50 protein-coding genes and 1 pseudogene (2 of these 51 cut by a window edge) are annotated in these 57,671 nt (G+C 28.2%); 49 read left to right on the forward strand and 2 right to left on the reverse strand.

What is annotated here, in order from left to right; all coding sequences use genetic code 11:
• The 24 genes and pseudogenes from radC to RGC78_RS01625 all read left to right on the forward strand — a co-directional run.
• Positions 1 to 302, forward strand: the 3' portion of a protein-coding gene (gene radC / locus RGC78_RS01510; protein ID WP_252214479.1) for a RadC family protein. It extends 388 nt beyond the left edge of the window; only the last 302 of its 690 coding nucleotides appear in the window; its start codon lies beyond the left edge, outside the window; it ends in the stop codon at positions 300 to 302.
• A gap of 26 nt (positions 303 to 328) precedes the next feature.
• The gene (locus RGC78_RS01515) at positions 329 to 1,429 is read left to right on the forward strand and encodes a rod shape-determining protein (RefSeq protein ID WP_252214482.1); all 1,101 of its coding nucleotides are present in this window, start codon (positions 329 to 331) and stop codon (positions 1,427 to 1,429) included.
• Positions 1,430 to 1,432: 3 nt separating this feature from the next.
• Positions 1,433 to 2,278 carry a rod shape-determining protein MreC gene (gene mreC, locus RGC78_RS01520; protein WP_252214485.1) on the forward strand — a complete coding sequence of 282 codons (846 nt, stop codon included), beginning with the start codon at positions 1,433 to 1,435 and terminating at the stop codon, positions 2,276 to 2,278.
• A 10-nt stretch (positions 2,279 to 2,288) separates the two neighbouring features.
• Positions 2,289 to 2,780, forward strand: coding sequence for a rod shape-determining protein MreD (gene mreD, locus RGC78_RS01525; protein ID WP_252224463.1), 492 nt, complete (start codon positions 2,289 to 2,291; stop codon positions 2,778 to 2,780).
• Complete coding sequence (locus tag RGC78_RS01530) at positions 2,777 to 5,662, forward strand: penicillin-binding transpeptidase domain-containing protein (protein ID WP_309555883.1); 2,886 nt, start codon at positions 2,777 to 2,779, stop codon at positions 5,660 to 5,662. Before mreD ends, RGC78_RS01530 begins: the two co-directional genes overlap by 4 nt.
• A 402-nt stretch (positions 5,663 to 6,064) precedes the next feature.
• Positions 6,065 to 6,706, forward strand: a complete 642-nt coding sequence (gene minC, locus RGC78_RS01535) for a septum site-determining protein MinC (RefSeq protein WP_252214494.1) — start codon at positions 6,065 to 6,067, stop codon at positions 6,704 to 6,706.
• An 18-nt stretch (positions 6,707 to 6,724) separates the two neighbouring features.
• Positions 6,725 to 7,522, forward strand: a complete 798-nt coding sequence (gene minD, locus RGC78_RS01540; protein ID WP_252214497.1) for a septum site-determining protein MinD — start codon at positions 6,725 to 6,727, stop codon at positions 7,520 to 7,522.
• 12 nt (positions 7,523 to 7,534) lie between these two features.
• Positions 7,535 to 7,801 (forward strand): cell division topological specificity factor MinE, encoded by a 267-nt coding sequence (minE, locus tag RGC78_RS01545; protein ID WP_252214500.1) that lies wholly within the window; start codon positions 7,535 to 7,537, stop codon positions 7,799 to 7,801.
• Positions 7,802 to 7,924: 123 nt separating this feature from the next.
• Positions 7,925 to 9,058, forward strand: a complete 1,134-nt coding sequence (gene rodA, locus RGC78_RS01550) for a rod shape-determining protein RodA (protein ID WP_252214503.1) — start codon at positions 7,925 to 7,927, stop codon at positions 9,056 to 9,058.
• A 70-nt stretch (positions 9,059 to 9,128) separates the two neighbouring features.
• Positions 9,129 to 9,230 (forward strand): annotated as a pseudogene (locus RGC78_RS01555) (methylglyoxal synthase); the annotation flags it as partial.
• Positions 9,231 to 9,587: 357 nt separating this feature from the next.
• Positions 9,588 to 10,385: a M23 family metallopeptidase gene (locus RGC78_RS01560; RefSeq protein WP_252214505.1), complete on the forward strand. Its 798-nt coding sequence runs from the start codon at positions 9,588 to 9,590 to the stop codon at positions 10,383 to 10,385.
• A gap of 28 nt (positions 10,386 to 10,413) precedes the next feature.
• Positions 10,414 to 11,289, forward strand: coding sequence for a site-2 protease family protein (locus tag RGC78_RS01565; RefSeq protein ID WP_309555886.1), 876 nt, complete (start codon positions 10,414 to 10,416; stop codon positions 11,287 to 11,289).
• A gap of 208 nt (positions 11,290 to 11,497) precedes the next feature.
• Positions 11,498 to 13,351, forward strand: a complete 1,854-nt coding sequence (locus RGC78_RS01570) for a TIGR03960 family B12-binding radical SAM protein (RefSeq protein ID WP_309555887.1) — start codon at positions 11,498 to 11,500, stop codon at positions 13,349 to 13,351.
• Positions 13,335 to 14,048 carry a TIGR03936 family radical SAM-associated protein gene (locus tag RGC78_RS01575; protein ID WP_309555888.1) on the forward strand — a complete coding sequence of 238 codons (714 nt, stop codon included), beginning with the start codon at positions 13,335 to 13,337 and terminating at the stop codon, positions 14,046 to 14,048. Before RGC78_RS01570 ends, RGC78_RS01575 begins: the two co-directional genes overlap by 17 nt.
• A 72-nt stretch (positions 14,049 to 14,120) precedes the next feature.
• Positions 14,121 to 15,569, forward strand: a complete 1,449-nt coding sequence (locus RGC78_RS01580; RefSeq protein WP_252224480.1) for an Rne/Rng family ribonuclease — start codon at positions 14,121 to 14,123, stop codon at positions 15,567 to 15,569.
• Between the two features lie 195 nt (positions 15,570 to 15,764).
• Positions 15,765 to 16,076 carry a 50S ribosomal protein L21 gene (rplU, locus tag RGC78_RS01585; protein ID WP_252214518.1) on the forward strand — a complete coding sequence of 104 codons (312 nt, stop codon included), beginning with the start codon at positions 15,765 to 15,767 and terminating at the stop codon, positions 16,074 to 16,076.
• Positions 16,077 to 16,080: 4 nt separating this feature from the next.
• Positions 16,081 to 16,467, forward strand: a complete 387-nt coding sequence (locus tag RGC78_RS01590) for a ribosomal-processing cysteine protease Prp (protein ID WP_252214520.1) — start codon at positions 16,081 to 16,083, stop codon at positions 16,465 to 16,467.
• Positions 16,468 to 16,471: 4 nt separating this feature from the next.
• Positions 16,472 to 16,771 (forward strand): 50S ribosomal protein L27, encoded by a 300-nt coding sequence (gene rpmA / locus RGC78_RS01595; RefSeq protein WP_003372402.1) that lies wholly within the window; start codon positions 16,472 to 16,474, stop codon positions 16,769 to 16,771.
• A gap of 337 nt (positions 16,772 to 17,108) precedes the next feature.
• Positions 17,109 to 18,395, forward strand: coding sequence for a GTPase ObgE (obgE, locus tag RGC78_RS01600; protein ID WP_252214522.1), 1,287 nt, complete (start codon positions 17,109 to 17,111; stop codon positions 18,393 to 18,395).
• 21 nt (positions 18,396 to 18,416) lie between these two features.
• A complete protein-coding gene (gene yhbY, locus RGC78_RS01605) occupies positions 18,417 to 18,713 on the forward strand; it encodes a ribosome assembly RNA-binding protein YhbY (RefSeq protein WP_252214524.1) in 297 nt (98 codons plus the stop codon).
• Positions 18,714 to 18,966: 253 nt separating this feature from the next.
• On the forward strand, positions 18,967 to 19,569 hold the full coding sequence (gene nadD / locus RGC78_RS01610; RefSeq protein ID WP_252214527.1) for a nicotinate-nucleotide adenylyltransferase: 603 nt from the start codon (positions 18,967 to 18,969) through the stop codon (positions 19,567 to 19,569).
• Between the two features lie 4 nt (positions 19,570 to 19,573).
• Positions 19,574 to 20,140 (forward strand): bis(5'-nucleosyl)-tetraphosphatase (symmetrical) YqeK, encoded by a 567-nt coding sequence (yqeK, locus tag RGC78_RS01615; RefSeq protein WP_252214530.1) that lies wholly within the window; start codon positions 19,574 to 19,576, stop codon positions 20,138 to 20,140.
• A 71-nt stretch (positions 20,141 to 20,211) separates the two neighbouring features.
• Positions 20,212 to 21,507: an LCP family protein gene (locus tag RGC78_RS01620; RefSeq protein ID WP_252232436.1), complete on the forward strand. Its 1,296-nt coding sequence runs from the start codon at positions 20,212 to 20,214 to the stop codon at positions 21,505 to 21,507.
• A 23-nt stretch (positions 21,508 to 21,530) separates the two neighbouring features.
• On the forward strand, positions 21,531 to 22,427 hold the full coding sequence (locus tag RGC78_RS01625; RefSeq protein ID WP_309555893.1) for an RluA family pseudouridine synthase: 897 nt from the start codon (positions 21,531 to 21,533) through the stop codon (positions 22,425 to 22,427).
• 13 nt (positions 22,428 to 22,440) lie between these two features.
• Here the strand turns inward: RGC78_RS01625 and RGC78_RS01630 are convergent, their stop codons facing one another.
• On the reverse strand, positions 22,441 to 23,760 hold the full coding sequence (locus RGC78_RS01630; RefSeq protein WP_309555894.1) for a serine hydrolase: 1,320 nt from the start codon (positions 23,758 to 23,760) through the stop codon (positions 22,441 to 22,443).
• Positions 23,761 to 23,987: 227 nt separating this feature from the next.
• Between RGC78_RS01630 and RGC78_RS01635 the strand changes: the two genes are divergently transcribed.
• The 20 genes from RGC78_RS01635 (at position 23,988) to hydA (ending at position 50,802) form a co-directional block, all read left to right on the forward strand.
• Positions 23,988 to 24,608, forward strand: a complete 621-nt coding sequence (locus RGC78_RS01635; protein WP_252214542.1) for a helix-hairpin-helix domain-containing protein — start codon at positions 23,988 to 23,990, stop codon at positions 24,606 to 24,608.
• Between the two features lie 168 nt (positions 24,609 to 24,776).
• On the forward strand, positions 24,777 to 25,481 hold the full coding sequence (locus RGC78_RS01640) for a hypothetical protein (protein ID WP_252214545.1): 705 nt from the start codon (positions 24,777 to 24,779) through the stop codon (positions 25,479 to 25,481).
• 25 nt (positions 25,482 to 25,506) lie between these two features.
• Positions 25,507 to 25,887 carry an RDD family protein gene (locus RGC78_RS01645; protein ID WP_252214548.1) on the forward strand — a complete coding sequence of 127 codons (381 nt, stop codon included), beginning with the start codon at positions 25,507 to 25,509 and terminating at the stop codon, positions 25,885 to 25,887.
• A 16-nt stretch (positions 25,888 to 25,903) separates the two neighbouring features.
• Positions 25,904 to 27,256, forward strand: coding sequence for a 23S rRNA (uracil(1939)-C(5))-methyltransferase RlmD (gene rlmD / locus RGC78_RS01650; RefSeq protein WP_309555895.1), 1,353 nt, complete (start codon positions 25,904 to 25,906; stop codon positions 27,254 to 27,256).
• Positions 27,257 to 27,699: 443 nt separating this feature from the next.
• Positions 27,700 to 28,455, forward strand: a complete 756-nt coding sequence (locus RGC78_RS01655; protein ID WP_309555897.1) for a DUF438 domain-containing protein — start codon at positions 27,700 to 27,702, stop codon at positions 28,453 to 28,455.
• A 170-nt stretch (positions 28,456 to 28,625) separates the two neighbouring features.
• The gene (locus tag RGC78_RS01660) at positions 28,626 to 29,339 is read left to right on the forward strand and encodes a Crp/Fnr family transcriptional regulator (protein WP_309555898.1); all 714 of its coding nucleotides are present in this window, start codon (positions 28,626 to 28,628) and stop codon (positions 29,337 to 29,339) included.
• 302 nt (positions 29,340 to 29,641) lie between these two features.
• Positions 29,642 to 29,983, forward strand: coding sequence for a cupin domain-containing protein (locus tag RGC78_RS01665; protein WP_252232416.1), 342 nt, complete (start codon positions 29,642 to 29,644; stop codon positions 29,981 to 29,983).
• 215 nt (positions 29,984 to 30,198) lie between these two features.
• Positions 30,199 to 32,235, forward strand: coding sequence for a penicillin-binding transpeptidase domain-containing protein (locus tag RGC78_RS01670; protein WP_309555900.1), 2,037 nt, complete (start codon positions 30,199 to 30,201; stop codon positions 32,233 to 32,235).
• 265 nt (positions 32,236 to 32,500) lie between these two features.
• A complete protein-coding gene (locus RGC78_RS01675; protein ID WP_252214576.1) occupies positions 32,501 to 34,144 on the forward strand; it encodes a tetratricopeptide repeat-containing diguanylate cyclase in 1,644 nt (547 codons plus the stop codon).
• Between the two features lie 366 nt (positions 34,145 to 34,510).
• Complete coding sequence (locus tag RGC78_RS01680; protein ID WP_252214579.1) at positions 34,511 to 36,253, forward strand: sigma-54-dependent Fis family transcriptional regulator; 1,743 nt, start codon at positions 34,511 to 34,513, stop codon at positions 36,251 to 36,253.
• A 376-nt stretch (positions 36,254 to 36,629) separates the two neighbouring features.
• On the forward strand, positions 36,630 to 37,829 hold the full coding sequence (locus RGC78_RS01685; RefSeq protein ID WP_252214582.1) for a YgeY family selenium metabolism-linked hydrolase: 1,200 nt from the start codon (positions 36,630 to 36,632) through the stop codon (positions 37,827 to 37,829).
• 101 nt (positions 37,830 to 37,930) lie between these two features.
• Positions 37,931 to 39,124 (forward strand): knotted carbamoyltransferase YgeW, encoded by a 1,194-nt coding sequence (ygeW, locus tag RGC78_RS01690; RefSeq protein WP_252214585.1) that lies wholly within the window; start codon positions 37,931 to 37,933, stop codon positions 39,122 to 39,124.
• A 193-nt stretch (positions 39,125 to 39,317) separates the two neighbouring features.
• Positions 39,318 to 40,250 carry a carbamate kinase gene (gene arcC / locus RGC78_RS01695; protein ID WP_252224515.1) on the forward strand — a complete coding sequence of 311 codons (933 nt, stop codon included), beginning with the start codon at positions 39,318 to 39,320 and terminating at the stop codon, positions 40,248 to 40,250.
• Positions 40,251 to 40,286: 36 nt separating this feature from the next.
• Positions 40,287 to 41,495, forward strand: coding sequence for a diaminopropionate ammonia-lyase (gene dpaL / locus RGC78_RS01700; RefSeq protein ID WP_252214588.1), 1,209 nt, complete (start codon positions 40,287 to 40,289; stop codon positions 41,493 to 41,495).
• Between the two features lie 26 nt (positions 41,496 to 41,521).
• Complete coding sequence (gene ssnA / locus RGC78_RS01705; RefSeq protein ID WP_252214589.1) at positions 41,522 to 42,853, forward strand: putative aminohydrolase SsnA; 1,332 nt, start codon at positions 41,522 to 41,524, stop codon at positions 42,851 to 42,853.
• Positions 42,854 to 42,893: 40 nt separating this feature from the next.
• The gene (locus tag RGC78_RS01710) at positions 42,894 to 43,982 is read left to right on the forward strand and encodes a 4Fe-4S binding protein (protein WP_309555902.1); all 1,089 of its coding nucleotides are present in this window, start codon (positions 42,894 to 42,896) and stop codon (positions 43,980 to 43,982) included.
• A 20-nt stretch (positions 43,983 to 44,002) separates the two neighbouring features.
• On the forward strand, positions 44,003 to 44,377 hold the full coding sequence (locus RGC78_RS01715; protein ID WP_309555903.1) for a RidA family protein: 375 nt from the start codon (positions 44,003 to 44,005) through the stop codon (positions 44,375 to 44,377).
• An 823-nt stretch (positions 44,378 to 45,200) separates the two neighbouring features.
• Positions 45,201 to 46,598, forward strand: coding sequence for a nucleobase:cation symporter-2 family protein (locus RGC78_RS01720; protein WP_252214592.1), 1,398 nt, complete (start codon positions 45,201 to 45,203; stop codon positions 46,596 to 46,598).
• Positions 46,599 to 46,703: 105 nt separating this feature from the next.
• Positions 46,704 to 49,265, forward strand: a complete 2,562-nt coding sequence (gene xdh, locus RGC78_RS01725; protein ID WP_309555904.1) for a selenium-dependent xanthine dehydrogenase — start codon at positions 46,704 to 46,706, stop codon at positions 49,263 to 49,265.
• 145 nt (positions 49,266 to 49,410) lie between these two features.
• Positions 49,411 to 50,802, forward strand: coding sequence for a dihydropyrimidinase (gene hydA, locus RGC78_RS01730; protein WP_309555905.1), 1,392 nt, complete (start codon positions 49,411 to 49,413; stop codon positions 50,800 to 50,802).
• A gap of 165 nt (positions 50,803 to 50,967) precedes the next feature.
• On the opposite strand, the gene RGC78_RS01735 is transcribed toward hydA, so the two are convergent.
• Complete coding sequence (locus tag RGC78_RS01735) at positions 50,968 to 51,441, reverse strand: nucleoside deaminase (RefSeq protein ID WP_286673938.1); 474 nt, start codon at positions 51,439 to 51,441, stop codon at positions 50,968 to 50,970.
• Positions 51,442 to 52,086: 645 nt separating this feature from the next.
• Between RGC78_RS01735 and xdhA the strand changes: the two genes are divergently transcribed.
• The 5 genes from xdhA to RGC78_RS01760 form a co-directional block, all read left to right on the forward strand.
• Entirely contained in the window at positions 52,087 to 54,378 is a 2,292-nt protein-coding gene (gene xdhA / locus RGC78_RS01740) for a xanthine dehydrogenase molybdenum-binding subunit XdhA (RefSeq protein ID WP_252214599.1), read from the forward strand.
• A gap of 17 nt (positions 54,379 to 54,395) precedes the next feature.
• Entirely contained in the window at positions 54,396 to 55,277 is an 882-nt protein-coding gene (gene xdhB, locus RGC78_RS01745; protein ID WP_252214601.1) for a xanthine dehydrogenase FAD-binding subunit XdhB, read from the forward strand.
• Entirely contained in the window at positions 55,270 to 55,743 is a 474-nt protein-coding gene (gene xdhC / locus RGC78_RS01750) for a xanthine dehydrogenase subunit XdhC (RefSeq protein WP_252214603.1), read from the forward strand. Before xdhB ends, xdhC begins: the two co-directional genes overlap by 8 nt.
• Before the next feature lie 220 nt (positions 55,744 to 55,963).
• Positions 55,964 to 57,352, forward strand: coding sequence for a nucleobase:cation symporter-2 family protein (locus RGC78_RS01755; protein WP_252224529.1), 1,389 nt, complete (start codon positions 55,964 to 55,966; stop codon positions 57,350 to 57,352).
• Positions 57,353 to 57,586: 234 nt separating this feature from the next.
• Positions 57,587 to 57,671: the 5' portion of an ABC transporter substrate-binding protein gene (locus RGC78_RS01760; protein WP_252214607.1), read on the forward strand. Its footprint extends 947 nt past the window's final position; the window shows 85 of its 1,032 coding nt (coding positions 1–85); it begins with the start codon at positions 57,587 to 57,589; its stop codon lies beyond the right edge, outside the window.

Below are 57,671 nucleotides of genomic sequence, written 5' to 3' on the forward strand. Positions count from 1 at the left end.
TAAAGGTAATATTTTTAAATACTAAAAATATTGTTATTGGCACAAAAGATGTATTCAAAGGTAGTCTTAATACATCTATCGTCCATCCAAGAGAAATCTTTAAGGAAGCAATAAATAAAAGTAGTGCAAAAATAATAATAGCTCATAATCATCCCTCAGGAGACCCCACACCCAGCAAGGAAGATAAAAATATAACTCTTAGAATAAAAGAGTGTGGTGAAATCATGGGGATTGAATTGCTTGATCATATAATAATTGGGAAAAATAATTTTATAAGCTTAAAAGAAAAAGGATTTGTATAATTGAAAATTGAAAGGGGAAAAATACAATGGCATTTTTTGGATCTGGAAAAGATATGGGAATAGATTTAGGAACAGCAAACACTTTAGTATTTGCAAAAGGAAAAGGAATAGTTTTAAGAGAACCTTCTGTTGTAGCAATGAACAATATAACTAGAAAACCACTAGCAGTAGGTTCAGAAGCTAAACTTATGATAGGAAGAACACCAGGAAATATAGTTGCAATAAGACCTTTAAGAGATGGAGTAATTGCAGACTTTGATGTAGCTCAAACAATGCTAAAGAAATTAATAGAAAAAGTTTCTACTAAAAATGCATTTAAGAGCCCAAGAATAATAGTTTGTTATCCATCAGGAATTACAGAGGTAGAAAAAAGAGCAATCGAAGAAGCTACTAAATTAGCGGGTGCAAGAGACGTTATATTAATGGAAGAACCAATGGCAGCAGCTATCGGCGCAGGATTACCAGTTAGTGAACCAACAGGTAGTATGATAGTAGATATTGGTGGAGGAACAACTGAAGTCGCTATTATATCATTAGGTGGTATAGTAACAAGCAGATCATTAAGAGTTGCTGGAGATGAATTAGATCAAGCAATAATTTCTTATATTAAGAAAGAATTTAATTTAATGATTGGTGAAAGAACATCAGAACAAGTTAAAATGGAGATAGGTTCAGCTCACGTAAGTAAAAAGCTTAATAATTCAGTAAATGTTGAAGCTGCAAGTGAATCTGATGAAGAAAGTGATAAAGTAAGTGAAGTAGTTGAATTTAATAATGATGATAGAACTATGGAAATAAAAGGTAGAGACATGATAAGTGGTTTACCTAAAGTAATAGAAATTACAGAATCTCAAATAAGAGAAGCTTTAAGAGAGCCAGTATGTGCTATTATTGAAGCAATTAAAACAACACTAGAAAAAACACCACCAGAATTAGCAGCAGATATTATGGATAAAGGAATCATGTTAGCTGGTGGGGGAGCTTTATTAAAAGGCTTGGATATTTTAATAAATGAAGAAACAAATATGCCTGTACATATAGCAGAGGCACCTCTTGATTGTGTAGTTTTAGGCGCTGGTAAAGCTCTAGAAGATTTTGATAAGATAAGCAAAGATCAAAGAGGTTAGTAAATGAAATTTCTTAAAAACAAACTGGCAGTAACTATTATAGTGCTGTCAGTTACATTTTTAGGACTTATAGTTTATACAGTCAAGAGAGAGAATAAAACTGTTATTGAAAATGGTGCTAGTAATGCGTTGAAACCAGCTCAAACGCTTATTTATAAGGCTACAAACAGAGTGAAAGAAACTTTAGATTTCTTTTTAAATTTTTCAGAAGTTAAAGATCAAAGTAAAAAGCTAACAGTAGAAAATGAAGAACTTAAAAGTAAACTTATACAATATTCAGATTTAGAAGAAGAGAATAAAAGATTAAGATCAATTGTAAATTTTGCAGAGCAAAATAACAATTACAATTATATAGGATGCGATATAATCGGATATAGCGGTGGAAATTTTTTAGATGGATATATAGTTAATAAGGGCGAAAATGAAGGTATAAAAAAAGGTATGGTTGTTATGGCTGCACAAGGTCTTGTAGGTCAAGTAACATCAGTAGGAAGTAACTGGAGTATAGTTCAATCATTGATCAATGAAAACATAGCTGTAAGCGTTATGGTTGAAAGTACTAGAGAATCAACTGGATACTTAAAAGGATATAAAGATAATAAAAATAGAAATTTAGCTAAGGTATACAATTTACCAATTGATTCAGAAGTAAAAGAGGGTGATGTAATAATTACATCAGGTGTTGGACTGATTTATCCTAAAGAAATTAAAATAGGGGAAGTTACTCATGTTGACGAAGATAAGATAAAAGTTATGAAGAGTGCTGTTGTAAAACCTTATGTAGATTTTAATAAGCTAGAAGAATTATTTATTGTATCTCCTAAAGACACAAGAGAAATAAAATATTAGGGGTTTTAGTATGGAAAAATTAATAGTTATTTTAATATCTATAGGATTAGCTATATTGGATAATTCTTTAATTCCGTTCTTTTCTATACATGGGGTATATCCAAGCATATTACTTACTTTTGCTATTGCATACTCACTTGTATATGGAAGAGAAAAGGCAGTCTTTATAGGATCGGTAAGTGGAATACTACAGGATTTATTTTTCTTTAATGTTTTTGGAATAAATTCTATATTAAATTTATTATTATGTCTTTTTGCAAGTATAATTGGTGAAAATATATTTAAAACTAAAAAGTTAATTCCCATAATTTCTATGTTTTTAATAACTGTTTTTAAATATATGGGAATATTTATAATATGCTATTTTTTAAGAATAGATATGGAACTATTCAAAGGTATAGGAATGGCATTATACAATTCTATAATTATGTTTTTTGTATATAAGCTAATTATGAAAATTCCAGATGAGGAATATAAAAAAAGACCATGGAGGTTTAAATGATAGTAAATAAGCCAACAAAGAAAAAGAAAATTTCAAGGTATACTATTTTGAGTATAATAATGTTTATTATCTTTGGAGCTATTACTATAAAGCTTATATATCTTCAAGTGTTAAATTATGATAATTATAAAGAAAGAGCTAATGCCAATTCGACAAGATTCGTATCGGAAAAAGCACCAAGAGGAAAGATATATGATCAAAGTGGTAATTTATTAGCTACTAATATACAAACATATACTCTTACATATACTAAAACTACAGATGCAGATAAAGTGTTTTATTCAACTATGAAAGAACTTTTTAAAGTATTAGAAGAAAATGGAGAAAAATTTCAAGATACTTTAAATTTAAAATTAAATGATAATAATGAAATTTACTTCGAGTATAAAACATCAGATGCAGAATCAAGAAAATATGAAGAAATTAGGTTTAAAAGAGATAGAGGTTTAAATGATGAACTTCACAAAACTCTTTTCAAGGATGTAGAAGAACTTGATGACAATCAAAATCAAAAAATAAATGAAGAATTAGTTAAGATAAGTCCAGAAGATACTTTTTATTATTTAGTCAAGGCTTATAATTTAATTAAGTGTGTTGATCCGAGTCCTAATAAGGAACAAAGTGCAGCATATAGTAAAATGAGCGGAAAAGAAATAACAGATATATTATTACAAAATGGATATTCATTAAGGGATATTAGAAACTTTATTGTAATAAAAGATGCTATAAAAATGCAAAGTTTTAAAGGTTATAAAGCTGTAACAATAGCAAGTAATATAAAAAAAGATACTGCTTTTATAGTTTATCAAAAGCTTAGTTCATTGCCAGGAATAGATGTTAATTTAGAGCCTGTAAGATATTATCCTAATCAAGAATTAGCATCTTCGGCTTTAGGTTATGTGTCATCTATTGATAGTTCACAAAGTGAGAAGTATGAATTAAGAGGATATGATGTATCATCAGATTTAATAGGTAAATCTGGTATAGAGTCAGCATTTGAGGAACAATTAAAGGGTGTTAAAGGTGGAAAAACAGTAAAGGTAAATTCTCAAGGTAGAGTTACAGAAGAACTGTTTAAGCTTCAATCTTATCCAGGAAATGATGTTCATCTTACAATAGATAGTGAAATTCAATATGCAGCAGAGCATGCTTTTGCAGATGGTATAAAGAATATAAGAGAGAATGACTATGATAGTGATGGATCAAGATATTCTAATGCAACAAGAGGTGCTTTAATTGCAGTAGATGTCAATAGTGGTAAGATTTTATCTTTAGTTAGTTATCCAAACTATAATCCTAATGTATTTACAATACCAGGAACGGTAAGTGAAGAAGAAACCAAAGAATATTTTTCACCAGATTATGAAGCTTTTGCAAATCAATTAATACAAAATAAGGGATTAAGTAAAAGTGTTAATCAATTATTTCCAGAAGATGCGAATGGGTATAGAGAAGATGTTAATGATTTATATCCAAAACCATTTTATAATTATGCAACAATGGGAAAAATCCCGCCAGGATCAACATTTAAAGTATTAACATCAATTGCTGCTCTTGAAGAAGGAGCAGTTACTCCAAGTGAAACAATAGTGGATATGGGGGTATTTAAAGAGCATCCTGAAACATTTGGACCGGCATTTGACCCAAAATGTTTAATTTATCAGACTAGTGGTGCTACTCATGGACCTACAGATGTGGCTAAGGCAATACAGGTATCTTGTAACTATTATTTCTATGAAGTTGCTTATAGAATGTATATGTTAAATGGTAAAGGAATTGAAGGATTAAATTCTATAGCAAAATATGCATGGGAATTTGGATTAGGAATTCCACCTGATTCTAAGGAAAAAGCTACAACAGGGATAGAGATAGAAGAAAATTTTGGTCAAACATATAATTTTGAATCATTTAAAAATCAATCAGTATACTATGCTAAATACGAATTAGTAGATTATTTGCAAAAAGGAGATTATAAGGGAGCAGAAAGAAATTTTGTTCCGTTTGATATAGGATTTTCAGAAGATGATACTGAAAAAATAAAAGAAGCTAAAAAGTCTATAAAAGATAAGGTTGAGGAAAGATTAAAAAAAGTTGAACCAGGAAAGGGCATTGAAGAAACAGAAGATGAGTTTTCTAAGAGTATAAAACCTTATGTAAAAACAATAGTAGATAATTCAGATAAATATAAACAAAGCGTGGCTAAGTGGGAAAGTGAAGGTAAAAAATTTAATGCAGATGAGCAAGTTGCTGCAGTTACTAGAATAATTACTAGATTTGCAGTTAATGACAAACCGGCAGAAATAACGTCACCAGCTCAAATAGTATATGCTGCAATAGGTCAAGGTATAAATTTATATACACCTATGCAATTAGCATCATATGTTTCAACTGTAGCAAATGGTGGAACTAGATATAAACTTCATTTAGTAGATAAAATTACTGATAATGATGGAAATGTAGTTCAAGAATTTGGTTCAGAAGTTTTAAATAAAGTAGAAATGAAAAGTGATACAATAAATGCTGTTAGAAACGGTATGTCAAGTGTTAATGAAGCGGAAGGTGGTACTGCTTCCGCTACATTTAGAAATTTCCCTATACCAACAGCAGGTAAAACAGGTACTGCAGATTTTAGAGAGAATCAAAAGGAAATAGGTAGATCACCTTATGCAACATATATAAGTTTTGCTCCATCTGATAATCCTAAAATAGCAGTAGTTGCAGTTGTATTTGATGGAGGACATGGTGGAGAGATAGCTCCAGCAGTTAAAGCTGTTTATGAAGCATATTTTAAAGATCAATTAATTGGAACTAATTATGCATCGCAATCAGAATCATTTAAAAAATATGTATTAGAAAATCCTTTTAATACAACTAAACCATAAATAAATGAAGCGACTGTTACTCAAAACTAATATATAGAAAAATAATAAAAAGTTATCTTAAACGAATTTAAGTTTAAGATAACTTTTTTATTTACGAATAGAAAATTATAAGAAGTTTTTTAAACTTTCAAAAAGTCACTTTTTAACAAGCAGTTTTAAGTGTTAAAGCCAAATTAATATGTACAAAAATAATATAATAATGTTATAATTTAAACTAGGTTGTAATATCAAAAATGAGTATTAATTTTATATTTAATATATACATAATTTATCCTAATATATCATTGCTAATATTATTTAATGTAATAATATTTTAGTTAATGCTATGTTTAAGAAGTGATGAACTAGATAGTTAAATCTTGTTGCTTTACATAAATAATAATCACTTGATTGGAGGTAGCAATGCATAAGGATGGTGTTTTAATAAAGGGAAACAGGGAAGGTATAAATGCGACAATTGATATGGAGAAATTCGAGAGCTTTGAAGACATGTTAAATATGTTAATAAAAAAGTTATCAAAAGGTAAGCATTTTTACAAAGGTACAACCTTAATTCTTAATGTGAATTTAAGTTTGATAAAAAAAAATGATATTCAAAAACTTAAAGAATCCCTTTTAAATGAAATAGAATTAAACGAAATTATTTTTGAACAATTAGAGCAAGAAAGTAATATACAAACGAAAATATTTAATGGGGTATATGAAGGAAAAACTAAATTTATAAGACGTACTGTAAGAAGTGGTCAATGTTTGACTTACCCAGGTAATATTGTAATTATAGGAGATGTTAATAGCGGAGCAGAAGTTCATGCAGGTGGCAATATAATCGTTTTAGGATCACTAAAAGGAAGCGTAAATGCAGGGAATACAGGGAATAAAAAATCTATTATTGCTGCTTTTTTACTAGAACCAGAAATATTAAAAATAGCAGATGTAATAACTATTTCACCAGATGGATTAGAAAAACCTAAGTATCCAGAAATAGCAAAAGTGAAGGACGGAACCATTATAGTTGAACCATATTTAGCAAATAAATATATATAATATCGGAGGAGAATGTAAATGGGAGAATCTATTGTAGTAACTTCAGGTAAGGGTGGAGTTGGAAAAACAACTACAACAGCAAATATAGGTACTGCATTAGCTGCACTTGGTAAAAGAGTTGTAGTTATTGATGGAGATACAGGACTTAGAAATTTAGATGTATTGTTAGGATTAGAAAATAGAATAGTATATACATTAGTTGATGTACTAGAGGGAAGATGTAGGTTAAAACAAGCACTTATAAAAGATAAAAGATTTCAAAATATGTGTTTACTTCCAACTGCCCAAACTAAAGATAAAGACGATATAAGCCCACAAGAAATGCTTAGAATAGTAAATGAATTAAAGGAAGAATTTGATTATGTTATTATAGACTCACCAGCGGGAATAGAACAAGGATTTGAAAACGCTGTTATTGGTGCAGATAGTGCTGTTATTGTTGTAAATCCAGAAATAACATCAGTTAGAGATGCAGATAGAGTTATAGGAAAATTAGATGCTAAAGGTCTAGAAGATCATAAGTTAATAATAAATAGACTTAATTATGAAATGACTAAAAATGGAGATATGCTTGACATAAGTGATATTATAGAAACTTTATCAGTTGAACTTTTAGGAGTTGTTCCTGATGACAAAAACATAACTGTTTCTACTAATAAGGGAGAACCAATAGTATTAGAGGAACAATCATATTCAGGACAAGCATTTAGAAATATAGCTAAAAGAATTACAGGAGAAAAAGTTGATATAATGAATTTACAACAAGAATCAACTGGTTTCTTTACATCATTAAAAAGATTATTTAAACGTAAGTAAGGAGGGTCTTAAATGGGATTTTTTAAGGGGTTGAGCAGTAGACCAACACCTAAGCAAGTTGCAAAGGATAGATTAAAGCTTATACTTATACATGATAGAGGGGAAATTCCTACAGATACTTTAGAAAAAATAAGAAAAGAAATACTTGCGGTAATATCTAAATATATAGAAATTCAAGTAGATGATGTTGAAATATCTGTAAATAAGAGTGAAGATATGGAAGGTGAAAATACTTCTGCATTAATTGCAAGTATTCCTATTAAAAGTATAAGAAGATAAAGCTTATAATAAAATATTAATATTTTATTATGATTTGTTGAATTAATAGCTTTTTATAGAGAAAAATAAGATAATATATATATATAATTTTATTATAAATCTCTATATATTCGAGGTGAGGAATTGCTTAAAAACTTCAAAATTGACTTAAGATTAATAAAAGAAATTGATAAAACTGTATTAATTTCTACAGTGCTTTTAGTGCTATATGGTATTTTAAACATTTATATGTGTACTAAAGGAGAATATGGTTTTGCTTTTGCAAAACAACAATTTTTTTGGCTTGTTTTATCTATAATTGCACTGTATTTTTTTGTTGCTATAGATTATACAATAATATTAAATTATGTTCCAATATTTTATTGGGGATCTGTAATACTGCTTTTAGCTGCTAAGATTCCGGGAATTGGAGTAGTAGTTAATGGTGCAAGGGGATGGATTAGAGTTGGAGGCTTTCAATTACAACCAGCTGAACTTGCAAAACTAGGAATTATACTTATGCTAGCTAAAAAGTTAGATGAGATGGATGGAGAAATAAATAATCTTAAAAGTTTCTTTATACTTGTCTTTTATGCATTGGTACCAGTTATATTTATTGTAACTCAACCTGATATGGGAATGACTATGGTTTGCTTTTTTATAGTTCTTGGTATATTTTATATAGCAGGACTTGATATGAAAGTAATAGGTGGTGGGTTGTTAAGCTTAGTACTATTAATAGTTATAGTTTGGAATTCAGGACTTATTCAATCATATCAAAAGCAAAGATTTACAGCGTTTTTAAATCCTGAAGCAGCAGATGCTACATCTGGATATCACTTAACACAGTCATTAATAGGAATAGGATCAGGCGGAATACTTGGAAGTAGGCCATCATTAAAAATTGATGGAACAACAGGATATTCAGCTCAGAATGTTCCAGAAGTTCAAACAGATTTTATATTTGCAGCAATAGCTGAACAATGGGGGCTTATTGGAGCTATAGTATTATTAACCTTATATGGATTTTTAATATATAAGATGATTTCTATTGCAAGAACATCAAAAGATATTTTTGGATCTATTATATGTGTTGGAATAATTTCATACTTCTTGTTTGCAATATTTCAAAATATAGGTATGACAATTGGATTATTACCTATAACAGGAATAACATTACCATTAATAAGTTATGGTGGAAGTTCACTTTTAACAACTATTATGTCTATAGCTTTAGTATTGAATATAGGTATGAGAAGAAAGAAAATATATTTTTAGATAAAAGATAAAAGCTAGATTAAATGGTTTAGAATAGGGAGTGGGATATATGAGAATAGCATTAATAGCACATGAACCAGATGTATCAGCATTGCTTAGGGTATGCAATGTACATAATATACCGGTTGTTACCAACTTAGGTACAGCAGATTTAATAATTAAACAATTTTAATAAAGGGTATTAATCTTCATGTTAGAAGGTTATATAGAAGCAGGTGATATTAATGTATCATCTGCTTTTTTTGAGTTCTTAAAGTAAATTACTCTGTCCATGAGCTTTATACTACAATATCAACAATGTTTTAAAACATAGCCTAATAAAATAGAACCAAAAAGCATGTACTGTAATAAAATAATAGTATTTTTTTTATTTAGTAGTTAAATATTTCATAATATACGTTTTCTGTAAATATAATTTAATAAGGCATTATATTATACCTAGTATTAAAGAAATAACTAGAATTAATAATCTTTAATTCTAGTTATTTCTCTAATATAAAATTTAAATCATTAATATATGGAGGGAAATATGAGTAACTATAGAAGTCAATATGAAAGATACTACAAGAATATATTGAATCAAAAAAGAGGTATCAATACTAGAAAATCAATTAATCCTTATAATAAAAGATTAAGTTATGCTAATGATTATACAAATTTAAAAAAGAAACCTAGATTTATTAACAAGTTATTATTTCAATGTGTATTTTCTGTAATATTATTTGCTATAATATTTTCTTTGAAAATTACGCCAATACAAAAAACTAGAGACATATATACATTATCAAAACAATATCTAACTCAAGACTTTAGCAAAGATATTAATTATTCTTATGTTATTAGTGTTATTAATAAAATAAAGAGTACTGATTTAAAGGATAAAGCTGTAGATTGTATGAATTTACTTAAAGAAAAAACAAATAAAGTTGAAAAGACTAGCATTAAAGCCAAAATAAAAGATAATTATTGCTTGCCAGTTTTGGCTTCGTACATGAAATTGCAAGGTGATATTAAAGGGGTTTTCCTTGAAGGTAAAGAAGGAGAACAAGTTATTTGTAGTATGGATGGAACTGTTGTTAAAGCTGCAACTGATGATGGAGGACAAAATATACTAATAAATCATGGTAATGGAATTCAAACATACTATGGAATGATTAAAAATTCTGATATTAAAGAAGGGGATGAAATAAAAAAAGGAGAGTATTTAGGAGATTGCAATAAAATATCTAATACTGAAAAAACAGGAGTAATATTTAAGTTTATTTATATGGGAAAGGAACAAGATCCAACTGAATATTTAGATTTTTCTAATTTGAAAAATGTATAATGCAATATCAATGACGTAGGAGTTGAACATGAAAAAATGGTATAGTATTTTTATTATAGAAATTTTAATAATATTTGCTATCTTAGATTTTAAGAGTACACTATTTATAAGTTTTTTTTGGATTATAGCACATGAATGTATTCATATATTGGTTGCTAAGGAGTTTGGTTGTAAATTTTATAATATGAAATTAAATTTATCAGGAACATATGCAGAACTAAGTGATGTTGATGAATTATCAGAAAAGAAAAAGCTTATTTTATATTTATCTGGTCCTGCATTTAATATTTTTATGGTTGTATTTTTATTTTTTATTCAGGAATATGTAGATTCTAATTTTATAAAAAGAAGTATAGATATTAACTTGAGTTTGGGAATATTTAATCTTTTACCAGCATATCCATTGGATGGTTCAAGAATATATGAAATATTGCTATCAAAAAAGTTTTTATATAAGGAATCTAAAAAAATCACAGGAATTTTTAGTTTTATTGTTTCTAGCATATTTTTTATATTATTTATTATAATGATATTTTTACATAAAATAAATATAAGTCTATTTTTAGCTGCTATACTGATGACATATGCTACAATTAGAGAGAAAGAGAAGACAATGTATATAATTATGAGTGATATGATTAAAAAATCAAGAAAATTAGAAAAGTATGATTATATAGAAAATAAAAGTATCTCAGTATATTATAAAAAGGGCTTAGTCAATGTACTAACATTAGTAGATAAAAATAAATTTAATACATTTTATGTTATTGATGATGATATGCAATTACTTAAAATAATTCATGAAGATGAATTGTTAAGAGCTTTAAAGGAGTATGGAAATATAACTTTAGAAGAGTATGTGAAAAAGAACATTAAAAATTTATATGAAAATAATAAAATGTAATTTAGGTATTGTATGAAGTATTGGCAATAATAACGCTGTTTCAAATATACTATAATTGTGTTAGAATAGGGTTATCAAAAAATAAGAAGTATACTTGTTATACTTCTTATTTTAATGTAGAAGATTACAAAAGTTTAAAAATATAACGTCCGAATGAAATAGAAAGAACAATCATATTTTATGATTTTTAAGGAGGAAATTTTTTAGAATGAACAAAATTTCAGATGATATTTTATTTAAGGTTGAAAAGCCGTGTAGATATACTGGTGGAGAATTAAACCAAGTTATTAAAGAACCAAAAGAAGTTGACATAAGATTTGCATTTTGTTTTCCAGATGTTTATGAGGTTGGAATGTCTCATTTAGGAAGTAGAATACTTTATCATACAATAAATAAAAGAAATGATACATATTGCGAAAGAACATTTGCACCATGGCCAGATATGGAAGAACAATTAAGAAAAAATAATATTCCATTGTTTACGTTAGAAACTCAAGATTCATTAGGTGAATTTGATATATTAGGATTCACATTACAATATGAAATGAGTTATACAAATATATTAAATATGCTTGATATGTCAGGAATAACTATTAGAGCATCAAAAAGAGGCGAAGATGAGCCAATAGTTATGGCTGGTGGTCCTTGTGCGTATAATCCAGAACCTTTATATGACATAGTAGATTTCTTTGAAATTGGTGAAGGCGAAGAAATGATGGATGACGTTTTAGAAGTATATAAAAAATACAAGGGTAAGGGTAAGAAAAAGGAATTCTTAAGAGAAATATCAAAAATTCAAGGTATTTATGTACCTTCATTATATGATGTTACTTATAAGGAAGATGGAACAATAAAAGAATTTAAACCTAAATATGATGATGTTCCAAAAGTTGTTACAAAGAGAATTATAAATAATTATACAGATGTTGATTTTCCAGAGAACATCATAGTTCCTTATACAGAAGTAGTGCATGATAGAGTAGTATTAGAAACATTTAGAGGATGTACTAATGGATGTAGATTCTGCCAAGCAGGAATGATTTATAGGCCAGTTAGAGAAAAGAAAAGAGAAGACTTAGTAAAGCAAGCTAGAGAATTAGTTAAAAATACAGGATATCAAGAAATTTCATTATCTTCATTAAGTACTTGTGATTATTCTGAAATAGAAAAATTAATAAAAGATTTAATGGAAGAACATGAGCCAAATAAGGTTGGAATAGCGCTGCCGTCAATAAGAGTGGATGCTTTTTCAGTTGATTTAATAAAGGAAATTCAAAAAGTTAGAAAAACAGGTTTAACTTTTGCGCCAGAAGCAGGATCTCAAAGAATGAGAGATATAATAAATAAGGGGTTAACTGAAGAAAGAATATTAGACGCAGCCAAGAGTGCATTTCAATCAGGGTGGAGTAAATTAAAGCTTTACTTTATGATTGGATTACCATATGAGAATATAGAGGATTGTGCTGCTATTGGAGAATTAGCTGAAAAAATAGTTGCAAAATATTATGAAATTCCTAAAGGTGTTAGAAATAAAGGACTTAGAGTTACATTGAGTACTTCAATATTGGTACCTAAGCCATTTACACCATTCCAATGGAGTGCTATGGAAAGAATGGAAATTGTAAATAAAAAGATAAATGCTGTAAAAGATTCAATAAAAACTAGAGCTATAAATTATAATTATCATGAGCAAAAAACATCATTTATGGAATCATTATTTGCTAGAGGCGACAGAAGATTATGTGATGTTTTAATAAAAGCTTTTGAAAAAGGTGCTAAATTTGATGGATGGTCAGAGTATTTTAAATATGATGCATGGATGGAATCACTAGAAGAATGTAATGTAGATGGAGAATTCTATGTATATAGAGAAAGAGAATATTCAGAAATATTACCTTGGGACTTCATTAATATTGGAGTAAATAGAAAATATTTAGAAATAGAAAATGAAAAAGCTAAAAGAGAAGAATTAACACAAAACTGTAGAAAAGGATGTACAGGATGTGGTGTTAATGTGAACTTTAAGGAAGGGGAATGTTTCGAAGGTGCGATACTTAATTAAATATACTAAAGAAGCAAATGTAAAATTTATTTCTCATCTGGATTTAATGAGGACTATACAAAAAAATATTAGAAGAGCTGAGCTTCCAATGGAGTATTCAAAAGGATTTAATCCACATATGACTATGTCCATAGCTCAACCACTAGCTGTTGGTGTGTATTCTGATGGAGAATACATGGATCTAGTATTTGCAGAGGAAATGAATGAAAAAGAAATTATAGATAGATTAAATTCAGTATCTTCAAGTGGAATAAAATTTAAAGAGGCAACTAAAATTCCATATGTAGAGGGGGAAAAGAAAGTTCCTCAGGGGATGGCATTAATTGATGCAGCGAGATATACAGCAAAAGTTCCTTATGAAAATACAGAAAATCTTGAAAATGAAGTTAATGAACTTTTAAATAAAAACGAGTGGAAGACAATAAAAAAGAGCAAAAAAGGTGAAAAAGAAGTAGATATAAAAACAATGATTAGAGAATTTAAATTTTGGATAAAAGATGATTATCTAGTTATAAATATGGTTATTAATTCAGGTAGTAGAGAGCATTTAGCACCTGAATTGGTAGTTAAATATATACAAGAAAGAACTTCTAATGTTAAAACAGAATCTTTTGTAGATATAAAAAGAGAAGAAATGTATTTCTTAAAAGGTGAAAGATTATTACCATTATATAAAGCATTAGAATTTAATAAATAGTAATTATAGACTATGTTTTAAAACAGTGTTGATATTTAATAATAAAGCTAATTCATTTAGGATGTGAGTGTATTGAAAGAGATTTTTATTGAAAGAAAAGAATCTTTATTAAGAATTGGTATAAGAGAAAATGAAAAGTTAGTAGAGAGTATAGTAGAAGAGAATAAAAATGAACCGATAATAGGAGAAATATATAAGGCAAGAGTAAAAAAAATACTTCCTGCTATTAATTCAATTTTTGTAGACTTAGGATTAAACAAAGAAGGATATTTATATTATAGTGAAGAGCTAAAAAGTACTGGCATAAAAAAAGGTGAAGATATACTTGTTGAAGTTGTAAAAGAGCCAATAAATGATAAAGGTGCTAAGCTTACTACTAAAGTTAGTATACCTGGTAAATATGCAGTATTAAATTGTTATGACAAAGGAATTCATTTTTCAAAGAGAATAGTTGATGAAGAAAAGAAAAAAGAAATCTTAGAAAATTTACAAGAGTTAAATGATGTAGGAATAACAATTAGAACAGAAGCAATAAATGCAGACAGTGAAACTTTAAAAAATGAAATTAATAGACTGTATAATGAATTTCTTAATATAAATAAAAGTTTAAAGTACTCTACTGAAGTTAAGAAAATTTATGGCGAAGATTTGAGCTTATTTAGAATTTTAAGAAATACAATTGGACAGAATCCTGTGAAAATATATGCAGATAATAAAGAAGATTTTGAAAAGATTGAAGATTTTAGTAAAGGTGAAAGTAATGTAGTATTAGAATTGTATTCTGGTATGAGAAATATCTTTGATTTTTATGGACTTGAAAAAGAGCTTTTAAAGTTAAGACATAATAAAGTCAATCTTCCATGTGGTGGTTATATAGTTATTGATAAAACAGAAGCAATGTATGTTATTGATGTTAATAGTGGGAAAAACATAAAAGGAAGAAGTTTTGATAAAACTATTTTAGAAACTAATTTAGAAGCAGCAAAAGAAATTGGAAATCAAGTAAAAGTTAGAAACCTAAGTGGAATAATTGTTATAGATTTTATAGATATGAGAGATAAATCTCAAAAAAATATTGTTATGAGAGAATTAGAAGAAAGTTTTTCATCAGACAAGGGCAATACTAAGATATTTAAATTTACAGAATTAGACTTAGTTCAAATATCAAGAAGAAGACAAGGAAAAAGTATTTATGAGTATATGGAAGAAGATTGTATGACTTGTAATGGACATGGAAGAATTTTGAAATTATCTTATATTCAAGACCTTATAAAAAATGAAATTTTAAGAATAAAAGAAGATAATACAATAAGTTCTTTTTATATTGAAATTGACAATGTTTATAAAGAGAGAATAAAAGGTGATTTATTTAATTTTCTAAAAGAAATAGATTGCCTTGATAAAGAGATATATTTAAATTATATTGAAAATATGGAAGGGTTTAAGATAGAACCTTTAATTTTTCAAAGTCAAAAAGTTAATTTAGAGAAATATAAAATAACACAATTTGACACTATATAAAATGAAAAATATATTATAATGAGCAAAAAACAAAAAAATATAATAAATTTACACTACAAAATAGCAAATTTTAATTTACAAAAAATTAATAATGTGATAAAATGGCTTTTGTAGACCGCACACGTAAGGTTTTAATGAACAAAGTTAAATCTTTGTACCAAAAGTGGCGAGACCGTTAAATGAGGAGGTGTTTTAATGTACGCAGTATTAGCAACAGGAGGAAAACAATACAGAGTTCAAGAAGGAGACGTAATATACGTTGAAAAACTTAACGCTGAAGTGGATTCTACAGTTGAATTAACAGAGGTTTTAGCAGTAGCTAACGATGAAGGTATCAAAGTTGGTGCACCAGTAGTTGAAGGTGCTAAAGTTACAGCTAAGGTTTTAGCTCAAGGAAAGCAAAAGAAGGTTATAGTTTTCAAATATAAGGCTAAAAAAGACTATAGAAGAAAAAATGGTCATAGACAACCTTATACTAAGTTAGTAATCGAAAAGATAGAAGCTTAATATCATGATTAAAGTAGGAATTAATTATAAAGACAGTAGTATTATTGGATTTGTAATAAACAATCATGCCTTATGTGGAGATAGAGACTTTAGAAATGATGTTTCTTTAGTTGGCGAGACATTTGATATGATATGTAATTCTGTTTCAGTCTTATCACAAAGCGTTATTATAGGTTTGGACGAAGTATTAAAACTTAATTCTACTTATGAAATAAGTGATGGATATTTAAAGTTAGATCTTAATGATTTTAACGAAAAAGAGATAGAACAAGCACAGGTTTTACTACAAACTTTTGAAAAAAGCTTAGAAAGTTTAATTTTAAGTTTAGATGAAATGTTTGGAAGTAAGAAACGTAAAGAATATATAACTTTATTGAAAGAGGAGGTGTAGCCTTATGTTAATTATGAACCTTCAATTATTCGCTCATAAAAAAGGAGTGGGTAGTTCTAAGAATGGTAGAGACTCTGAATCTAAGAGATTAGGAGTTAAATCTACAGATGGAGAATTTGTTCTTGCTGGAAATATTATAGTAAGACAAAGAGGAACTAAGATTCACCCAGGAAACAACGTTGGTAGAGGTAAAGATGATACTTTATTCGCAAAAATCGACGGAGTTGTTAAATTCGAAAGAGTGGGTAAAGATAAGAAAAAAGCTAGTGTTTACCCAGTAGACGTTGAAGCAATAGCTGAATAATTATTTTTTGAAATAAAGCACCCAACAGGGTGCTTTTTAAGTTATATTGAATTATTAATATAATATTGATATTACTTTAAAAAAATAACATTAAAATAAATTAATAGTTTTATTGAGTTGAAAAATATTAATAGAACTTTGGTAATTAAACATCATTTTAGATTATTTATGATTAAATTATTATATAATTAGTTAAATTAATTATAAGGGATTTTTAATGTGTTATAATAAAGTGTGATTTTTGAAGACATAATAATTAGTAAAATAAGAATTTAATCATAATTGAGTTTAAAGATATTCTATTTAGGAAAAGAATTTAATTAAGAAGGGTGATAGCATGTTTATAGATAAAGCCAAAGTATTCATAAAGTCAGGAAAAGGCGGAGATGGAGCCATTTCATTTAGAAGAGAAAAGTATGTACCACTTGGAGGTCCAAATGGTGGAGATGGTGGAGATGGTGGAGACATAATACTTCAAGTTGACACTGGAATAACTACTTTATTAGATTTCAAATATAAAAAGAAATTTATTGCAGAAGATGGTGAGAATGGCGGAACATCTAAATGTTATGGTAGAGCTGGTCAAGATCTTATTATAAAAGTTCCAATGGGAACAATAATAAGAGAAGAAGAAAGTAATAAAGTAATAGTAGACTTATCTAAAAAGGGTCAAGAATTTGTACTTGTAAGAGGCGGAAGAGGCGGTAAAGGTAATACTAAATTTGCTACTGCAACTAGGCAAGCACCACATTATGCTGAACCAGGAATGCCAGGTGAAGAATTATCAATAGTTTTAGAATTAAAATTATTAGCTGATGTTGGATTATTAGGATTCCCTAATGTAGGTAAATCAACTTTATTATCAATGACAACTAAAGCTACTCCAAAGATAGCAAATTATCATTTTACTACTTTAAAGCCTAACTTAGGTGTTGTAGCAATAGATGGTATAGAACCATTTGTTATGGCGGATATCCCAGGTATAATAGAAGGTGCTGCAGAAGGTGTAGGATTAGGAATACAATTCTTAAAGCACATAGAAAGAACAAGATTATTAGTTCATATAGTTGATATTTCTGGAATAGAAGGAAGAGAACCTTTTGAAGATTTCGTTAAGATCAACGAGGAACTAAAAAAATATTCAGTTAAATTATGGGATAGACCACAAATCGTAGTAGCAAATAAATCAGATTTACTTTATGATGATGAAGTTTTTGAAGAGTTTGAAAGAAAAGTTAAAGAACTTGGATTTGCTAAAGTTTATAAGATGTCAGCAGCTACAAGAGATGGTGTTGATGAAGTAATAAAAGAAGCAGCAAGAATGCTTAAAGAAATTCCTGTTAAGGAATTAGAAATATCAGAAGATGAAATGTATATACCAGAAGAAAAGAGATTTACATATGCTATAGATGTTGAAAAAGATGAAGAATACAATACTTATGTTATTTCTGGAACTTTTGTAGATAGGTTATTAAGTGCTGTAAATATACATGATGCAGATTCATTAAGATATTTCCATAAAGTATTAAAAAATAAAGGCGTAATGAATGAATTAAGAGAAATGGGTATAGAAGACGGAGATGTTGTTAGATTAAATGATTTCGAATTTGAATACTTATTATAATATAATTTTGGAGGAAAATGAATGTTAACTGGAAAACAAAGAGCTTACTTAAGAGGATTAGGTAGTAATATATCTCCGATATTTCAAGTAGGCAAAAATGGGATAGAAGAAAACTTTTTAACTCAAGTTGCTCAAGCTTTAGAAAAAAGAGAACTTATTAAAATAAAAGTTTTAGAAAATAGTGGTTTAGACACTAGAGAAACTTCAGATTTAATATGCAAGGCTTTAAGATGCGAAGGCGTTCAAGCAATAGGAAATAAGATGGTACTATATAAGAAATCTAAAAATAAACCTAAAATAGAAATACCAACTAAATAATTAGATAAAAAATAAAACCCTTTGTTATAAGGGTTTTATTTTTTTGTATAATAATTTTTAAGATTAGACAACTTTTTTAGTTTAGGTTTCTTGTGAATTTATAATTTAGATTATGTTCATGATATAATAATATAGAAGAATTTACAAAATTAATTAATTTATTATATTATCAGTGTAATATATTTTTCTAATTGAAAAATAATAAAATATAAAGCTTGATGTATTGTAAATAAATTCTGGGAGGAAATATTTAATGAAACGATATGGTATAATAGGAGGGACATTTGATCCTATTCATTATGGACATTTATATATAGCTTATGAAGCTAAAAAGCAATTAAATTTAAATAATGTGATTTTTATGCCAGCAGGTAATCCACCTCATAAAGAAGGTAAGAAAGTAACGGATGCACTGCTAAGATATGATATGGTAAAGAAAGCAATAGAAGATTTTTCAGGATTTTCTATTTCAAATTATGAGATAGAAAAAAAAGGATTCAGCTATACATATGAAACGTTAGAACATTTTAAGGACAATGATGTAGAATTATTTTTCATTACTGGAGCAGATTGTTTAATGGATATAGAAACATGGGAAAGTGCGGATAAAATATTATCTTTAAGCAATTTAGTGGTATTTTCTAGAGGTGGTTTTAGTAATAAAAAGTTAATTAAACAAAAAGAATATATAGAAAAAAAGTACAGTGTAAATATAATTGTATTAACACTAAAAAGATTAGAAATATCTTCAACAGATATAAGGAAAAGAATTAAAGATAAAGAAAGAGTAGATTTCTTTGTTCCTCAACCTATCATAAAATTAATAGAAGAAAACAGCTTATATAAGGAGGAATAATATTTTGATAAGTATAGAAGAAATGAAGTTATATCTTAAAGATAATTTAAAACAAAATAGATATAAGCACACATTAGGAGTTGTTGAAACTTCAAAAAAATTAGCTAAAATTAATGGGGTTTCAATAGAAAAAGCTGAAATAGCAGCTCTTGCTCATGATGTAGCTAAAAATTTATCCTTGGAAAAAATGAAATTAATAATAGAAGAAAATAATATTGAATTAACAAACACAGAAAAAGAAAATTCTAATTTGTGGCATAGTATAATTGCACCAATAGAAGCTAGAAATAAGTTAAAAATTGATAATGAGGAAATATTAGATGCAGTACGATGGCATACTACAGGAAAAGAAAATATGTCTATTTTAACTAAGATAATATATATTGCTGATATGATAGAACCAGGTAGGGATTTTTCAGGAGTAGAAAAAATAAGACAAACTACTTTTGAAAATTTAGATGATGGGGTTTTATTAGGTTTAACTGAAAGTATGAAGGACTTATTAAATAGAAATTTAATCATTGATTTAAATACAATAAAAGCAAGAAATTATTTTTTATTAAAAGAATAGTTATATATGCATAAATAAAGTAGACTAAGTAATTAAGGTTAATGACTTGCATTAGGGGTGAGAAGAAAAGCATGGGGAAAAAAAGAGTGAAAAGATCAAAAAGATCCAAAAGATCGAATAAATCAAATAAAAACAAGCTTGAAAATATTAAGATTAAGAATTTACTAGAAGAAAGTGTATTATTGATATTAGCATTAGTAATAACATTTACTATAGTAGTTATAGGATCTGGATTTTTATTTTTAGGAAAGATAAACAAGAATGATATGATTGAACCTAGTAAGGTATCAATGAATAAGCCTATTAATGTTTTATTATTAGGAATGGATATAGGAGATCCTAGTCAGCCTAATAATAATGCAATAAAACGAACAGATACAATTATGGTTTTGAATTATAATCCTGAGAATAAAAATTTACAAGTTGTTTCAATTCCAAGAGACACTTTGATAGATGTTAATGGCAAAAGTTCAAAGATAAATGCAGCTTATGCAATAGGTGGAGAAAAAAGAGTAAAATCAGAGGTAGAAAAATTGCTTAATATAAGCATAAATTATATTGCTAAAATTGATTATAATGCATTTAGAGAATTTATTGATGCTATTGGAGGCGTCAAAATGCAGATAGAAAGAAATATGATATATGATGATGAAGGACAAAATCTTCATATTAATTTTAAAAAAGGTGAAGTAGTTAAATTAGATGGTAAAAAAGCAGAAGAATTTTTCAGATGGAGAAAAAACAATGATGGTTCAGGATTTGCAAATGGAGATTTAGACAGAATAGAAAATCAACAAAAATTTATATCAAAGGTTATAGATAAATGTACAAGTCCTATGATTATTTTTAAAATTCCAAGTATAATAAAAGCTTTAGGAGATAATATAGATACTAATATGCCTCCATTTAAAGTTATATCATATGGTTTAAAGTTTATTAGAATTAATTCAGAAAAAATGGATATGAAAATAGCTCAAGGTATACCTAAAGATATAAATGGAGAATCATTCCTTGTATTTGATAAAAATTTAAACAAAGATATAATAACATCTTTATCATCAACAGGAAAAGGATCAGAAGATATTTCTAAGTCAGATATTACAATAAAAGTATTCAATGGAACTAAAATAACTGGATTAGCAGCAACCTTAAGAGATGAGCTAACAAAGATTGGATACACAAGGGTTGATGTTGGAAATATTCCAGAGAGAAATGATAGTTCAATTTTAACTAATAATGAGAATATAGCAAGTAAAGTTAAGTCTAGTATTGGAATAAATAAAATTGAAAAAAAATCAGACAAACCAGAATACAAAGATTATGATGTAGTTATAATATTAGGTAAAGATTTTAAAAAATTTGAATAAAAATCAAGGGAGACTTTTAATAGATGAGCATTTTACAAGATAAAGTTAGTAATATTGATGGTAAGATAAAGATAAGAGAGTATTTAAAAGAAAAGTTAGATTTATCAACTAGATTAATAAGAAGTGCATCAAAAGATCAAAGGATATATGTTAACAATTCTGTGGTTAGAATGAATTATATGATTAAAAATGGTGATGTTATAAAGATTGATTTAAACAAAAATGAAAGTCAAAATATAAATCCAGAAAAAATAGATTTAGACATAGTATATGAAGATGAGGATGTTTTAGTTATAAACAAAAAACCATTTATGATAGTTCACCCAACCAAAAATTTTCAAAGTGGTACATTAGCAAATGGAGTATTATATTATTTTCAAGAAACAAATCAAAACTGTATAGTAAGATTAGTTTCTAGACTAGATATGAATACATCAGGGCTTATTATAATTGCTAAAAATCAATTTTCTCATAGTAGATTATCAAAAGATATGAAAGAAAAATTACAAAAAAGATATTTAGCAATTGTTCATGGTAACTTAGAAGAAAAAGAAGGAACAATAGACTTGCCTATTTATAAACCAGAAGGTATAGAATATGGAAGTATGAGAGTTGTTGATGAGAGAGGACAAAGAAGTATAACACATTATAAAGTAATAAAAAGTTTTAAAGGTGGAGATTTAGTTGAATGTCTTCTAGAAACAGGTAGAACACATCAAATAAGAGTTCATTTAAGTCATTTAGGTCATCCTATATATGGTGATGAACTATATGGAGTTGGAGTGGAAGAAAACTTAATAAAGCGTCAAGCACTTCATGCTTATGGATTGAATTTTGCTTCACCAAGGTCTTTAAAAGAACTTTCATTAAGAGCTGAATTACCAGATGATATGAAAGAGTTATTAGAAAAAATAAAATAGAAGAAGATAGGATTTAATCCTGTCTTCTTCTTCTTTTCTTCAATTGATCATCTTGAATTTTAGGTATAGATGTTGTAATTTCTAACAATCTTTTTTTTCTATTTTTTTTCTTTTTATATTCTATTGCTAATGTTAACACAATAAGTAAGGCAACTCCAGAAACACTAGCTCCTATAATCAAGTTTTTTTGATTTTTATCTATAAAAGAATTAACTTCTTCTTTTATAGAATAATCTCTAGAAATACCTGCACATAAATCTAATGTACATAACTCTTCATCATTTAAATATACAGTACCTTTTAATATAACATCGCCTTCATTAAAAGATGATCTATTTAAATTTTTATCTTCAAATTTAATATAAGTATTAAGTTTGTCTTTATCTTCATTTGGAACAACGCAATTTACATCTTTTGAAGCAATAAGAGGAACTGTTATATCATTATGTAACTTAATAGAATCAATTTCTTGTCCTTTTTTATAGAGGTTAGAAAAATAAAAATTATTAAATCCATAATTAAACACAGTTTTCATATCTTCAAAGTTTTTATTTTTATCTAGAGCATTAAGATATGATGCTACTAAAATATGTCCATTATTTTCAGCAGCTATTGCATATGTATGGTTTGATTTAGTTGTATAGCCATTTTTACCTGCAATGGTATATTGATAATAATACATTGAATTCTTATTTATCATATGATTTTTATTATTAATCCATATTGTTCTAGATGAATCATTTTTTATTGGTATTTCATATGTCATAACTTTACATAGTTCTAAAAATTTATCATGTTTAATAGCTTCATTCATAATTAGAGCTAAATCATGAGCAGTAGTTAAATGCTCTGGATCAGGTAATCCACTTGGATTTTTAAAATGGGTATTAACGGCTCCAATTTCAGTAGCTTTTTTATTCATAAGCACTGCAAACTTATCAATAGAAGAAGAAACATGGCAAGCTAAAGCGTTAGCTGAATCATTCCCAGATTCTAATAGAAGCCCAAGTAATAAATCTTTTACAGTAACAATATCACCTTTTAAAAGGCCTATAGTTGTACCATCAACCTTTGTAAAATCTTCAGTAACTACAACCTCTTCATTTAAATCACAATTTTCCAAAGTTAATATAGCAGTCATTACCTTAGTAGTTGAGGCCGGCTCCAAAACTTTATCGGGATTTTTACTAAATAATATTTCTCCAGTTGATGCATCCATTAAAACAGAACCTTCTGCATTTATTTCAGGAGGCGCTGGCATCGCCATTACATTAACGGATGAAACAAGAAATATAAATAGGAAAAAAATAAGTGTTTTAAAATGTGATTTCATAACATTCTCCATAATATTAAAATTTTTTATTACAACAGTTTTATTTTACCAAAGAAAAATATATTATGCTATAAAAATATGAATTTTGATAATAAAATTGTATTTTAATGTATATAATTAAAATAAATGGATGAAATTCTGTTGATAAATTTAAGAACAAACTTATTATTATACTAAAATGTAAATATTAGTTTAAGAAATATTAAGAACTAAAGGAGGTTTTCAAATTGATTAATAAAGCTAATAAAAAAATTGGAATAATAGCAATTTTAGTTATAATACTCATAGCATGTTTATTTACATATATTAAAAGTGGAAAAAACAAATTAGTAAAAAACGATAATACTTCAATTTTTGTTGAAGAAGAAAATCAAAATAGTCATGAAGATGAAAAAATAGAAAAGTTAAAAGATAAAAATATAGTAGTTGAAATAAAAGGTGAAGTAAAAAGCCCTGATGTATATGAATTGAATGATGAGAGCATAGTTAAAGATGTTATTGAAATAGCTGGTGGATTAACAGAAGAGGCAGATATATCTAATATAAATAGAGCTCAAAAACTTAAAAATCATGAATTAATATATATACATAATAAAAATGAAGTAAAAGACAACATAAGTTATTCACAAAGTAATATGAGTACATCTAATAACAGTGGAAAAATAAATATAAATTGTGCACAACTTGAAGAATTAAAAAATATTAATGGAATAGGTGAAGCAAAAGCAAAAAGAATAATAGAATATAGAGAAAATATAGGAGCATTTAATTCAGTAGAAGATATTAAAAATATTGATGGAATTGGTGAAAAAAGTTTTGAAAAACTAAAAGATCAAATAGAAGTTTAACGCTTAAAACATAGATTAAATAATATTTTTGCTATTGACACATATTTGAAATATAATAATGATACAATAATTTATTGTATTGTGGTATTCTAATAAGTAGTATTAATCTAAGAATATAATATAAATTTATATAAATATAATTAAAAATAAAAACTAGGGGGATTTTTAATGTCCAAAAGAATTTGTGCTATACTAATGAGTTTAATAATTACAACATCATTAATTGGATGTATTGGTATAGATAGTAATAAAGCAGAAGACAATAATAATGCTAAAGCTGTAACTGAAGCAAAAAATTCAGATGAAAATTTACAAGGATCGTGGGCAGAAGATTATAGTTTAGAAAAAACAAAAGGATATTTTAAAGATTATTTATCTAAAATGGAAAAAGTAACAGAAGAACTTGGAATGAAATACTCTAAGGAAGATGTAGTAAAAGAAAATGATGGAAACACTATAAGTGTTAATTCAATATATTTCGATAATGAAAAACCAGATCCTAATAAAATAGAAAGCATGTACTTTGGAATGAAGGTATTTGGAGAAGATTTATCATCAGGGGAAATAGAATTAAAATTAAGTTTAAACTTTGACAGTGCAGAAGCAATAAAATCAGGAAACTTTGATTTAGGAAATACATCTTTCAATAAATACATAGCTGCATTTACAGGACAAAGTAGTAGAAATTATTCAGAAATAAATAAACAGATAATAGACGGGTTAAAGAGTGAAAAGGGAGAAGGCATTATAGAAAATTCAATAGATGGATTAAAGGAAGAAATAAGATTTAATAAAAATTATATAGTATATAAATTAAGCACAAAAACTTATAATTTTAAAGATCCAAATCCAACTTTAGAAAATAATAATTAATATAATTAATAAGGGGGAAAATACCTTGAGTAAAGAAGAAAATAATATTAATGAAAAAGAAGATGCTATATTGAACGACACAAAAGCAAAAGAAGAAACTAACAATGAAACAAAAGAATTATTAATGGGAGAGACAAATGAAAATAATAGTAATGATAATAAAGAAAAACCATCATTATTAAAAAAAATATTTGCCAGTGTTATAGACCAATTAGTTACAATGGCACTTTCAGGAGTATCATTAATTATATTTGATTTTATAATAAAATTTATAGGATATAAGGTATCTATGCCATTAGGAATTTTAATTATGTTCTATTTTATAGTAAATGTATTATATATGCCGTTAATGGAAAAAACTAAATCAAGCAAAAGCATAGGAAAAAGAATTATTAATATAAAGTAATTATAGGAGAACGTTTATGAAAAGAGGAAGCGAAGTAAAAGTTAAAATTGAAAAAACACAATTCCCATCGACAGGAATAGGATATTTAGAAGATAAGCCAGTATATGTTAAAAATACATATCCAGGTCAAGTAGTAACTGGTAGGGTTAAAAAGAACAGAAAAGAATACGCTGAATTAAAATTAACAGGTGTAGAGGAAAGAGCAGATTATGAAATAGATGCAATATGTCCTCATTTTGGATTTTGTGGAGGATGCTCATCTCAAACATTATCTTATGAAAAGCAGTTACAAGTTTTAGAAGATGAAATAAAAGATTTATTTAAAGAAGCTGATGTAACTACTGGAGAGTTTTTAGGGGTACTTGGAAGTTCAGAGCAATGGGAATATAGAAATAAGATGGAATTCACATTTGGTGATGAAGAAAAAGGCGGAGATCTTTCAATTGGAATGCATATGAGAGGTAAATCTTTTGGAATAATGACAGTTGATCATTGTAAGATAGTTGATGAAGACTATAGAAGAATAATAAGATTAACTGCAGATTATTTCGGAAAACAAGACTTACCATATTATAGAGTTATGAAAAGAGAAGGATATTTAAGACATCTTGTAATAAGAAAAGCTCAAAATACAGGTGAAATATTAGTAAATCTTGTTACAACTACTCAAATAGATTTTGATTTAAGTGAATATGTTGAATTATTAAAATCTCAAGATTATAAGGGTACATTAGTATCAATACTTCACACTGAAAATAATTCATTCTCAGATGCAGTAATACCAGAAAAGGTAAATGTATTATATGGAAGAGATTATATACAAGAAAAATTATTAGGACTTAATTTTAAAATTTCACCATTCTCATTCTTTCAAACTAACACAAAAGGTGCAGAAAGCCTTTATTCATTAGTTAGAGACTTTATGGGAAGTTCAGAAAATAAAGTTGTATTTGATCTTTACTGTGGAACAGGAACAATAGGTCAAATAGTTGCTCCTAACGCTAAAAAAGTTGTAGGAATAGAACTTATAGAAGAAGCTGTTGAAGCAGCAAAAGAAAATGCTAAATTAAATGGATTAAATAACTGCGAATTCTTGGCAGGAGATGTAGCGGAAATAATAAAAACAGTAAAAGATAAACCAGATATAATAATATTAGATCCGCCAAGAAGTGGAGTCCATCCTAAAGCTTTAGATTACGTAATTAAATTTAATGCACCAGAAATAATATATGTTTCATGTAATCCAAAGACTTTAGTAACAGACCTTAAAGTATTAATTGAAAGAGGTTATAAAATAATCCAAACACAAGTGAAAGATATGTTCCCAAACACACCTCACGCTGAAACTATAGTTAAGCTAATCAAGTAATAGGCATTGAATCAATGCTTTGAATATACATTTGAATTAGTTTGGAAAACAATGAAAGACTATTTGGAACTTGAAAGGTTTGAAGTTAAAAGTCCAAGATCAACAAAAAGGATAAATAGGCTATTTGCCAACATTTTGCCGACATCAATTAAGATGTTGGCATTTTTGATATTATTTCGAGAAAAATTAAAGCGACAGCTTGAACTTGCAGAGGTCAATCACTGCTTATCATTTTATGAAGTATGTGATGAGATAATGTTTATTGTCTTTTTATTATTATTAGATTTTTAATCTAAAATATATAGATAAAGCTTTTTTTATTTGATATCAGTATTTATTTTGTGAATTTTGATTTAAATCACATTTTTATAAATCAAAGGTAAGTAGAATTAAGACATAGAAATATGGAATCTGAAAATTAGTTTATATAAGGAGGAATTAAAATGGATAATAAAAAGATAGAAAAATTAACTGAAGTTTTACAAAAATTAAATAAGGTTGGTGTAACAGAATCTCTAAGAAAAGAGGCTTTAGATATTGTTTCCAATATAAATCCTATTGAGTTATCAATTGCAGAACAAAATTTAATAGAAAAAGGAATGAATCCTCAAGATTTAAGGTATCTTTGTGACATTCACATGGAACTTCTAAAAGGCGAACTTGATAAAATTAAAACAAAAATTGAACCAGGTCATGTTGTGCATACACTTATTGCTGAGCATGATAAAATTCTTGAGTTTTTAACAGAACTTGAAGAAATTAATTCTAAAATTCAAAAATTAGTAAGCTATAACAGCAGTTTAGAAGAATTTGAAGCATTAAAAACTGTTGTAAATAATATATTAGATGCAGAAAATCACCATCAAAGGGAAGAAAAAGTGTTGTTTACTGAGATGGAAGATAGAAAGATTACTGGTCCAACTAGAATTATGAGAATGGAGCATGATGATTTAAGAGCTAAGAAAAAGTCATTAAAACAGCTAGCTGATGAAGTTTCTCAATTAGAATTTAATGAGTTTAAAGAAAGAGTTGATGATACAGCAAAATATATTATATTTAACTTAAGAGATCATATATTTAAAGAAAATTATATTTTATACCCTACAGCACTAGAATCTATAAAAGAAAAACAAATATGGAAGGATATGAAGAGAAGATGTGATGAAATAGGGTATTGTGGATTTACACCTAAAGTGTAATTTATTCTTTGAGTATTTTTTATTATAAAGTATATGAAAGAAAATAATAGACAAGAATACTGATCTATTATTTTTTTTATGTACCTAATATTAGGTACATAAAAACTTTATTATCTGAATAAATCGTTAATACAAGAAAAAGATATATAAATACAAGGGAGAGTGATGTTATGAGTAATCATTGTAGTAATTGCTGTAATAATTGTAATGGAGAACTTTGTGCAAGCAAGGTTCCAATATTTGAAAATTTAAATAATGAAGAGTTAATAGAGATTGTAAAAACTATTAATCATAAGGAATATAGTAAAGGAGACGTTATTTTTACTGAAGGAAATGTAGCTAATACACTCTATTTTGTAAATAAAGGAAAGATAAAATTATATAAGTATACTAAGGATGGCAAGGAGCAGATATTACATGTACTTTCAGAGGGAGACCTTTTTGGAGAATTAGATTTGATAAAACCTTCTAAGTATGGATTTAATTCGAAAGCAATAGTAAATTCTAAGATATGTACTCTTACTAAAGATGAAATGAAAGATATAATTATGAGAAAGCCAGAGATTGGAATAAAAGTATTAGAAACTGTAGGAGAAAGATTAGCAAAAGTAGAAAATCTTGTGCAGAATCTTGCAACTAATGATGTTGATTCAAGAATGGCTTATTTACTAATAGATTTAATAAAAAAATATGGGGAGTCAATAGAAAAAAACATATCTATAAAATTACCACTATCAAGAGAAGATATGGCTAATTATATTGGAGTAACAAGGGAAACTATAAGTAGAAAATTAAAAAAGTTTGAAGATGAGAAATTAATAAAAATAGTAGGAACAAAGAATATTATAATTTTAGATGAAGAAGGCTTAAAAGATTATATTTAAGTTCTAAATACCATAATAAAATAGAGATAGATCTTTAATAGAATATATTTATTAAAAAACAAAAGCTTATTATTACCTATTTGGCAATGATAAGCTCTATTTTTATTATACAGAGCTTTTTAGTGTGTTATAAATATATCTTAATTTATAACAATAGCAATATATATAGATGAAAAAATAAATTTTAATTGAAGTTTTGATTTAAATCACATTTTATTAAAATCAATAAAGCTATAATAAGATCATAAGTTAAATAAAAAATAAGTTTTAAGAATAGATAATAAATTTAGGAGGAAAAGATTATGAATGGAAAATTTTTTAAGAATATAGAATTTGCAAAGGTGTTAGCACTTAAAGAAGATGTGAATTATGCTCAAGGACAAGTAGTTAGTAAAACATTAGTCCAAACACAAAATGTAGGTATAACTTTATTTTCATTTGATAAAGGAGAGGAAATAAGTTCACATTCAGCACCAGGAGATGCATTAGTTTATGTGTCAGAAGGTGAAGTTACTATAACAATTGGAGAGAATGAGCCGGTAATTGTTACAGAAGGAAACTTTATAGTTATGCCTGCTAACATTCCTCATGCATTAGAAGCAACTGAAAAATTTAAAATGATGTTAATAGTAGTAAAGGGTTAGTTATAAGAATCTTGAGAAATCAAGGTTCTTTTTTATATTAACAATTAACATAGCATCATTTTTTTTACTGATTGTATAGAGCTTAAACATATTAGAGAATGTTTAAGCTTTTTTATATTTTCTAATTAATAGCTTTATTATATAATGTTATTAATTTAATACGTAATTTTGTTTGGATTTTATTTAACATACTAAATATAAAAGGGGAGTTTTTATTGGAGAAAAAAATAAAAAGACTATTTATTTTTTCATTAACAATTATAGGAATTCTAGTAGTAGCAGCATTTATATTTGCATCTATGAAAGCAAATAGTATAAATGTAAAACAAAGTGAAAACTTAGTACAGGAATATTTTCAATTATTAAATGAGAAAAAGTATGATTTAATGTATGATAAGTTATCTGATGAAAGTAAAAATGAAATATCTAAAGATGAATTCATAGAAAGAAATAAAAATATTTATGAAGGAATAGGAGCCAAAAATATAACAATAGATAGTACAAAAGTGAAAGTAGATGGTAGTGATATCTTAGCAACATTTCAATGTAATATGAACACTATTGCAGGAAATCTAAATTTTAATAATACAATGGATATAAATAGAGTTCATGATGAGATTAAAGTAAATTGGTCTTCAAATTTAATTTTTCCTGAACTTAATAATGACTACAAAGTTAAAGTTCAAATAACAGAGTCTAGACGAGGCGATATTTTAGATAGAAATAATATTAAACTTGCCACTGATGATGATGTAGCTGAAATAGGAATTGTTATTGAAAAGCTTGGAGAAAATCAAAAAGAAGCCATAAATGAGATAGCAAAGACGTTAGAAATATCTAGTGAGTACATAGAGAAACAATTAAGTCAGTCATATGTTAAACCAAATATGTTTGTACCAATTAAAGTTGTTTCTTATAGTAATGATATAGTTAATAAAGCATCAAAAATTCCAGGTGTAGTCATAAAAGACAAGCCTTCAAGGATTTATCCATTAGAAGCTAAAGCAGCACATTTAATTGGATATATTCAAAATGTTACAGCAGAAGATTTAGAAAAAAATAGTGATAAGAATTATTCTGATTCATCAGTAATAGGGAAGGCTGGGCTAGAAGCAATATATGAGGATAGATTAAGAGGCATTGATGGAATAAAAATAAATATAGTTGATAAAAATTCAAATGAGATTAAAGTAATTTATAATAGGGAAATTAAAAATGGAGAGGATATAAAATTAACTATAGACAGTAATATTCAAGAAATCGCGTATGACGCTTTAGAAGATAACAAAGGAGCTACAGTAAGTATAAATCCTAATACCGGTGAGGTTTTAGCTCTTGTAAGTACACCAGCATATAATCCAAATGATTTTGTTCTTGGGCTGTCAACTGAGAAATGGAATGATCTAAATACTAATGAAAGTAAGCCATTATACAATAGATTTCAAAGTAATATAACTCCAGGATCAGCATTTAAACCTATTACAGCAGCTATAGGCATAGAAGAAAAAGTACTTGATCCTAATGAGGATAAAGGAATAGTAGGACTAAAGTGGCAAAAAGATGACTCATGGGGTGGATATAAGGTAACAAGGGTTCATGCTTATGAATTACCTGCTAATTTAGAGAATGCATTAATATTTTCTGATAATATATATTTTGCAAGAGTTGCATTAGATATAGGTGCAGAAAATTTTGAGAAAAAGCTAAAGGAATTTGGAATAGGTGAAAAAATTCCATTTGAATATGGTGTTTCAGTTTCTCAATTTTCATCGAAAGATGGAATTAACAATGAAATATTACTTGCTGATAGTGGATATGGACAAGGTGATATTTTAATGAATCCATTACAACTTTCTATGATGTATACAATGTTTACTAATGAGGGAGATATTTTAAAACCTTATTTAGAATATAAAGAAAGTCCTGAGAAAAGCATTTGGAAAGATAATGTTATTGCAAATGAAACCGCTAGAATTATATTAAATGATTTAGAAAGTGTAGTAAGTAAATTGAGCGGGACTGCACATGCACTGGCGGAACAAGGAATTAATATTGCAGCTAAAACAGGTACTGCTGAGATAAAGTTAGCTCAAGATGATAAAACAGGTACTGAGATAGGATGGGTAGTAGCAACCACAACAAATAAAGATAATAACATTTTAGTAACTACATTTGTAGAAGATGTAAAAGGCAAAGGTGGAAGTGGTTATGTAATTCCAATAGTAAAAAAAATAATACAAGAAGTGAAATAAACAGGAAAGTTTTCATTAAATCCATATTTATCGTGAAAAACCAAATTTTATGTTATACTAATAATAGTCATACTGCATATAAAAATGTAGTATGATTTTTTTAGTTTGTAGATAATGATTTACTAAACTTTGTAGAAAAAAGCTGGTAGCCAATTGACTTCCAGCTTCTAATGGTACCGTTTCTTATTTAGTAAAATATTTATTACTGTTAATTTAAAAAGTGAAAATTAAACTTAAAAATAGAGTAAAAGAATAAGGTAAATATATGAAACAATTAAAAAAACAATATATAATTATTATAGTAGCAATAATAGTAGGAATAAACATAGTAGGGACATTGTACTTTTTTAATAAACATGAACAGAACAAAAATTCAGATGACTTAAATCAATTGATAGAATCTTTTGTTGTAGATGATAATGATAATAAAAAAGAAATTTTAGATATGCAGGAGTTTATAAGTAAAAATCCTAATTTAGATAGAAGAAACATAGCTAAATTCCATCTCAATTTAACTAAATTATATATATTAGATTTATTTGATTGGGAAAATTTAGATGATGCTATAGATAATTTTGTAAAAACACAAATAGAATCAGGGTTATCAAAACAGTGGGATATTGCAGCGTGGTCTTATGCTGATATTTCACAGATATACATTGACTTTTATACATATGATATAGCTGAATCTTGCTTAGATAGAGCATTAAATTATGCAAGCAGATGTGAAATGGAAGAGTTTTTTTATGAATATTGTTATACAACATTAGCTATGATCTATGCAAGAACTAATCGTTCGGAATTAGCAATGGAATATTATAATAAAGCTTTAGAGCATGATAGCGAAAATAAAATAGAATATGAATCTATGGAACAAAGGCGAAAAATAGTTTTAGCTAGAATTTTATTAAATGAAAAAAAATATGATGAATGTAAGAAGAATTTAAATGAAATTAGAGAATATATACACAGTTATGAAACATATCCATCAAGAATACTATGGGTATCAGGAATACTATTTCCTTATCTAGAAATGCAAGCAAAAGTAGGACTTTTAACCCAAGACTATGATGGTCTTACTCATTATATGGATGAGATATTTACATATGCATTAATATACAATCAAAATAGTATATTATTAAATTTTCTTATTGATATTACTACTATGATTGATGAAGAAAATAGGTTTGATTTACCTATAGAAATAGAAAAAACTATTTCTAATTACACATTAAAACTAATCAGATTGTATCCTCAAGAATATCAATTAAGAAATATTCAAACTGGAGCTCATATGTATAATTCAAATGAAACTAATATTACACTTTTAATTCAGAAATATAAAATGAATGATTTATATAAGATAATTATTACTGCATCGTGTATTGTTGTAATAATAATAATAATTTTAGTATGTATGGTTAGATACAATGAAAAATCCAGTGTCATAGATGAATTATCTAAGTCATATAATCGTAGATATTTTAATAAGGTATATAGAAAAATTCAAAGGGAAAATGTATCCTTTGGAATACTTATGTATGATATTGATTATTTTAAACAGATAAATGATGGTAATGGACATGAAATTGGAGATAAAGTAATAAAAGAAATTGCTGAAATAATAATGGAATTATTAGATAGTAATTCAACACTTTTTAGATATGGCGGTGATGAATTTTGTATTATTAGTAAGAAGAAAACTTTAGAACAAATGATTTCACTTGCTGAATCAATTCATATTGTAACGGATCATATGAAATGTGCTGATGGTAAAGTTGAGATTACATTAAGTATTGGTGGTGCAGCAACAGAAAAGTCAGAAGATATCATGCCTCTTGTAGATAAGAACTTATATGAGGCAAAAAGAATGGGAAGGAACTGTGTTGTAGTTAAAAATAAAAGGTAATTTTAGTTATAACTACATTAATAGCAAAAGCTTTGAAGTTAACCTTAAAAATACATGAGACATACGTAATGAGTATTAATAAATAACAAAATATAGGAATAGTGATAATGAGCTAATGGACTTAAGGAATAATATTTCAAATCCATTAGCTCTTTTTATTGCACATAAAATTATATTAACAAAGCATTATACAACAACTTTATTCTATCAATATACTAGAATAAAATGAATACTATAATAAATGCAGGAAAATATATGGTTATACTTAGAAGTGAAGTAACTATATGGTATAATGGTAAGGTGGTAAAATTGAAAGAAAAGTAAGAAAATTTAAATAAATATTAATAGATATAGGTGGGTTATAAAATGAAAATAACTTTAGTTAATATAAAAGAAATAATAAATAAATATTCTATATTATTATCAAATTTGTTAACAATAGATGTGGAGATAGTTGATGATAAATTAGTAAGAGTTGCTGCAACAGGAATATATGAAAAAAGAATTGGAGAAAACATAAAAGATCAAGGTTATGTATATAAGAAGGCTTTAGATACAGGAAAAACATTAGTTATAGAAAATCCAGGAAAAGATAAATTATGTGATGAATGTAAAAAAAGAGGAAACTGCAATGAATTTATGGAAATATGTGTACCTATTAAATATGAAGAAACTACATTTGGAGTAATAGGTTTAGTATGTTCTAATGAAGGTCAAAAGGATAAATTGAAAAGCAATTTAGCTATTATGATTAAGTTTTTAGAACAAATAGCTGAATTTATTTCAATTAAAGTAATAGAACAAAATCAAATATTCGAAAATGAGAATAGTATTAAATTTTTCAAAGAAATAGTAAATTCTATAGATGATGGAATTATAACTGTAGATATAAAAAATGAAATTATAACAGCCAATAATAATGCATTAAAGTTATTAAAAGTTAAGCCAAGTATTGTAGGTAAAAAAGTTACTATAGAAGAAACAGATGAATATACTCCAAAAGGAGGTATTTATAATTTCAATATTGAGAATGAAAAATTTAAAATTATAGGAAAGGTAGTAGAAAACTATATCAATAATAAAGATTGTAACAAAATAATTATTTTTAAAGAACTAATTACTATTGAAGAAGAGTTAAAAAATAATAGTATTAACTGTGATTCAATAATTGGACAAGCAGATAATATAGTAGAACTTAAAAAGAAAATAAAAAAAGTCTCATATACTGATGCTACAATCTTAATTACAGGAGAAAGTGGCACAGGAAAAGAGTTAGTAGCTAGAGCAGTACATTCCGAAGGTAATAGAAAAAATATGCCATTTATAGCTATAAACTGTGGAGCTATTCCAGAAAATTTATTAGAAAGTGAACTTTTTGGATATGTTAAAGGTGCATTTTCAGGAGCAAGTTCTGGGGGAAGAATAGGAAAATTTGAACTTGCTAATAATGGGGTGATTTTTTTAGATGAAATAGGTGATATGCCGTTATATCTTCAAGTAAAAATTTTAAGAGTATTACAAGAAAAAACCATTGTAAAAATAGGTTCAAATAAGTTGATAAATTTAAATATAAGAGTAATAGCAGCTACAAATAAGAACTTAAAAAAACTAGTTGATGAAGGTAAATTTAGAGCAGATTTATATTATAGATTAAATATAATTCCTATTGAAGTTCCAAGCTTAAGGGATAGGGAAGATGATGTTGTATTAATAACTAAAATGTTAGTAGAAAAGTATAATGCAAGATGTAATAAGTATATACATACTATAGACAGGGAATTAATTAAAATATTTAAGGATTATAGTTGGCCAGGAAATATAAGAGAATTAGAAAATATAGTAGAATTTATGGTTAGCTTATCAGGTGAAAATGGGATACTTGAAAAATCTATGTTGCCAACATCATTTGTACAAAGTTATAATGAGGAACTTAAAAATAGAAATGATGAAATATGTATAGATGATGACATAATGACATTAAAGGAAATAGAAAAGATATATATTAAAAAAGCTTTAGCAAAGTATGGAAATTCAACGAAAAGTAAAATGAAAGTGGCAAAAAAATTAGGTATAGGAATAGCTACTCTTTATAGAAAAATAGAAGAATAAAATACAAATTATCATTATGATAAATTATATTTTATTATGTTAACTTTAGCTAACTAAAATAAGCTTAAAATCAGGCATATTACAGAATTTAACAGATACAATATATAGGTATATTGGTCTGTTATTTTTTTATGTTCCTTATTATTTTGATAAAAATAATTATCAAAATGATAATTACTTACTTTAAAAATAAAATAAGTGATTAAAATAATGCTGTTAAGCAAGGTATAGGGGGGATTTTTCATAAAAAATGAAAAAAATACTTCTCAGTTTTGGCAAGGTAATTGCTAAAGTAATAGTTAGTGGTGATATATAAATAAAATCATCAAACCAATGATATAAAATAATATTTTCATAAAAAGGCGGGGGAATAACTATGGATTTTAAAAACATTAAGGTAAGAGCAAAGGCTTATGAAGCAGACATGACAAAGTTTTTAAGGGATTTAATTGCTATCCCAGGAGAAAGTGCTAATGAAGAGCTAGTGATAAAAAGAATATCACAAGAAATGAAAAAACTTGGTTTTAATAAAGTTGAAATCGATAAAATGGGAAATGTTTTAGGATATATGGGAACTGGTAAAACTTTAATTGCCTATGATGCACATATTGATACAGTTGGAATAGGTGAGATGAGCAACTGGACATTTGATCCTTATAAAGGATATGAAACAGATGAAGAAATAGGTGGACGTGGAGCGTCTGACCAATTAGGAGGAATAGTTTCTGCAACTTATGGAGCTAAAATAATGAAAGATCTAGATCTTTTATCTGATAAGTACACAGTGTTAGTAACTGGTACAGTACAAGAAGAAGATTGTGATGGATTATGTTGGCAATATATCCACAATGAAGATAAGGTAAAACCAGAATTTGTTGTAATAACTGAACCAACTAATGGAAATATTTATAGAGGTCAACGTGGTCGTATGGAAATAAGAGTTGAAGTTAAGGGCGTATCTTGTCATGGTTCTGCTCCAGAACGTGGAGATAACGCAATTTATAAAATGGCGGATATATTACAAGAGGTTAGAGTATTAAATGATAATTTACACTATGATGAATTCTTAGGCAAAGGAACTGTAACCGTTTCAGAAGTGTTCTATAATTCACCATCTCGTTGTGCAGTAGCAGATATGTGTGCAATTTCTTTAGATCGTAGATTAACTGATGGAGAAACTTTTGAATCAGCATTAGAAGAAGTAAGAAATCTTCCATTTGCTAAAAAATATAATGCAAAAGTAACTATGTATAAATATGAAAGACCAAGTTGGACAAATCTTGTATATCCAACAGATTGTTATTTCCCAACTTGGGTAATACCAGAAGATGCACCAGCAACTAAAGCAATGGTTGAAGCTTATGAAGGCATGTATGGAAAACCACTAGTTGATAAATGGACATTCTCAACTAATGGAGTATCAATAATGGGTAGATATGGAATTCCATGTATAGGATTTGGACCAGGTAAAGAAGAAGAAGCACATGCTCCAAATGAAAAGACTTGGAAAGCTGATTTAGTAAGATGTGCTGCTGTATATGCTGCAGTACCAACAATCTATTGTAAAGATAAATAAAGCTATGTTTTAAGTAAATGCTGATATTATACTACAATATCAACACTATTAGAAACACAAGTTTTAATAAAAAATAAAGAAGAAATATTGGAGGATTTACAATGAGTATAATGGATAAATATATTGATAAATTAAATAAATTAAATTTTGAGAATATGCATGAGAATGATTTCATGCTAACTTGGGAGAAGTCTAATGATGAGCTTGAAGCTGTTTTTACAGTAGCAGAAGCTTTAAGAAAGTTAAGAGAAAATAATGTATCTCCAAAGATATTTGATAGTGGACTTGGAATTTCATTATTTAGGGATAATTCAACAAGAACAAGATTTAGTTTTGCATCTGCATGTAATCTTTTAGGTCTTGAAGTACAAGATTTAGATGAAGGTAAATCACAAGTGGCACATGGAGAAACAGTAAAAGAAACTGCTAACATGATTTCATTTATGGCAGATGTTATTGGTATTCGTGATGATATGTTTATAGGAAAAGGTCATACTTATATGCAAAATGTTTCAGAATATGTTAAAGAAGGTAATGAAAATGGAACATTAGAACAAAGACCAACACTTGTTAACTTACAATGTGATATAGACCATCCAACACAAGCAATGGCAGATACACTTCATTTAATAAACGAACTTGGTGGTGTTGAAAATTTAAAAGGTAAAAAAGTTGCTATGACTTGGGCTTATTCACCATCATATGGTAAGCCACTTTCAGTTCCACAAGGTATTATTGGATTATTAACTAGATTTGGAATGGATGTAGTATTAGCTCACCCAGAAGGTTATGAAGTTATGGGGGAAGTTGAAGAAGTTGCAAAGAAAAATGCAAAAGAATCAGGTGGATCATTTACAAAAACAAATTCTATGGAAGAAGCATTTAAAGATGCTGATATAGTATATCCAAAGAGCTGGGCCCCTTATATTGCAATGGAAAAAAGAACAGATTTATATGCAAAAGGAGATCAAGCTGGTATTGATGAACTAGAAAAAGAATTATTAAAACAAAATGCAGATCATATTGATTGGCAATGTACTGAGGAATTAATGAAGCTTACTAAAGATGGCAAGGCTATCTACATGCATTGTTTACCAGCAGATATTACAGGCGTAAGCTGTGAAGTTGGTGAAGTTGATGCTAGTGTATTTGATAGATATAGAAAATCATTATATAAAGAAGCAAGCTTTAAGCCATATATTATAGCTGCTATGATTTTCCTAAGTAAGGTTAAAAATCCTCAAGAAACTTTAGCTAAATTAGTTGAAAAAGATAAACCACGTCATTTTGAATAGAATTATATTTAGTTGAGAATTGAGAGTGGAAAGTGGAGAGTGAAGGAAAAATTCCAGCATGGAATTTTAAAATATATTATTTTAGAAAGTTTTTATACTTTTAACCAAAACTATCAACTCTCATCTTTCCACTCTCAACTAAAAAGGTGGCATAGCCACTTTGCTTTAAAACATAGATGTTGAGGTGAGAAATATGAAAAAGAAGATTGTAATTGCATTAGGCGGAAATGCATTAGGTAACACTTTAAAAGAACAGATGACTGCTATAAAAACTACTGCCAAAGCAATCGTTGATTTAATTGAAGATGGAAATGAAGTTGTTATTTCTCATGGAAATGGTCCACAAGTTGGAATGATAAATGTAGCTATGAGTGAACTTCATAAATTAGATCCTAAATATTCTATTTGTCCTATGTCAGTTTGTGTTGCTATGAGTCAAGGATATATAGGATATGATTTGCAAAATCAAATTAAAGAAGAATTATTAAATAGAAATATAAATAAGAATGTCTCAACTATTATTACACAAGTTGAAGTAGACTCAAAGGATAAGGCTTTTAAAAATCCAACTAAGCCAATAGGAAGTTTCATGACAAAGGAAGAAGCTGATATTGCTATTAAAAATGGAGATAATGTCATCGAGGATTCTGGTAGAGGTTATAGAAGAATAGTAGCATCGCCAAAACCAGTTAGTATTGTGGAAATAGGAACAATAAAGAGTTTAATTAAAGATGGCCAAGTTGTAATTGCTTGTGGTGGAGGTGGAATTCCTGTTATAAAAGAAGGAAATCACTTAAAAGGTGTAGGAGCTGTAATTGATAAAGATTTTGCAAGCTGTACACTTGCCAAAGAGCTTGATGCAGACTGTTTAATTATTTTAACTGCTGTTGAAAAAGTTGCTATAAATTTTGGTAAAGAAAATGAACAATGGTTAGCTGATGTTAATGTAACTGATATGAAAAAGTATTTAGAAGAAGGTCATTTTGCACCAGGTTCAATGAAACCAAAGGTAGAAGCTGGAATAGAGTTTGCTTCATCAAAAGAAGGTAGATATTCTTTGATTACTCTTCTTGAAAAAGCAAAGGATGGTATAACTGGAAAGACTGGTACTAGAATAAAGTATTAGTAGGCTTTAAATAAACATTAACTGGAGGGGTAAATAATGGAAAATATAGAGTGGAAAAAAAATCAACTACCTAAAACTAATAATGAAAATTTACTAGATTTCTTAAATAAAGATGAGATAAGTAAAGCTAGAGATTTTCATAAAAGTTTTCCTCAATATAAGGAAACACCATTAGTTAGTTTAGAAAATTTAAGTAAGGATATAGGATTAGGTGGTATTTATATAAAAGACGAATCATATAGATTTGGATTAAATGCATTTAAAGTGTTAGGTGGTTCTTTTGCCATGGCAAAATACATGGCACAAAAATTAAATAGAGATATATCTGAATTACCTTATGAAAAGTTAATTTCACCAGAGCTTAGAGAAGAACTTGGAGAAATTACATTTGTAACAGCTACAGATGGAAATCATGGAAGAGGAGTAGCTTGGACTGCCAATAAGTTAAAACAAAAATCAGTAGTTTATATGCCAAAAGGATCATCAAAAACAAGATTAGAAAATATAAGAAAAGAAGGAGCAGAAGCTTCTATAACTGATATGAATTATGATGATGCAGTAAGACTTGCAGCTAAATATGCAGATGAAAATAATGGAGTAGTTATACAAGATACTGCATGGGAAGGCTACGAAGAAATTCCAGCTTGGATAATGCAAGGATATGGAACTATGGGACTTGAAGCATTAAATCAATTAACTGAATATGGAGTTGAAAGACCAACTCATATATTTATACAAGCTGGTGTAGGTTCTTTAGCAGGTGCAATACAAGGATTCTTTGCTTCTGTATTTAAGGGGAACTGTCCTAAAACAGTAATAGTAGAATCAAACTTAGCAGATTGCTTATACAAATCAGCAAAAGCTAATGATGGAAATTTAATAGCTGTAGGCGGAGAAATGCAAACAATAATGGCTGGATTAGCTTGTGGAGAAGCAAATACAATTGGTTGGAAAGTTTTAAAAGAGTACTCTGACACATTTGTTTCATCACCAGATTATGTTGCAGCAAATGGTATGAGAATACTTGGTAATTCATTAAGAGGAGATAAAAAGGTTATTTCAGGTGAATCAGGTGCTGTTACTTCAGGATTACTTTATGAAATAATGAAAAATGATAAATATAAAGATTTAAAAGAATCATTAGAATTAGATGAAAATTCAAAAGTATTATTATTTAGTACAGAGGGAGATACAGATCCAGATAAGTATAAAGAGATAGTTTGGAGAGGCCAATATAATAAATAAAAAATTAAGTTAAAGAGGGTGGCACAATGCTATTAGTTGGGAATGGAAGGGTAATAACTCAAGATAATAAAGAACCCTATTTAGAAGATGGTTGTATTGCAATAAAAGACAATATGATACTAGAAGTTGGTAATACAGATGAGCTAAAAGCAAAATATAAATATTATGAGTTTATAGATGCAGAGGAAAAAGTTATAATGCCAGGATTAATAAATACTCATCATCATATATATAGCGCATTTGCAAGGGGACTAACATTAAATAATCCGCTATCAAAAAGTCTTGTTGATATTCTTGAAAATGTTTGGTGGAAAATAGATAAGAAGTTAACATTAGAAGATGTTAAATATAGTGCTTATACAACTTTAATTGAGTGTGTTAAAGATGGTGTTACAACTGTATTTGATCATCATGCTAGTCCTATGTCAGCAAGTAGAAGTTTATTTACTATAGCAGATGCAGCTACTCATTTAGGTATTAGAGGGGTTTATGCTTATGAAGTTTCCGATAGAGATGGAGAGAAAATTCTAAATGAAGGTATAGAAGAAAACGTTAACTTTATTAAGGCATCAAATGAAAGAGAAGATGATATGGTAAAAGGCATGTTTGGAATGCACGCTTCATTTACTCTTAGTGATGATAGTTTAAAAAAATGTGTTAATAGTTTGGAAGGCCTTGATATAGGATATCATATTCATGCAGCAGAAGGAATCGATGATTTAAATCATTGTTTAAAAAGCAGCAGCAAGAGAGTAATAGAGAGATTAAATGATTTTGGAATATTGGGAGAAAAAACAATATGTGCTCATTGCATTCACATAAATAAAAGGGAAATTGATATTTTAAAAGAAACTAATACTAATGTAGTTAATAATCCAGAATCAAATATGGGAAATGCTGTTGGGTGTGCCCCGGTAATAGAAATGATGAAAAATGAAGTAGTAGTTGGTCTTGGCACTGATGGATATACATCAGATATGTTTGAATCAATGAAGGTTGAAAATATAATTCATAAACACAATTTAAGTGATTCTAATGTAGGGTTTGTAGAAACTAATAAAATGCTATTTGAAAACAATAGAAATATAGCATCTAAGTATTTTAAAAAACCACTTGGAATATTAAAAGAAGGAGCATATGCTGATTTAATAATTGTTGATTATAATCCATTGACACCTATGAATGAAAATAATTTAAATGGTCATATAATGTTTGGTATGAGTGGAAGATGTGTGGATACAACAATAATTAATGGAAAAGTTATAATGCAAAATAGAAAAATTATGACATTAGATGAAAAAGAAACATTAAAAAAATCAAGAAAAGTAGCACGAAAATTATGGGAAAAATTAAAATAGTAGATTAATCTATATGAGGTTTTATAGGGGGAACAGTATTATGGCAAATTTAAAAGTTAATATACTCGGAATGGAGTTTGATAACCCAATATTCACAGCAGCGGGACCTGGTGCAAAGGATGGAGAATTATGTATTTTAGCAGTAAAGGGAGGTGCTGGTGGATTAGTTACAAAAACAATATCTGAAAAGCCAGCAGATGTTCCAAGACCTTGTATGGCAAAAACCAATGCAGGTTTTTTAAATACAGAACTTTGGTCAGAACTTCCAAAAGAGCAATGGATAGAAAAAGAATATAAAAGAGCAAAAGAAGCTGGAGTACCAATGATAATTAGTATGGGATATACTGCAGATCAAATAAAAAAAGTTGTACCTTTAGTAAAACCATATGCAGATGCTGTTGAGCTATCAACTCATTATGTTGGAACTGATATTGCTCCAATAGTTGATGCAATGAAAGCAGCAAAAGCAGCACTTGACTGTCCTGTATTTATGAAAATGAGTCCTCATACAGATATTCAAAAAATAGCTAAAGCATTAGAAGATGCAGGTGCAGATGGACTTGTAATGATAAATTCAGTAGGACCTTGTATGGCAATTGATGTGGAAACAGGATATCCAATTATGGGAAGTCAAACAGGATATGGATGGTTATCAGGTTCATCAGTAAAACCAGTAGCTATTAGAAATATTTATGATGCTTCTAAGGTAATAAAGATACCAATAATAGGAGTAGGAGGAATTACTTGTGGAAGAGATGCTGCTGAAATGTTAATGGCAGGAGCACAATCTGTACAAGTATGCACAGAAGCTATTTTAAAAGGACCAAGTATTTATGGAAAAATTGCTAAGGAATTAAACGACTTTTTAGATAGTCATGGATATAAAGATGTAAATGAGATAATAGGACTTGCTCATAAAAAATGTGAGGAAAGAAACTTCAGAACAGAGTCAATAGCACCTACTGTAAAAGAAGATGTTTGTATAAAATGTGGGATTTGTAAAACAAGTTGTGTATATGATGCAATAGAAGTTTCAAATAAGCTAATCATTGATAGTAAGAAATGTTTTGGATGTGGATTATGTGTAACTAGATGTCCTAAAAATGCATTATCAATGCAATATAATTAAAAGTAAAAGGAGAATTTATTATGAAGAAAATAATTAATACACCAAATGCACCAGAAGCAATTGGACCATATTCACAAGGAGTAATTATAGATAAGTTAGTATATACATCTGGTCAATTACCTATAAATCCAAAGACAAAGGTATTAGAAACAGAAATAAAAAAGGCAACTAAGCAAAGTATAGAAAATTGTAAAGCTATTTTGGAAGAAGCAGGAACAAATCTTGACAATGTAATTAAAACTACAGTTTTTGTAAAAGATCTAAATGATTTTTCAGCTGTAAATGAAGTATACGCAAAATTTTTTACACAAAATTTCCCCGCAAGAAGTTGTGTGCAAATTGCTAAATTACCTATGGACGCTCCAGTAGAAATAGAAGTAATTGCTACATTATAATTAATATGATGAGGTGGAATATCTACCTCATCATATTAATTATAATAGGAATTTAACTATGTATAAAAATATATTAATTACAGGAAAAATACAGTGCGGAAAAAGCACATTAATTAACAAAATACTTGATGAATAATAAAGATACTAAAAATTATTAGGCACATGAAAGATAATAAGTCCTTTTACTAATGACTTATTATCTTTCATGTGCCTTAATTATTAAACATTCTAAATTTAACATACCTTTTTACATTTCTTAATACATAAATTCACTTATAAAGCTAAAATTATCAAAGTGATAAAAATGTTATCTTTTTGATAATTTTAATAGATATCTTATAGAATAATATGCAATTTGATCATTTTAAATTACCAAAATGATAAAAATATATATGTTGAAAATTTAAATTTTCAATGAATATATAAACAATTACTTAAATTTTCAAAATTTTTCATTAGATAAGAAAAAATACGGTTAAATTAATTAATAAATAATAGAAAATTAGTGTAAAAACGCGAAAAAATCAAATCTAACTTTGGCATGAAATATGCTACTTACTAGTAATAAAATGAACATCAAAAATAAGTAAAATTTAAGGTAGTTCTTATATTACAGTTAAAAATACAGATAGTAGTAAGGTGAAAATATAAAAACAGTTAATTATAGTGAGAGATTTTAGATTTTTTTTATAATGGTGTAAATTTAGATATTACATAAGATAACGTTATCATAGGCGAAAAAGTGGATTATGAGATATTTATTAAATATAGAAAAATATAATGAGATTAACTTTAATAGAATTAATTGAAGGGATTTGAAAGTATGAGAGAAAAGGATGGGGCTAATTTAATACCTGCAGTTGATAAAAAAATACCTTTTTCAAAGGCATGGATATTTTCACTTCAACATGTAATGTCAATGTGTGCGGGTGCAGTAGCTGTTCCACTTATGATTGGAGAAGCAGCAGGTTTAAATGATTTAGAGATAGTTTTTCTTATAAATGCAGGGTTATTTATGGCTGGAATAGGTACTCTGATTCAAGGGTGTGGTCTAAAAAATATTGCAGGAGCTAAAATACCGGTTATAGAAGGTACAAGCTTTGCGGCAGTATCTGGAATTCTTGCAATTATTGCAGGAGCTCATGGTGATAAGCATCTGGCAATGACAACTGTTTTTGGATCAGTAATTATAGCAGGATTATTTTGTTTTATTATATCACCTGTATTTGGTAAATTAATAAAATTTTTTCCAAAGGTAGTTACAGGAACAGTTGTGTTAGTAATAGGTATTTCTATAATGCCAGTAGGCATAAAATGGATAACTGGAGGAATAGCCAAACCAGCAACTACGCAAGAGGTGGGATTAGCATTAGCAGTTCTAGTTATAACTCTATTGTTATTTAAATATATAAAAGGAATTTGGAATAGTGCAGCAATACTTTTTTCTATAGTAATAGGAACTTTATTAGCTATGGTCTTCGGAATGGATGATTTTAGTAAAGTTAAAGATGCAGCTTGGTTTAGTTTAAATGTACCTTTAAAATTTGGAATGCCTACATTTAATATATCAGCAATAATTTCTATGATTCTAATAATGCTTGTTTTAATGACTGAATCAGTTGGAAACATGATAGCAATACATGAAATAACAGACAAGGAAGTTACTGAAGAAAATATAAGGAAAGGTTTAGCAGGAGATGGTATTTCAACATTTTTGGCAGGTATATTTAATACTTTTCCAATTACACCATTTGCTCAGAATACAGGTCTTGTTGGATTAACAAATATAAAATCTAGATTTATAGGCATTTATGCAGGAATAATTCTTTTAATATTAAGCTTTACACCAAAATTTGCTGCAACGATGGGTGCTATACCGAAGCCAGTACTAGGTGGTGTGGGATTTGCAATGTTTGGAATGGTTCTAGTTGGAGGAATAAAAACACTATCAAAAGTGAATTTCGATGGAAATAAAAATTCAGTAATAGTTGCTGTTAGTATAGGACTTTCAATGATACCATTAGCTAATTTAACGTTTTATGATAATTTTCCAACATGGGTGCAAACAATTTTTCATAGTGGGATAACTACAGGAAGTATATCTGCAATTTTATTAAATATATTTTTTAATGTAATAGGAAATGAGAATAAAGAAGAAACAGTAGTTAATAAAATTAAGGATGTATATATAGGTAACGAACCAGTAGAAATACATCAGTAAAACTAAATATAAAAATAGCAATTTAAAGTGGAAGTTAGTTATAAATTATAAGATAAAAAGTAAAATGGGTAATATTTAAAATTTGAATTATGAGGAGTGATAAGATTGTTTAAATTCATTCTTAATGGACAGGAAAAAAGTGTTGATGAAAATAAAAAGCTTTTAAAATATTTGAGAGATGATTGTAACATAACATCTGTAAAAAATGGATGTTCAGAGGGTGCATGTGGAACATGTATGGTTATAGTTGATGGAAAGGCTATTAAAGCCTGTGTTCTTACTACAGAAAAGGTAAATGGTAAGACAATAACAACGATAGAGGGATTCACAGATAGAGAAAGAGAAGTATTTGCCTATGCATTTACTGAGGCTGGTGCAGTACAATGTGGATTCTGTATACCCGGAATGGTTATTAGTGCAAAGGCTTTATTTAATAGAAATTTAGAGCCAACAATGGAAGAAGTTAAGAAGGCTTTAATTGGAAATATATGCAGATGTACAGGATATGTAAAAATAGAAAAAGCTATTATGATGGCTGCTGAAATATTTAGAGAAAATAAAGAGGTTCCAAAAGTTCAATGTAAAGGTTTAGTAGGAGAACCTATGGCAAGAGTTGATGCTAAAGATAAAGCTTTGGGAATAGGAGAATATACAGATGATATAAAAATTGAAGGAATGCTTTATGGTGTAGCTTTAAGAAGTAAATATCCTAGGGCATTAGTAAAGAGTATAGATATATCTGAAGCAGAAAAAATTGAAGGGGTAATTAAAATTGTAACAGCAGAAGATATTCCAGGAAAAAGGTGTTTAGGACACCTTAAAAAAGACACTCCAGCTTTAATAAAGGTTGGAGAAGAAACAAGATATCTTGGAGATGCAATAGCTTTAGTTGCAGCAGAAACTGAGGAAATTGCAAGAGAAGCATTAAAACATATACAAGTGGATTTTAAAGAATTAAAACCGATATCATCTCCAGAAGAAGCAATGAAATCTAACGCTCCTAAAATACATGAAGGTGGAAATATTCTAGTTCATGAACATTTAGTAAGGGGAAATGCTGATGAGGCTATAAAGAATTCTAAATATGTTGTTACAAATAAATTTAAGGTTCCATTTACTGAACATGCCTTTTTAGAACCAGAGGCATCAGTTGCAGTTCCAGATGGAGAAGATGGATTAATAGTTTATACAGGAACTCAAAGTATATATGATGATTTTAGGGAAATAGGTTCATTATTAAATTTAGGAGAAGATAAGTTAAGGATTATTTCAAAATATGTAGGTGGAGGATTTGGTGGTAAGGAAGATATGAGCTGTCAACATCATACTGCACTACTTGCATATATTACTAAAAAACCAGTAAAAATGTGTCTTACAAGACAAGAAAGTATAATAGTTGATACCAAAAGACATGCTATGGAAATGGAATTTACAACAGCATGTGATGAAAATGGAAAATTAACTGCAATGAAAGCAGAAATAATAGCAGATACAGGAGCATATGCTTCTCTTGGAGGACCAGTTCTTCAAAGAGCATGTACTCATGCAGCAGGTCCATACAATTATCAAAATATGGTTGTAGATGGAATTGCTGTTTATACAAATAATACTCCAGGAGGAGCATTTAGAGGGTTTGGAGTAACTCAATCAGCATTTGCAACTGAATGTAACTTAAATCAGTTAGCAGAAATGGTAGGCATAGATCCATTTGAAATGAGAATGTTAAATGCAATAAGACCAGGTCAGGTTCTTCCAAATGGTCAAATTGCTGATGAGAGTACAGCTTTAGTTGAAACTTTAGAAGCTGTTAAAGATTTTTATTACAGCAATAAATATGCTGGAATAGCATGTGCATTTAAAAATGCAGGTATTGGTGTTGGATTACCCGATACAGGAAGATGTAAAGTAGGAGTAATAGATGGAAAAGTTCATATAAGGACTTCAGCAGCTTGTATGGGTCAAGGTGTAGGAACGGTAGTAGTACAAGTTGTTGGTGAAGTGTTAGGAATTCCAGCTTCACAAATAGTTTATGAAACTCCTGATACAAAAATAACTCCGGATTCAGGAACATCAACAGCTTCAAGACAAACAGTATTTACAGGAGAAGCTACAAGAATTGCAGCATTAAAATTAAATGAAGCATTAAAAGGAAAAACATTAAAAGAATTAGAAGGAATAGAATTTTTTGGAGAATATTTAGGGGTTACAGATAAAATGGGTAGTCCTAAAGAAAATCCAGTAAGCCATGTTGCTTATGGATATGCAACTCAAGTTGTTGTTATTGATGAACAAGGGAAACTTAAAAAAGTAGTTGCAGCTCATGACGTAGGAAAGGCAATAAATCCTAAGAATGTAGAAGGACAAATTGAAGGCGGAGTTGTAATGGGATTGGGCTATGGATTAACAGAGGATTATATAATAGAAAATTCAGTTCCTAAAGTTAAATTTGGAACATTAGGACTTTTAAGAGCAACCCAAGTGCCAGAAATTACTCCTATTATAATAGAAAAAAATACACAAGAGTTATCTTTTGGAGCAAAGGGGGTTGGGGAAATTACCTGTATTCCAACAGCACCAGCAGCACAAGGAGCTTATTATAAATTAGATGGAATATTTAGAACAGAACTACCACTAAAAAATACTTTTTATAAGAAAGCAAAAAAATAATAAAGATGAGTTTCACCACTTAAAATTTTTTATGATAACTCATATGTTTTAGGTATGATAATAAGCATTGTAATTTACACTGTATATTTAGTGAAAGCAAAGAAATATAATTGATATAGAGAGAAAAATTAAGTGAGGTGATAATATGTCCTTATTAATAAAAAATGGAACAATAATAACTGCTAGTGATATTTATGAAGGAGATATTTATATAGAAGATGGTATTATAAAGGAAATTGGTATTAACATTATAAAAAAAGCAGATGAAATAATTGATGCTAAAGGTAAATATGTTATTCCAGGTGGAGTAGATGTTCATACTCATTTAAATTTAGATGTAGGAATTGCTGTTGCAAATGATGATTTTTATACAGGGACAGTAGCGGCTGCATATGGAGGAACAACAACTATTGTAGACCATATGGGATTTGGTCCTAAAGGATGTAATTTGAAACATCAAATCGATGTTTATCATGGGTATGCAAAAGGGAATGCAGTAATAGATTATAGTTTTCATGGTGTTATTCAACATGTAAATGATAATATTATTAATGAGATGGAAAAAATAGTCGAGGAAGAAGGAGTACCTAGCTTTAAACTTTATTTAACTTATGATTATATGATTGATGATGAAGGTGTACTTAGAGTATTAAATAGATTAAAAGAATTACAAGGAGTTGCAACTATTCATTGTGAAAACCATGGAAGTATAAAACTTTTAAGAGAAAAGTATGTTAGTAATGGACTTAAGAGTGTTAAGTATCACCCTTTAACTAGACCAGCTGAAAGTGAAGCAGAAGCTATTAATAGAATGATAAATATGGCATCGATAGTAGAAGATGCACCACTTTATATAGTTCATTTATCATCAGGATTAGGATTAGATTATATAAAAATGGCAAGAGAAAGAGGAGAAAAAGTATATGCAGAAACATGTCCTCAATACTTACTATTAGATGAAAGTAAATATGAACTTCCAAACGAGGAAGCATTAAAATATACAATTAGTCCTCCATTAAGATCTAAAGATGATATAGAAAAGTTATGGAAAGGAATTAATGACGGATATATACAAACAATAGCAACAGATCATTGTCCATTTTCTCTTAGTAAAGATAAGCAAAAGGGAAAAGATGATTTTACTAAATGTCCTAATGGGGCTCCGGGAATAGAAGAAAGAATTCCACTTATGTTTTCAGAAGGAGTTATGAAAGGGAGAATTAGCTTAAATAAATTTGTAGAGTTATGCTGTACAAATCCAGCTAAAATGTTTGGATTATATCCTAAAAAAGGGACTATACAGGCAGGTTCAGATGGAGATATAGTAATAATTGATCCAGAAAAGGAAGTTACATTAACAAACTCTAATTTACATTCTAATGTAGATTATTCTGCATATGAAGGGATAAAGGTAAAAGGCTATCCAGTAATAACTATTTCACGTGGTAAAATAATAGTTAAATATAATAAATTTATCGGGGAAAAGGGATATGGTAAATTTATTAAAAGATCAAAGGTAGATTTAAATAATATCTAAAACTATGACTAAGTATCACTAATTAGAAGAAATAATTCAATATATAGTATAAAATCACTGATAGCTAAAATAAGAGGTTGTCTCAAAATATATTTGAGACAACCTCTTATTCTAAATAGGTATTTATTTTTTATGGCTTTATTTAATTAATTTATTTAAGAGGTATTAATAGCTTGTTTTATTTTGATTATTTATCCACATTTTAAATGCAGCCATGCAATTTGATTTATCGATTTGTTCTAAATCTAAAACTTTTTTATCAGTGCAGTCAGCCTTTAGGAAGTTTAATATATGCTCATCTCTAAATCCTATATCAGCCGCATCTTTAACAGTGCAACCATAATAAACTTTTGATATGTTAGCCCATATTATTGCTGACATACACATTGGACATGGCTCAGATGTTGTATATAATTCACACCCAGTTAAATCAAATGTAGATAGTTTGCTACAGGCTTGTCTTATTGCATTCATTTCTCCATGAGCTGTGGGATCATTGGTACTAATAACTGTATTATTGGCAAGAGCTATTATCTCTCCATCTTTTACAATTGCAGCACCAAAAGGTCCACCTTCTAAATTCAACATGCCTTCTTTACACTTTTTCACACATAAATCCATTATATCTTTTTTTTGCATTTGAACATCCTCCATAATATGATTGAGTTTTATTAAAACTCTCTTTAGATGTAAACTAGAATTAATTAACATTAATAGCAAATTTTATGCCATAAAGTAGCTTTTGATATTTTAAAATTAAATTTTAATTTAACACTCTATTATTTGAAACTTGTGTATTTATGGTGTTTTAAAATGAAATACGAAGTTCCTAATTTGTTAATTAAAATAAGTTTATAAAATTAGTATTATCAAAACGATAAATTAATTTATCGTTTTGATAATGATAACAAAGAGTTTACAGCTAATAATATGTAATTTAATAATTTAAAATTACCAAAATGATAATAATATATATGATAAAAATTAAAATTAAAAATAATAGTGTAAACAATTACTTATATTTGCTAAAAATTTTTTATTATATCAAAAAAAATATATTTAAATTAATTAATAAATAATAGAAATTTAGTACAAAAGCACGAAAAAACTATAAATTTAATTTTGGCATGAGATATGCTACATACTAGTATTAAAAGGAGTATTACAAAAAATATATTATGATATTGAAATATTCCAATAAACAAGTACATTTTATTTGAAGCTATGTTAAAATATAGCAATAAAATATAATTCTATGCTATGTAAATTTTATGGAGGTGTAATATGACAAATAATATAGTCGGAAATAGCATAATTAGATTTGATGCTATGGCTAAAGTTACTGGTAAAGCAAAGTATGTAGATGACTTTTTTATAAGCGATATGCTTGTAGGAAAAGTTTTAAGAAGTCCTTATGCTCATGCCATAGTTAAAAATATATATACTAGTAAGGCAAAGAAATTAGAAGGGGTAGAAGCAGTTATTACACATGAAGATTTACCCAAAATTAAATTTGCTACGGCTGGTCATCCATGGTCATTAGATCCAAGTCATAGAGATATAGAGGATAGATTAATTCTTACTAATAAAGCTAGATTTGTTGGAGATGCCATTGCAGCTGTTATAGCTGTAGATGAAATAGTGGCAGCAAAAGCTTTAGAACTTATAGAGGTTGATTATGAAGTTCTTGAACCAATAGTAGATAGTGAAGATGCTTTAAAAGAAAATGCGCCAATAATTCATGAAGAAAGACCTAATAATATTTTAAGTTCTTTTGGATCAGAAATTGGAAATGTAGAAGAAGACTTAAAAAAGGCAGATAGAATATTTGAAGGAAATTTTGAAACAAGTATAGTTCAACATTGCCATATGGAAAATCATAGTACTTATGCTTACGTAGATGGTGAAGATCGTATAGTAATAGTTTCTTCAACTCAAATTCCTCATATTGTAAGAAGAATTGTTGGACAATCATTAGGAATCCAATGGGGTAAGATAAAAGTTATTAAACCTTATGTTGGTGGAGGGTTTGGAAATAAGCAAGATGTAGTTATTGAACCATTAACGGCCGCTATGTCTCTTGCTGTAGATGGAAGACCAGTAAGATATACATTAGATAGAGAAGAATGTTTTATTGATACAAGGACAAGACATTCTATGAAAATTAAATTTAAAACAGCAGTATCAAAAGATGGAAAATTAATATCATTAGATATAAAAAACCTTATAAATAATGGGGCTTATGCATCTCACGGTCATTCTGTTGCTTTGAGTGCTGGAGGAAAATTTAGAGGCGTATATGATTTTAATTCAATAAAATATAGCCCTACAACAGTTTATACAAATTTACCTGCAGCAGGTGCAATGAGGGGATATGGAGCACCTCAAATGTGCTATGCACTAGAAAGTCATATAGAAGATATTTGTAGAGCTCTTAATATGGATCCTATAGAATTTAGAATTAAAAATTTTATTACTGAAGGTTATGTTGAACCTCTTAGTAAAAATGTAGTTCGTGCATTTGCATTACCAGAATGTATTGAAAAAGGAAAAGAACTAATTAAATGGGATGAGAAAAAGAAAGAATATAAGAATCAAAGTGGAGATAAAAGAAGAGGCGTAGGCATGGCTTGCTTTAGTTATTTCACAGGCACTCATCCAGTAGCATTAGAACCTGCTGGAGCAAGAATAGTAATGAATCAAGATGGATCAGTTCAATTGCAAATAGGAGCAACTGAAATAGGACAAGGTAGTGATACAGTTTTTGGACAAATGGTAGCAGAAATTCTTGGATTAAAAATAGATATGGTACATGTAATTTCAAATCAAGATACAGATATAACTCCTTTTGATACTGGTTCATATGCATCAAGACAAACATTTGTAAGTGGAGCTGCAGTTAAAAAATGTGCATTAGAAGTTAGAGATAAAGTATTAGCATTTGCAAGTAGTAAATGTGGTTTAGAAGCTAGTGAATTAGATATTGTAGATTGCCAAATTGTTGAAAAAAGATTGGGTAGAGTAATATGTTCACTTGAGGAAATTGCTATGGAATCATATTATGATAGGATTAAATGTTGTCCTATAACTAGTGATACATCAGTTAATGTTAGAGTTAATGCAATAGCTTATGGTGCTACATTTGCAGCAGTAGAAGTTGATATTAAAACAGGTAAAATAGAAGTTTTGGAAATATATAATATTCATGATTCTGGTATGATTATGAATCCTATGTTAGCTGAGGGACAAGTTCATGGTGGAGTAAGTATGGGACTTGGATATGCCTTATCAGAACAAATGTTATTCGATAAGAAGACTGGTAAGCCATTAAATAATAACCTTTTAGATTATAAATTACAAACAATAATGGATACTCCGACTATTGGTTCAGCTTTTATTCAAAGATATGAACCAGCAGGTGGATTTGGACAAAAGTCTATTGGAGAAAACACAACAGTTTCACCAGCACCAGCAATTCGTAATGCTGTTTTAGATGCTACAGGAGTGTCATTTAATAAAATACCGATGAATCCACAATCTGTTTTTGAAAAATTTAAGGAAGTTGGATTAGTGTAATTTAAGGAGGACTTAAAATGTTTGATATTAAGGAGATATTAGAGCCAGAAAATTTAGAAGATGCATTGGAATTATTAGATAAAAATAAAGAACTTAAGATAATAGCAGGAGGTACAGATGTTTTAATAAAATTGCATCATCATAGAATGAAAGATGCAGAATTATTGAGCCTTAGGAGAATAAAAGGTATTGATGAAATTAGAATGTTAGAAGATGGATCAATAGAAATTGGTGCAATGGCGTCATTCTCAAAGATATTTAGAGATGATATTGTACAAAAACACATAAAAGTTCTGGCTGAAGGTGCGGTTTCCATGGGAGGACCGCAAGTTAGAAATATGGCTACCATTGGTGGAAACGTTTGTAATGGTGCTGTTTCAGCAGACAGTGCACCAGCATTATTTTCACTGAATGCTAAATTAAAATTAAAAAGTAAAAATAGCGAAAGAATTATTCCTATACAGGAATTTTATAAAGGACCAGGTAAAGTAGATATAAAAGTTGATGAAATATTAACTCATTTAATAATAAAAAAAGAGGATTATGAGAACTTAATAGGTCATTATATAAAGTTTAGTAATAGAAAAGCTATGGATATAGCTATGGTCAGTGTAGCAGTTGTATCTTTAATTGAAAATGACAAGTTTAAAGATTTAAGGATTGCATTAGGAGTATCAGCTCCAACTCCAATAAGATGTAGTGAAGCTGAAACTTATGCTAAAGGACTTGAAATAACTGAAGAAAATATTGAAAAGATTGCTAAGCTTGCAGTAAACTCATCAAAATCAAGAAATTCATGGCGTGCATCTAAGGATTTTAGAGAGCATCTAATTAAAGAGTTAACTAAAAGAGGAATAAAAAAGACTATAGAAATAGAGGGAGAAAAAGAAAATGAGTAATGCAAAAATGAAAAAAATATCAATGATAGTAAATGATAAATCTTATGCATTAGAAGTTGATATAAGAGAATCTTTACTTGACGTTTTAAGAAATAAAATACATTGTACAGGTGTAAAGTGTGGATGTCATGTTGGCGAGTGTGGGGCTTGCACTGTATTAATAGATGGAGTGCCTACTGATTCTTGTATATATATGGCAGTTTGGGCAAATGGAAAGAGTATCGTAACAATTGAAGGTGTTAAAAAGGATGGCAAATTATCAAAAGTTCAACAAGCTTTTATTGATGAAGGTGCTGTCCAATGCGGATTTTGCACACCAGGACTAGTGTTAACGTCTACAGCTCTTGTTAATAGTGGAAAAAAATATACTGATGCTGAAATAAAAAGAGAGATTTCAGGGCATTTATGCCGTTGTACAGGATATCAAAAAATATTTAATGCAACTAAGAAATCTTTACAAAAATAATTAAGATGAAAGTTTTTAATATAGATTGAAAATTAAATATGCAAGAGATAAAAGCAGTAAGGACAATATAAAGGTTTTTGGTGAAAGATGAATTTGTTATTTGGAATATTGACACTAAGGAAGATTACTACGGTTTGCTTAGATTACTTATAGATGAGTATATATTCTAAAAAATATATTACTTAAATGTATATAAATAAGTTTATAGGAGGTATTTTTAATGTCATCAGAAAATAACACCAAAACAGTTGATAAAGTAAATGAAATGTTACCTATTGGTCAATTAGCAACTTTTGGCTTACAACATGTTCTAGCTATGTATGCAGGAGCTGTTGCAGTTCCACTAATAATTGGAGCTGCTGTAGGCTTAAGTCCGGAACAACTATCACTCTTAGTAGCTGCAGATCTGTTTACTTGTGGTATAGCAACTTTACTTCAAGCTATAGGTATTGGTAATTTTGCAGGTATTAAGTTACCAGTAATATTAGGTTGTACATTTGCAGCAGTAGGTCCTTTAATTATTATTGGTAAAAGTCTTGGTATGGATTATGCTTATGGATCAATAATAGTTGGAGCTATAGTTATAATACTAATAGCCCCTTTATATGGAAAACTATTAAAATTTTTTCCTACTGTAGTTACTGGTTCAGTTGTAACAATTATTGGATTATCTTTGATTAATGTTGGAATTACTAGTTGCGGTGGCGGTGCTAATGCAACTGATTTTGGTAGTGTACGTAATATACTTCTTTCTATCTTTGTAATGTTAGTTATTCTTATATCTAATAAATATTTAAAAGGTTTCTTTCAATCTATTGCTGTATTAAATGGTATTATTCTCGGAACAATTGTAGGAGCATTTATGGGAATGGTAGACTTCTCAGTTGTTTCAGAAGCTAAATGGATAAGCTTTGTTAAACCATTTACTTTTGGTATTCCTAAATTTAATGCTGGTGCAGTATTCATGATGACATTAGTTATGGTGGTTGTTATGATTGAGTCAACAGGTACATTTTTAGGTGTTTCTAAGCTTTGTGATAAGAAATTAAATGAGAAAGATATTGTAAAAGGTCTAAGAGCAGAAGGTATTGCAACTATTTTAGGTGGCATATTTAATTCATTTCCTTATACAACATTTAATCAAAATCTTGGTTTACTTTCATTAAGTAAAGTATTTAGCAGATTTGTAGTAGTTGCTTCAGGTATCATACTTATGGCATTAGGACTTATACCTAAATTTGCAGCTTTAGCAACTATAATTCCTCAACCTGTAATTGGTGGTGCTACTACAATAATGTTTGGTACTGTTGCTGTTGCTGGTATTAAAATGTTACTTGATATAGATTTGGAAAAAAATTCTAATGTTTTGATAGTAGCGACTTCTTTAGCAGTTGGATTAGGAATAACTGCTGTACCAACTTTATTATCTCAAACACCTCAATTTGTACAATCAATCTTTGGAAGTGGAATAGTTTCAGGTTCAATAGTTGCGATAGTTTTAAATGCATGGTTAAACTATGGTGAGGCTGAAAGTAATTTTAGTGATAATTGTGATGATGATAATCATATTAAATTAAAAGATAGACAGGAGTGTAAAATAAAAAGTTAACTATAATAAATTTACATTTAGATTATAGTAAATATAGAAAATTAATAAATATCAAATTACAAAAAATAAAAGTTTATATCAAACCTAGTATTTTTATTTATATTAGGTTTGATTAAAAATAAAATATATTGAAAAATAAATCATATTTTATACATAATTGCAAAATTTATACTGGGAACATAAGAATAAATATGTAATAATGTAATTAAAATACAAATAAGGAAGGGGTACCATATGAGAAAATTAAAAAAAGTTTCATCAGTAATACTAGCATTTATATTAATAACAACTTTTTTTATTGGATGTGGAAAAAGTAAAG

The organism is Clostridium aquiflavi (assembly GCF_031344075.1).
Taxonomy (GTDB): domain Bacteria; phylum Bacillota; class Clostridia; order Clostridiales; family Clostridiaceae; genus Clostridium; species Clostridium aquiflavi.

Coding starts and splice junctions, on each gene's coding strand:
- RGC78_RS01515 (WP_252214482.1), top strand. CDS start 329: ATGGCATTTTTTGGATCTGGAAAAGATATGGGAATAGATTTAGGAACA.
- mreC (WP_252214485.1), top strand. CDS start 1,433: ATGAAATTTCTTAAAAACAAACTGGCAGTAACTATTATAGTGCTGTCA.
- mreD (WP_252224463.1), top strand. CDS start 2,289: ATGGAAAAATTAATAGTTATTTTAATATCTATAGGATTAGCTATATTG.
- RGC78_RS01530 (WP_309555883.1), top strand. CDS start 2,777: ATGATAGTAAATAAGCCAACAAAGAAAAAGAAAATTTCAAGGTATACT.
- minC (WP_252214494.1), top strand. CDS start 6,065: ATGCATAAGGATGGTGTTTTAATAAAGGGAAACAGGGAAGGTATAAAT.
- minD (WP_252214497.1), top strand. CDS start 6,725: ATGGGAGAATCTATTGTAGTAACTTCAGGTAAGGGTGGAGTTGGAAAA.
- minE (WP_252214500.1), top strand. CDS start 7,535: ATGGGATTTTTTAAGGGGTTGAGCAGTAGACCAACACCTAAGCAAGTT.
- RGC78_RS01560 (WP_252214505.1), top strand. CDS start 9,588: ATGAGTAACTATAGAAGTCAATATGAAAGATACTACAAGAATATATTG.
- RGC78_RS01565 (WP_309555886.1), top strand. CDS start 10,414: ATGAAAAAATGGTATAGTATTTTTATTATAGAAATTTTAATAATATTT.
- RGC78_RS01570 (WP_309555887.1), top strand. CDS start 11,498: ATGAACAAAATTTCAGATGATATTTTATTTAAGGTTGAAAAGCCGTGT.
- rplU (WP_252214518.1), top strand. CDS start 15,765: ATGTACGCAGTATTAGCAACAGGAGGAAAACAATACAGAGTTCAAGAA.
- RGC78_RS01590 (WP_252214520.1), top strand. CDS start 16,081: ATGATTAAAGTAGGAATTAATTATAAAGACAGTAGTATTATTGGATTT.
- rpmA (WP_003372402.1), top strand. CDS start 16,472: ATGTTAATTATGAACCTTCAATTATTCGCTCATAAAAAAGGAGTGGGT.
- obgE (WP_252214522.1), top strand. CDS start 17,109: ATGTTTATAGATAAAGCCAAAGTATTCATAAAGTCAGGAAAAGGCGGA.
- yhbY (WP_252214524.1), top strand. CDS start 18,417: ATGTTAACTGGAAAACAAAGAGCTTACTTAAGAGGATTAGGTAGTAAT.
- nadD (WP_252214527.1), top strand. CDS start 18,967: ATGAAACGATATGGTATAATAGGAGGGACATTTGATCCTATTCATTAT.
- RGC78_RS01620 (WP_252232436.1), top strand. CDS start 20,212: ATGGGGAAAAAAAGAGTGAAAAGATCAAAAAGATCCAAAAGATCGAAT.
- RGC78_RS01625 (WP_309555893.1), top strand. CDS start 21,531: ATGAGCATTTTACAAGATAAAGTTAGTAATATTGATGGTAAGATAAAG.
- RGC78_RS01630 (WP_309555894.1), bottom strand. CDS start 23,760: ATGAAATCACATTTTAAAACACTTATTTTTTTCCTATTTATATTTCTT.
- RGC78_RS01640 (WP_252214545.1), top strand. CDS start 24,777: ATGTCCAAAAGAATTTGTGCTATACTAATGAGTTTAATAATTACAACA.
- rlmD (WP_309555895.1), top strand. CDS start 25,904: ATGAAAAGAGGAAGCGAAGTAAAAGTTAAAATTGAAAAAACACAATTC.
- RGC78_RS01655 (WP_309555897.1), top strand. CDS start 27,700: ATGGATAATAAAAAGATAGAAAAATTAACTGAAGTTTTACAAAAATTA.
- RGC78_RS01660 (WP_309555898.1), top strand. CDS start 28,626: ATGAGTAATCATTGTAGTAATTGCTGTAATAATTGTAATGGAGAACTT.
- RGC78_RS01665 (WP_252232416.1), top strand. CDS start 29,642: ATGAATGGAAAATTTTTTAAGAATATAGAATTTGCAAAGGTGTTAGCA.
- RGC78_RS01675 (WP_252214576.1), top strand. CDS start 32,501: ATGAAACAATTAAAAAAACAATATATAATTATTATAGTAGCAATAATA.
- RGC78_RS01680 (WP_252214579.1), top strand. CDS start 34,511: ATGAAAATAACTTTAGTTAATATAAAAGAAATAATAAATAAATATTCT.
- RGC78_RS01685 (WP_252214582.1), top strand. CDS start 36,630: ATGGATTTTAAAAACATTAAGGTAAGAGCAAAGGCTTATGAAGCAGAC.
- ygeW (WP_252214585.1), top strand. CDS start 37,931: ATGAGTATAATGGATAAATATATTGATAAATTAAATAAATTAAATTTT.
- arcC (WP_252224515.1), top strand. CDS start 39,318: ATGAAAAAGAAGATTGTAATTGCATTAGGCGGAAATGCATTAGGTAAC.
- dpaL (WP_252214588.1), top strand. CDS start 40,287: ATGGAAAATATAGAGTGGAAAAAAAATCAACTACCTAAAACTAATAAT.
- ssnA (WP_252214589.1), top strand. CDS start 41,522: ATGCTATTAGTTGGGAATGGAAGGGTAATAACTCAAGATAATAAAGAA.
- RGC78_RS01710 (WP_309555902.1), top strand. CDS start 42,894: ATGGCAAATTTAAAAGTTAATATACTCGGAATGGAGTTTGATAACCCA.
- RGC78_RS01715 (WP_309555903.1), top strand. CDS start 44,003: ATGAAGAAAATAATTAATACACCAAATGCACCAGAAGCAATTGGACCA.
- RGC78_RS01720 (WP_252214592.1), top strand. CDS start 45,201: ATGAGAGAAAAGGATGGGGCTAATTTAATACCTGCAGTTGATAAAAAA.
- hydA (WP_309555905.1), top strand. CDS start 49,411: ATGTCCTTATTAATAAAAAATGGAACAATAATAACTGCTAGTGATATT.
- RGC78_RS01735 (WP_286673938.1), bottom strand. CDS start 51,441: ATGCAAAAAAAAGATATAATGGATTTATGTGTGAAAAAGTGTAAAGAA.
- xdhA (WP_252214599.1), top strand. CDS start 52,087: ATGACAAATAATATAGTCGGAAATAGCATAATTAGATTTGATGCTATG.
- xdhB (WP_252214601.1), top strand. CDS start 54,396: ATGTTTGATATTAAGGAGATATTAGAGCCAGAAAATTTAGAAGATGCA.
- xdhC (WP_252214603.1), top strand. CDS start 55,270: ATGAGTAATGCAAAAATGAAAAAAATATCAATGATAGTAAATGATAAA.
- RGC78_RS01755 (WP_252224529.1), top strand. CDS start 55,964: ATGTCATCAGAAAATAACACCAAAACAGTTGATAAAGTAAATGAAATG.